Origin of the sequence: Paenibacillus sp. Soil522 (genome assembly GCF_001428245.1) — a bacterium.
Lineage (GTDB): Bacteria > Bacillota > Bacilli > Paenibacillales > Paenibacillaceae > Pristimantibacillus.
Window position 1 is genome coordinate 173,014 of the sequence record NZ_LMRV01000099.1, and the last position, 45,316, is coordinate 218,329.

Annotated in this window: 38 protein-coding genes and 1 pseudogene; 36 read left to right on the forward strand and 3 right to left on the reverse strand. The window is 46.7% G+C overall.

The window, feature by feature from the left end; translation table 11 throughout:
• Positions 1–128 precede the first annotated feature (128 nt).
• From ASG81_RS27785 to ASG81_RS27900, 23 genes are all read left to right on the forward strand, one after another.
• Entirely contained in the window at positions 129–866 is a 738-nt protein-coding gene (locus ASG81_RS27785) for an RNA polymerase sigma factor (RefSeq protein WP_056642394.1), read from the forward strand.
• 172 nt (positions 867–1,038) lie between these two features.
• Positions 1,039–1,818 carry a Cof-type HAD-IIB family hydrolase gene (locus ASG81_RS27790; RefSeq protein WP_056642397.1) on the forward strand — a complete coding sequence of 260 codons (780 nt, stop codon included), beginning with the start codon at positions 1,039–1,041 and terminating at the stop codon, positions 1,816–1,818.
• A gap of 473 nt (positions 1,819–2,291) precedes the next feature.
• Positions 2,292–2,558, forward strand: a complete 267-nt coding sequence (locus ASG81_RS27795) for a CD3324 family protein (RefSeq protein ID WP_056642401.1) — start codon at positions 2,292–2,294, stop codon at positions 2,556–2,558.
• Between the two features lie 798 nt (positions 2,559–3,356).
• A complete protein-coding gene (locus ASG81_RS27805) occupies positions 3,357–4,166 on the forward strand; it encodes an alpha/beta fold hydrolase (protein WP_056642406.1) in 810 nt (269 codons plus the stop codon).
• A gap of 286 nt (positions 4,167–4,452) precedes the next feature.
• A complete protein-coding gene (gene rpiA, locus ASG81_RS27810; RefSeq protein ID WP_056642558.1) occupies positions 4,453–5,121 on the forward strand; it encodes a ribose-5-phosphate isomerase RpiA in 669 nt (222 codons plus the stop codon).
• 588 nt (positions 5,122–5,709) lie between these two features.
• Entirely contained in the window at positions 5,710–7,860 is a 2,151-nt protein-coding gene (nirB, locus tag ASG81_RS27815) for a nitrite reductase large subunit NirB (RefSeq protein WP_056642409.1), read from the forward strand.
• A complete protein-coding gene (gene nasC / locus ASG81_RS27820; protein ID WP_056642412.1) occupies positions 7,845–10,007 on the forward strand; it encodes an assimilatory nitrate reductase catalytic subunit NasC in 2,163 nt (720 codons plus the stop codon). Before nirB ends, nasC begins: the two co-directional genes overlap by 16 nt.
• A gap of 190 nt (positions 10,008–10,197) precedes the next feature.
• Positions 10,198–11,106, forward strand: a complete 909-nt coding sequence (locus ASG81_RS27825; RefSeq protein WP_155972008.1) for a permease — start codon at positions 10,198–10,200, stop codon at positions 11,104–11,106.
• Complete coding sequence (locus tag ASG81_RS27830) at positions 11,103–12,092, forward strand: TIGR03943 family putative permease subunit (RefSeq protein ID WP_056642414.1); 990 nt, start codon at positions 11,103–11,105, stop codon at positions 12,090–12,092. Before ASG81_RS27825 ends, ASG81_RS27830 begins: the two co-directional genes overlap by 4 nt.
• A 201-nt stretch (positions 12,093–12,293) precedes the next feature.
• On the forward strand, positions 12,294–13,433 hold the full coding sequence (locus ASG81_RS27835) for an acyl-CoA dehydrogenase family protein (protein ID WP_056642418.1): 1,140 nt from the start codon (positions 12,294–12,296) through the stop codon (positions 13,431–13,433).
• A 23-nt stretch (positions 13,434–13,456) separates the two neighbouring features.
• Positions 13,457–14,629 carry an acetyl-CoA C-acetyltransferase gene (locus ASG81_RS27840; RefSeq protein WP_056642421.1) on the forward strand — a complete coding sequence of 391 codons (1,173 nt, stop codon included), beginning with the start codon at positions 13,457–13,459 and terminating at the stop codon, positions 14,627–14,629.
• A gap of 16 nt (positions 14,630–14,645) precedes the next feature.
• Entirely contained in the window at positions 14,646–15,509 is an 864-nt protein-coding gene (locus ASG81_RS27845) for a 3-hydroxybutyryl-CoA dehydrogenase (protein ID WP_056642564.1), read from the forward strand.
• A gap of 26 nt (positions 15,510–15,535) precedes the next feature.
• Positions 15,536–16,678 (forward strand): acyl-CoA dehydrogenase family protein, encoded by a 1,143-nt coding sequence (locus tag ASG81_RS27850; RefSeq protein ID WP_056642567.1) that lies wholly within the window; start codon positions 15,536–15,538, stop codon positions 16,676–16,678.
• 32 nt (positions 16,679–16,710) lie between these two features.
• A complete protein-coding gene (gene prpB / locus ASG81_RS27855; RefSeq protein ID WP_056642425.1) occupies positions 16,711–17,610 on the forward strand; it encodes a methylisocitrate lyase in 900 nt (299 codons plus the stop codon).
• Complete coding sequence (gene prpC, locus ASG81_RS27860) at positions 17,600–18,721, forward strand: bifunctional 2-methylcitrate synthase/citrate synthase (RefSeq protein WP_056642429.1); 1,122 nt, start codon at positions 17,600–17,602, stop codon at positions 18,719–18,721. Before prpB ends, prpC begins: the two co-directional genes overlap by 11 nt.
• A 21-nt stretch (positions 18,722–18,742) precedes the next feature.
• Positions 18,743–20,185, forward strand: a complete 1,443-nt coding sequence (locus ASG81_RS27865) for a bifunctional 2-methylcitrate dehydratase/aconitate hydratase (protein ID WP_056642434.1) — start codon at positions 18,743–18,745, stop codon at positions 20,183–20,185.
• Positions 20,186–20,328: 143 nt separating this feature from the next.
• Positions 20,329–20,838, forward strand: coding sequence for a hypothetical protein (locus ASG81_RS27870; RefSeq protein ID WP_056642437.1), 510 nt, complete (start codon positions 20,329–20,331; stop codon positions 20,836–20,838).
• 203 nt (positions 20,839–21,041) lie between these two features.
• Positions 21,042–21,449 (forward strand): hypothetical protein, encoded by a 408-nt coding sequence (locus ASG81_RS27875; protein ID WP_056642439.1) that lies wholly within the window; start codon positions 21,042–21,044, stop codon positions 21,447–21,449.
• A gap of 133 nt (positions 21,450–21,582) precedes the next feature.
• Entirely contained in the window at positions 21,583–22,404 is an 822-nt protein-coding gene (locus ASG81_RS27880; protein WP_235549062.1) for a GNAT family N-acetyltransferase, read from the forward strand.
• A 72-nt stretch (positions 22,405–22,476) separates the two neighbouring features.
• Positions 22,477–23,118, forward strand: a complete 642-nt coding sequence (locus ASG81_RS27885; RefSeq protein WP_056642444.1) for a Bax inhibitor-1/YccA family protein — start codon at positions 22,477–22,479, stop codon at positions 23,116–23,118.
• Between the two features lie 184 nt (positions 23,119–23,302).
• A complete protein-coding gene (locus ASG81_RS27890; protein WP_056642448.1) occupies positions 23,303–23,749 on the forward strand; it encodes a GyrI-like domain-containing protein in 447 nt (148 codons plus the stop codon).
• Between the two features lie 326 nt (positions 23,750–24,075).
• Positions 24,076–27,351, forward strand: a complete 3,276-nt coding sequence (gene icmF / locus ASG81_RS27895; protein ID WP_056642450.1) for a fused isobutyryl-CoA mutase/GTPase IcmF — start codon at positions 24,076–24,078, stop codon at positions 27,349–27,351.
• 21 nt (positions 27,352–27,372) lie between these two features.
• Positions 27,373–27,924 carry a cob(I)yrinic acid a,c-diamide adenosyltransferase gene (locus tag ASG81_RS27900; RefSeq protein WP_056642454.1) on the forward strand — a complete coding sequence of 184 codons (552 nt, stop codon included), beginning with the start codon at positions 27,373–27,375 and terminating at the stop codon, positions 27,922–27,924.
• A gap of 142 nt (positions 27,925–28,066) precedes the next feature.
• Here ASG81_RS27900 and ASG81_RS27905 read toward each other — a convergent pair whose 3' ends face one another.
• Positions 28,067–28,945, reverse strand: coding sequence for a LysR family transcriptional regulator (locus ASG81_RS27905; protein ID WP_056642457.1), 879 nt, complete (start codon positions 28,943–28,945; stop codon positions 28,067–28,069).
• A gap of 176 nt (positions 28,946–29,121) precedes the next feature.
• Between ASG81_RS27905 and zwf the strand changes: the two genes are divergently transcribed.
• The 4 genes from zwf (at position 29,122) to ASG81_RS27925 (ending at position 34,747) form a co-directional block, all read left to right on the forward strand.
• Positions 29,122–30,648, forward strand: coding sequence for a glucose-6-phosphate dehydrogenase (gene zwf, locus ASG81_RS27910; RefSeq protein ID WP_056642460.1), 1,527 nt, complete (start codon positions 29,122–29,124; stop codon positions 30,646–30,648).
• Complete coding sequence (gene tkt, locus ASG81_RS27915) at positions 30,632–32,620, forward strand: transketolase (RefSeq protein ID WP_056642573.1); 1,989 nt, start codon at positions 30,632–30,634, stop codon at positions 32,618–32,620. Before zwf ends, tkt begins: the two co-directional genes overlap by 17 nt.
• Before the next feature lie 68 nt (positions 32,621–32,688).
• The gene (gene fsa, locus ASG81_RS27920; RefSeq protein ID WP_056642463.1) at positions 32,689–33,357 is read left to right on the forward strand and encodes a fructose-6-phosphate aldolase; all 669 of its coding nucleotides are present in this window, start codon (positions 32,689–32,691) and stop codon (positions 33,355–33,357) included.
• Positions 33,358–33,397: 40 nt separating this feature from the next.
• Complete coding sequence (locus tag ASG81_RS27925; protein WP_056642468.1) at positions 33,398–34,747, forward strand: glucose-6-phosphate isomerase; 1,350 nt, start codon at positions 33,398–33,400, stop codon at positions 34,745–34,747.
• 146 nt (positions 34,748–34,893) lie between these two features.
• Here ASG81_RS27925 and ASG81_RS27930 read toward each other — a convergent pair whose 3' ends face one another.
• Positions 34,894–35,772 carry a dihydrodipicolinate synthase family protein gene (locus ASG81_RS27930; protein ID WP_235549063.1) on the reverse strand — a complete coding sequence of 293 codons (879 nt, stop codon included), beginning with the start codon at positions 35,770–35,772 and terminating at the stop codon, positions 34,894–34,896.
• A 211-nt stretch (positions 35,773–35,983) separates the two neighbouring features.
• Between ASG81_RS27930 and ASG81_RS27935 the strand changes: the two genes are divergently transcribed.
• The 9 genes and pseudogenes from ASG81_RS27935 to ASG81_RS27970 all read left to right on the forward strand — a co-directional run bounded on the left by ASG81_RS27935 (position 35,984) and on the right by ASG81_RS27970 (position 44,352).
• A complete protein-coding gene (locus tag ASG81_RS27935) occupies positions 35,984–36,886 on the forward strand; it encodes a LysR family transcriptional regulator (RefSeq protein ID WP_056642474.1) in 903 nt (300 codons plus the stop codon).
• A 110-nt stretch (positions 36,887–36,996) separates the two neighbouring features.
• A complete protein-coding gene (gene metE, locus ASG81_RS27940) occupies positions 36,997–39,285 on the forward strand; it encodes a 5-methyltetrahydropteroyltriglutamate--homocysteine S-methyltransferase (RefSeq protein WP_056642477.1) in 2,289 nt (762 codons plus the stop codon).
• A 281-nt stretch (positions 39,286–39,566) separates the two neighbouring features.
• Positions 39,567–40,475, forward strand: a complete 909-nt coding sequence (locus tag ASG81_RS27945) for a cell wall hydrolase (RefSeq protein ID WP_056642480.1) — start codon at positions 39,567–39,569, stop codon at positions 40,473–40,475.
• 553 nt (positions 40,476–41,028) lie between these two features.
• A complete protein-coding gene (locus ASG81_RS27950; protein ID WP_235549064.1) occupies positions 41,029–41,667 on the forward strand; it encodes a histidine phosphatase family protein in 639 nt (212 codons plus the stop codon).
• Between the two features lie 112 nt (positions 41,668–41,779).
• On the forward strand, positions 41,780–42,229 hold the full coding sequence (locus tag ASG81_RS27955) for a MarR family winged helix-turn-helix transcriptional regulator (protein WP_056642483.1): 450 nt from the start codon (positions 41,780–41,782) through the stop codon (positions 42,227–42,229).
• Positions 42,230–42,448: 219 nt separating this feature from the next.
• Positions 42,449–43,253 (forward strand): annotated as a pseudogene (locus tag ASG81_RS27960) (arsenite methyltransferase).
• Between the two features lie 153 nt (positions 43,254–43,406).
• A complete protein-coding gene (locus ASG81_RS31525) occupies positions 43,407–43,643 on the forward strand; it encodes a hypothetical protein (RefSeq protein WP_155972012.1) in 237 nt (78 codons plus the stop codon).
• 112 nt (positions 43,644–43,755) lie between these two features.
• On the forward strand, positions 43,756–44,097 hold the full coding sequence (locus ASG81_RS27965; RefSeq protein ID WP_056642486.1) for a DUF2512 family protein: 342 nt from the start codon (positions 43,756–43,758) through the stop codon (positions 44,095–44,097).
• A gap of 39 nt (positions 44,098–44,136) precedes the next feature.
• Positions 44,137–44,352 (forward strand): hypothetical protein, encoded by a 216-nt coding sequence (locus ASG81_RS27970; protein WP_056642489.1) that lies wholly within the window; start codon positions 44,137–44,139, stop codon positions 44,350–44,352.
• A 138-nt stretch (positions 44,353–44,490) separates the two neighbouring features.
• Here the strand turns inward: ASG81_RS27970 and ASG81_RS27975 are convergent, their stop codons facing one another.
• On the reverse strand, positions 44,491–44,982 hold the full coding sequence (locus ASG81_RS27975; RefSeq protein ID WP_056642492.1) for a phosphosulfolactate synthase: 492 nt from the start codon (positions 44,980–44,982) through the stop codon (positions 44,491–44,493).
• Positions 44,983–45,316 lie beyond the last annotated feature (334 nt).

Here is a 45,316-nt window from a genome sequence, read left to right on the forward strand (position 1 = left end):
GCCGGGAAAGGATACGGCGTTTTTTTAACGATCTTTGCGTATCCTTTGTCATTCTCCATTCGTTTACTTATGTAAGGATAACTCCCTTTACCTAGCGTAAGACGGGATAGAGCTGAGGAGGCTGAATTATGATTTTAGCGGATACTTTAACAAATAAGGAAGCGCGCAGCGAAGAAAAAAACATGGAGCAGCTGCAAGCAGTCGTACAGCGTTATTGCTTGTCTCTTACAAGGTCAAGGTGGGATGCCGAGGATTTAGCGCAGGAAACTTGGTTAAAAGGAATGCGGGCCGCAATAAACGCAACCCATGATAACCGTGAGGCTCTATTGCTGCGTATTGCCAAAAATACATGGATCGATCAATCGCGCAGACGGAATCAATACGCTCGTCTCTTAATGCAAGAGAAACAAGTGGAGGCAGCGTCGAATACGGGCAGCCTGGAGCTTGAGGAGGCATTGTATGCGCTCATGAAGCATTTATCCCCGCTTCAACGCACCGTTTTTATGCTTCGAGATGTTTTAGGTTTCTCCGCTCGGGAGACAGCGAAGCTGCTCAACTCGACGGCTGGAGCAATGAAAGCAGCGCTGCATCGTGCTCGGGAAGCCTTGCATGAGGTTAGAAGGGAACTGCAAGCAGAAGCTGGCCTATCCTCCACAGATGAGGAAACGAGAAGTTTCATTTGGGCGATGGCTGCGGCGTATCAAGCTGGAGATCTGGCGCTTCTTATTGAGCTCGCGCAACGGGATGTCGGGGAAGCCGCGATGATCACGGGTATCATTCAAAATAACCGGCTGCAAGCAAGCAGCCTTGGTCAACAAGCCCGTGCAAAATACAATAAACCGTATACGATCGAGATGGCTGCTTAAGCTGTTCATTTTTCAAATAAATGGGAATAACGAGATAATCTCACTTAGAGTCAATAAAATAAACAGATGCCTATTGGTGTCGGTTTATTTTGTTTTTTTCGATTGAGACGCGGACGTACATGAATTGTGTATAATTAAGCAAACGAAAAAATGGGACTGAGGGCAGATGGTTATGACGAAAAAGCTTATATTTTTTGATATCGATGGCACATTGGTTGATCACGAGAAAAAAATTCCGCCCTCGACAGAGCAAGCCATTGCGGAATTGAAGGAAGCCGGACATGAAGTTGTCATTGCGACAGGCAGAGGGCCCTTCATGCTGAAACCCGTCAGTGAAGCGCTAAGCATCGAATCCTACGTTAGCTTTAACGGTTCGTACGTTGTCTATAACGGTGAAGTGGTATACAGTCATTCCATTGATCCTGTTCGTTTAGCAGAACTTTCCCGAATTTCGATAGCGAATAAGCATCCTTTAGTCTATATGACTCCGGAGGGGATGCGAACGAGCACGCATCAAACAGCTTATAGGGATGATGATAATGAACCCTTGAAATTAAGACTCCCGCCACTCGAGCCCGATTATTATTTAGGAAAAGAGATTTACCAATGCCTGCTTTATTGTAAGGAAGAAGACGAGGTCTACTATAAAGAAAACTTTTCAGAACTCGGCTATATCCGTTGGCATCTATACGGCAGCGATATACTCCCGCCAGGAGGCTCGAAAGCAAGAGGCATTCAAGCGTTAATCGAACGTGCAGGTTTCAACAATGAGGATGTCTATGCTTTTGGCGATGGGTTGAATGATCTCGAAATGCTGCAATATGTTTATCATAGCGTCGCCATGGGCAATTCGCCTGAAGAAGTGAAGCAAGCAGCTCGTTATGTCACGAAGGCCGTAACGGAAGATGGAATTATGCATGGACTGAAAATGCTTGGCTTACTAAAAAGCTAGACGATTTGCGCGGTTATGAACGTCTTTCCCATTATTGGTAAAGTTCTTTTATAAATGTTTTTGCACTTTCGCTAGTCTCATATGTCGATATATACTGATGAAGTCGGGCCGACAAATGATGAGGAAAGGAGCTGATCGAATTGATTAACAAAATGGAGGTGATCTCCGTTTAAACGGAGATCACCCATATGAAGGAGACCGCAGGGTCTCCTTCTTTTTCTGAACTTCATCACATAAAACTTTAATGGAAATATTGTTAAACATTTCTTGTCATCTGAAAAGGCTTACAATATACTTGTAATGTAATTATACGAAAGAGCTTGCATGAACATGGAGGACATCCCCTTCATGGATTTTTTGTTTTTCAGATTGGATTGGCTTTACAAATAATCGAAGGGAGGCCGCAAAGATGTTGATGAAAACCGCAACGATTAATCTTACAAAGATTAGCCTGTTCGAGGAGGACGTTTATTGTGAACTACAAAAATGGGAGAGATGTGCTTCCCCCTAGCTTATTGAAAGAGCTGCAAAAATACATCCAAGGTGATTTGATTTACGTACCGAAGGCAACGGAGAAACGCGCGAATTGGGGAGAGGTTAGCGGAACACGGAAGCTGCTGGCCGAGCGTAATAAGGAGATATTCCTTTTTTACACAAATGGGTGGTCTGTTGCCGATCTGGAAAGCAAATATCATTTATCGGGCGAGAGCATCCGCAAAATTATCGTTAAAGCGCGATAACTTTCGCAAGCAGTACGATACAGATGAACGAACTGTCGAATGTCGAATGATATCATGTAGATTTACGGCGTTATTTGTCGATAAATTATGTGCACCTTGAAGCGGACGACTGCGGGCAGTCAAATCGTTACCGCTGAATAGAGTAAAACAAAAACCGCATTCCAACCGGAAAGCGGTTTTTTTTATGTGCAACAAATCCATCCAGAATATAAAACATAACTGGTGATGATTGCAGATTTGATTCCTTCGGCGGAATCCTGTTAACGAGTAGTTGCGGCAGGCAGTTCCACAACGGAATGCGGGTACTTATAATCATTCCGGTAGCAATTAGTATCCGAATCATATGTCGATTGCGATAGCTTATGGGAGATCGCAAATATAGACAGTTTCGGATTTACATGCAAAGCGGACTCAAAGAAAGAACATCTTTCGAAATTGAAATCCATGGTGGAGATGATAATTACACAGTTCGTGAATGTACAACCAATAAAGCTGAATCCATCAAAAGTAATCGTTTCATTTTTAAAATGTTCATTAGATATTCTATTCATTATCGACGCTCCTATTCTGTGATGGGACAACCTAATAAAAATACTAACAGAAATCATATGTGATGTTTGTCGCTTATTGTTTTAAAAAATAAATAATTAACGACATAAATAGCGGTCATTCGAACTTTGACGCAAAGAAAAGGAGATATATAAGGCGCTTAATAGGCAATACCGTTAGGTATTCACCTAATTGATCTGCTATGAGTATCTTAATGCTAAAGAGACCCTTAACATTGGAGGAATTAGCTTGGGATATTACGTGGCAGTGGAGCCTGATGTGAAGATTTATGTAGAGGACGTAAATCCGACTAGCAATAAGGTCATCTTCTTTATTCATGGCTGGCCTGCTAATCACCATCTGTTCGAGTACCAGTTTAATGTATTTCCTGCCTTGGGCTACCGCTGCATTGGCATCGATCTTAGAGGCTTCGGTCAATCCGATAAACCTTACAATGGCTACAATTATGACCGGTTAGCCGACGATGTACGAGCAGTTGTTGATGCTCTTAAACTGCAAAGCTTTACCCTTGCAGGCCATTCTGTAGGCGGGGCGATCTCCATACGTTATATGGCGCGTCATAACGGCTATGGCGTTGCTAAACTTGTGTTGCTGGCTGCGGCAGCCCCAAGCTTTACTCAGCGGCCGAACTACCCGTATGGGCTGCCTAAAGATGAAGTGACCAAGCTTATACAAGCTGCTCGCAATGACCGTCCTAAAATGCTTCGAGATCTCGGTGAAATGTTCTTTTTCCAAAACGTCACCGAACCTTTCACCGATTGGTTTTTTCAACTCGGCTTACAGGCAGCGGGTTACTCTACTGCAGCTCTGCTCGAATCACTGAGGGATGAAAGCTTATTCACTGATCTTAGCAAAATAAAAGCTCCGACTTTAATTTTCCAAGGTAAACATGATCAGATCGTGCTTCCGCAGCTTGCTATGGCGCTCAAGGAAAGTATTCAGGGCTCGAAGCTCATATGGCTGGAATACAGCGGACACGGCTTGTTCTGGGAACAGCGCGATAAAATCAATGAAGAGATGTCGAAGTTTATCGGCTGATACATGTAACGTAGATTTACTATAATTAGCGCCGATATGATGGGTGGTATCCATGTCTTAAAACGTGGAAGCCGCCTTTTTTTGGTATTCAATCATTTGGACGGCTGATATAATATTGGGATGGAAAACGGGAGTGACAACGCTCCTTTCTTAGGTTAATGTCAAACTATGAAATGGTTGCTAGGCAGCTTGCTGTATTTCAATGTATATAATAACGGCCTTATTATTGTATTAGGCAGTATCAAACATTATGATGATTCTTAATCAAAAAGGCAGAGGTGTAAAGATGGAATCAAAAAGAATAGCTGCGGAAAAAGCTGTAGAGTTTATTAAGGATGGCATGATTGTTGGGCTCGGGACAGGCTCAACCGCTTATTGGGCGATTCAAAAAATCGGTCAAAGAGTGAAGGAAGGGCTATCGGTCAAAGCGATCGCTACGTCTAATCAATCTGAGGATTTGGCGAGAGAACTTGGCATAAGCTTGCTTTCTACTGCAGAAATTGAAACCATCGATATTACGATTGATGGCGCTGATGAAGTTGATGCGGATTGGAATCTAATAAAAGGCGGCGGCGGAGCGCTGCTTCGCGAAAAAATTGTCGCAGCCTCTAGCAAGCAGCTAATCATTATCGTTGATGAAAGCAAGCTAGTCAAGCAACTAGGCCATTTCCCTTTGCCTGTCGAGATCGTTCGGTTTGGTTATGAAATAACGGTCAACAAGCTGCGCAAGCTCGGTGCTGAGCCTACACTAAGAAAAATCGGTGAGCAGCCTTATTTAACGGATAACGGAAATTATATCGCCGATTGTCACTTTGGAAAAATAGATCGGCCAGATGAGCTGCATCACGCTCTCAATCTCATTCCAGGCGTTGTAGACAACGGCCTCTTCATTGGCATGGCAACACATGTAATCGCAGGCTATCAGGATGGAACGGTCAAGGAGCAGCTGAGATAATCAAGCTTGCTCTAACCATTACTCATAAAACCTTGTTTGACCATACTATCGGTCATCAAGGTTTTTTGTATTTCTGTACGGGGAGGGCAGACAAATGTCCTGAATGGTTTGGGGGCTTAATGATTAACTACGGTTAATTGGTTTGCTTTAAAGCGTATGACCGATGACTAAACAAACTTAGAGATGTAAAAGCTAAACGTGATTAATATTTCCAAAATAAAAGGGAAGATGCGATTTTCATCATAGATGGATTACAGATTTGTAATCCCATACCGAATTGTAAATTTGTGTAATGTGTGTGTCAATATAGCTCACACAAAAATTTTTATTTTTCAAAAATGAGCGTATTATTGTGTTATATATATTGACATACCATACGTCATGAACTAATCTTACATTATAGAACGATTAGAGCACAGCGGCGTGCCAACTCAAACGGCAATGATGCCTTTTCCCCGAATCCGGGAAAGGGCTTTTTATGTACATTTTTGCTCAAACATATCGTTGGGGGGATACTATGTTTAATATAACTGCGCTACACCCGCTGACAAACGACTTAGTAAATTGCATGAGTGGATGTGAACATAAATGAGTAAGGAAAAACTTGTAGTCATTGGTAATGGCATGGCAGGCATCAAATGTGTCGATGAAATTATAAAGCTTGCACCGGAAAAATTTCAAATAACAGTAATTGGCAATGAGCCGCATCCGAATTATAACCGAATATTGTTGTCAAAAGTATTGCAAGGTGATTCCGACATTGAAAGTATCGTGATCAATGATTGGGCTTGGTATGATGAAAGGGGAATCCACCTCTTTACGGGTGAGACTGTCACTCAAATTCATTCGGAAGCACAATATGTTACGACCTTATCCGGTATTCGTATCGATTTTGATTACCTTATTATAGCAACCGGCTCCTCAGCCTTCATTCCGCCCATAGCTGGCGTTCATAAGTCTGGTGTCATCTCATTCCGGAACATCGAGGATTGCCAGACGATGATAAAGTATGCAAAAAAATATAAAAAAGCTGCCGTCATCGGTGGAGGCTTGTTAGGTCTTGAAGCCGCAAGAGGCTTGTTGAATCTCGGCATGGAGACGGATGTGATCCACAATGCGCCTTACCTGATGAACCGCCAGCTTGATCGCAAGGCTGCAGAAATGCTTCGTAAGGAATTAGAAGAGCAGGGCATGCGGTTTTGGCTAAGCAAAGAAACGGAAAGCATTACCGGTTTGAATCGTGCCAAAGGTATTCGCTTCACGAACGGAAGCTCATTGGAAGCTGATTTGATCGTCATTTCTGTAGGAATTCGTCCTAACATCGAGCTCGCCAAAAAAAGCGGCATCGAAACGAATAGAGCGATCGTCGTCGACGATTATATGCGTACGAGCATGCCTAACGTTTATGCGGTTGGCGAATGCGCAGAGCATCGTGGAGTCGCTTACGGTCTGGTCGCGCCGCTATATGAGCAAGGTAAGGTGCTTGCCAGCATTATTTGTGGAGAAGAATCAGAGCCCTACAAGGGTTCTGTCCCTTATGCACAGCTTAAGGTATCTGGAGTAGAGGTCTTCTCGGTAGGCAATATTAATAAAGAAGAAGCAGATACAGCGATTCAGCTGTATGACGGTATTCGCGGCACTTACAAAAAAGTGACGATGATAGACGGAAAGGTTCGCGGCGCTATTTTGTTCGGCGATACGGCAGAAGGAACCTCTTTGCTTGGCTTAGTGAAAAGAGGGGCATCCATTTCAGAGCTAACCGCTCCTTCGAGCGCAGCAGACAGCGGCGGACTGGATGAGGCAGCCGCAAATATGCCAGACCGTGAGACGGTCTGTGCCTGCAACGCAGTCAATAAATCGGCTATCATGTGCGCTGTTATTGAAGATGGTCTGCAAACGACGGAGCAGGTTCGCGACTGTACGAAGGCATCAAGCTCCTGCGGCGGCTGTCGTCCTATGGTTGCGGCAGTTGTGCAATATGCGCTTCGGCATGGTAAAGAAGCTCTTGCAGCAACGGCTCCCCCAGTCTGCGGCTGCACGGATGTCAGTCATGAAATGCTTAAGGCTTCCATTGCTGCCCATTCATATTCTAATATGAATGAGGTTAAGACCGCTTTAGGCTGGAAAAGCATATCCGGATGTTCAATCTGTACATCTGCCATCGACTATTATTCGGCGCTATATCATTCAGAAGCTGCCAAACAAAACTACTCGAACAGTACAGATGAAAGCTGCAACGACCTCTCGGTTGGCGTTCATCCGGACAAGGAAGCGCGCATCGATGCTAAATTTGATTCGCGGTTGCTAGGGCGGGAGCTTCAAAGCTATTATGACGGCTTGCCTTTTCCTTCACCAGTGAGAGCAGCCGTTACGTCCAGCCTTCGAAATCCGGCTGGGGTGCTTGTACATGACATTGGCATAACCGGAGCACCCGCCGGCTGGGAAATCTATGCGGGAGGACATTCTGAGCTTCCGGTTAAGCAAGGTCAGCTAGTCGGAATAGCTGAGTCCGATAATGACGCCGTGATGCTTTCCGTATCTTGCCTTCAGCTCTACCGGGAAAGAGCGGACTATGGCGAACCGCTCTGGAAGTGGATCGAGAGAGAAGGAATCGTAGAGATCAGAGAGATGTTATTTGACGGGGATTACCGTATGGACCTTGTCGATCGAGCAGAAGCATCAGCCATAACGAAAAAAAATGAGGAAAGGCTCGGTGAAAGCATATGCGGCAATTGTTAAGTGCTCCGATAAGTACGGAATCGAGCTTTGTCACGGAAACGCAATGTCCGTTTTGCAGCGTACAGTGTAAAATGCGCATAACGAAAGAGCTGCCGATACCTGGCTCACGCCGGTATTCATATGCGGTTGAAGGCATACCGAACGCCGCTTCGGAAGGACGCTTATGCGTGAAAGGCATGAATTCCTATCAGCATGCGACAAGCACGGACCGCTTGCTTCAGCCTCTAGTAAGGAAGGATGGCCAGCTTGTTCCGGCAACTTGGGAGGAAGCTTTAAATACGATTCATAACAAATTCCAAGCTATCAGCAAGGAGCACGGCCCCGATTCGCTAGGCGTATATGGCGGGGGATCACTGACAAACGAGTCTGCCTATTTACTGGGTAAGTTCGCAAGGGTAGCGCTGGGAACCAAATATATAGACTATAACGGCAGGTTTTGCATGTCGGCTGCCGCTTCTGCCGGCAATAAAACATTCGGCATCGATCGTGGACTAACTTGTCGATTAGCGGATATCCCGCTTGCACGCTGCATCATTTTGGCCGGAACGAACATAGCCGAATGCCAGCCGACTTTGATGCCTTATTTCACGAAAGCTAAGGAAAATGGAGCCATTATCATCGTCATTGATCCAAGGGTTACAGCAACCGCTGCAATTGCAGACATTCATTTGCAGATCAAGACCGGTACAGATGCCGCGCTTGCAAACGGCATGCTTAAAGTGCTGCTGGAAGAAAAGCTGATGGATGAAGCGTTCATCGCCAAAAGAACGAACGGGTTTGCGGAGTTGAAGGAGCATCTGTCTTCCATCCAACTTAATGAAGTGGCCGAGTTAACGGGCTTGAATGAGGAAACGATCCATAAGGCGGCGATTGCTTACGGGCAAGCGGAAACAGGCATTATTTTCACGGCAAGAGGTGTAGAGCAGCAGACAGACGGGCATGTGGCGGTGCGGAACTTCCTGAACATGGTCATCGCTACAGGGAAAATCGGCAAGCCTGGCTGCGGCTACGGCGCCGTTACCGGTCAAGGCAATGGGCAGGGCGGCAGAGAACACGGACAGAAAAGCGATCAATTGCCAGGCTACCGGAACATTGAAGATGAGCAGGACCGCGCTTATGTCGCTGGCGTATGGGGAATTGATCCGGCAGAACTCCCGCGTAAGGGCGTATCAGCATATGAAATGATGGAGCTTGTTCACCAGCGGGTCATTCGGTCTTTGTTCGTAATGGGCTCGAATCCTGTCGTATCTAATCCGAATGCTGATTTGGTCGAGGAAGGACTATCCGGGTTAGACTTCTTAGTTGTAGCGGATATGTTCATGTCCGAGACGGCGCGGATGGCCGATGTCGTATTGCCCGTCACGTCATATCTAGAGAATGATGGAACTTTAACCAATCTTGAGGGCCGCGTGCTCTTGAGAGAATCTACTATTTCTTCCCCTGGCGAGACGAGGCATGACTGGAAGATTTTATGCCAAATTGCCGAAGGGCTCGGAAAACATGAATATTTCCCATTTCATACAGCTGAGCAAATATTCGATGAGCTCAGAATCGCAAGCCGCGGCGGTCTGGCTGACTATTACGGCATCACCTATGATAAGCTGCGGCGGACTGGCGGTGTCTATTGGCCTTGTACGTCAATCGAGGAGACCGGCAACCAGGGGATCATGTTCGAGCATGCCTTTGCCCATTCGGACGGAAAAGCGATTTTTATGCCTGTATCCAGCAGGCAGCCTCAGGAGACGCCAAACGAGGAGTTCCCGCTCACGATGACTAATGGAAGACTGCTGTCTCATTATTTGACAGGAGTCCAAACACGCAGAAGTCCTTCACTAGCCGCGCGAAATGTAGACAATTACATTGAAATCCATCCGAAAACAGCAAAGAAGTATCGGATAGAGGATGGCGAATGGGTGGAGGTCACCTCTCGCAGAGGCAGCTTCAGCGTTAGAAGCCGTTTCACGGATAAAATTAGAGAGGATACGTTATTCGTTCCGATGCATTGGGGCGGGGTGCAAAACGTGAACAAGGCGACTAGTCCTGAGCTTGATCCTAATTGTAAAATGCCAGGCTTTAAAACCTCGACCGTTACCATAAGCCCTCTGCGTTTGCAGCATCCAAGCAAGTCGCAAGCGCAGCATGTATAGTCCTTTCAATTCATAAGTGAATCCAAATTTTAGGACCGTTCTGAGCTGCCCATATGGAGCCGAACGGTCCTTTGCTGTGACAAGCTTGACACAACGGCTGCGAGTGGTTTAAAACCATATACAGAGGTATACCGACTAAAAGCTATTTTTATAAGAAGCAATACGAGAATGAGCAGTGGAGATGAGCTAGTTGACGACTTTATATCAGCTCAATACGATTTTTATCAGCATGGTGATGGAAGCTATTCCTTTTGTGTTGGTTGGTGTCCTTATTTCCGGATTGATTCAAACCTTCGTCAAGGAGAGATGGATCGCGCGCATCATGCCGCAAAATCGTTATTTAGCCACGATGTTCGGCTGCGGGATCGGCATTTTTTTTCCTTCCTGCGAATGCGGGATCGTTCCGATAACGAGAAAATTAATAAACAAAGGCATGCCGCTGCACGCCGGTATTGCCTTTATGCTAACCGGCCCGATTATAAATCCGATCGTGTTGTTCTCTACTTATATCGCCTTCGGGAATGATTGGCAAATGGTCGGCATTCGCGCAGGGCTTTCGATTGCGGTCGCTTTCTCGGTTTCGATCATCCTTTCATTTTTGATTAAGGAGCTGCCTTTCCGTATTCAAGATGGGCAAACTGCTGCGGCAATTGCGCATGGATCGGAACATCTCGCTGCCCGTCTTCCGCTTAACAAGAGACTTTATGAGGTTGTCGCGCACGCGGTCGATGAATTTTTTTCCGTCGGAAAATATTTAGTGCTCGGAGCCTTTATCGCCGCATGCATGCAGACATTCGTACCGACCTCGTACTTGCTGCATCTTGGCAGCAATCCGGTGACATCATCGCTCGTTATGATTGCCTTGGCCTTTATTATTTCGCTTTGCTCGGAAGCGGATGCCTTCATTGCAGCTTCCTTCAGAAGCACATTCACGGTCGGCTCATTATCTGCATTTTTAGTTTTTGGACCGATGATTGATATCAAAAACACGCTTATGCTGCTCGGAACATACCATAGAAAATTTGTTTTCACTTTGATAGCTTTGGTAGCGATCTTTACCTTAACCGGATCGTTAATCGTAGGGAGGTTATTCGGATGATTCGATTTTTCATATTGTTCGGATTTTCTTTCATGTTTTTCATGCTGCATTATACCGGTGATATTAATAAATATATCAACATGAAATATGCCTACTTATCGATTAGCGCTGTCGTCATTTTGGGGCTGTTAAGCATCTTTGAATTCGTACGCGTCTCGCGTCTGCAGATTGCTGAGGAGAAGAAGCAGGCGGCTGCCGCCGGTTCGAATGAGGATGATGAGGCATCCCGGCACGGCGAGCAAACGAGTCATGAGCATCGCACGCATAAAGGTCATGTACATGATCACCACGCACATGACGATCACACACATCTTCATGCGCACGCGCATGAGCATCATCACGACCATGGCCATTCACACGGCAACGATACTAAGCTTAAGCGATTTTTCAGCTACCTTATCTTATTTGTGCCAATTATAACGGGGCTTTTCCTGCCGGCGCATGCGCTAGACTCAAGCTTCGTGAAGGCAAAGGGTTTTTCCTTTCCGAGCTTTGAAGAAAATATAGAAAAAAATCCCGGCGCCCATCAGTTTTTGAAGCCTGATTCAAGCGTATTTTATCGTAAGGAAGATTACACGCAAGTAAAAAATAAAGAGCTTGCACAATTCATTAACCGCCAAGCAATCACTCTTACCGATGCGGATTATTTAAAAGGCATGGAGGTCATTTACAATTCGCCGGACGCCTTTATGGGCAAGACAATCGGCTTCGACGGCTTCGCCTACAAAGGGCAGCAGGTGGACGGTAATCATTATTTCGTCTTCCGCTTCGGCTTCATTCATTGTGTTGCGGATTCCGGTGTTTTTGGGATGCTGGTCGAATTTCCGAAAAATACGCAAATCAAGGATGATGATTGGGTGCATGTATCGGGTAAGCTGACCTGGGAGCTGTATCAGCCGTTTAAACAAACGATTCCTGTCTTAAAGGTAAACGATTGGAAGCCTATAGAGGCGCCTAAAGACCCTTATGTTTATCGCACAACTTAATTTAGATAGGGCAAGAAGTCAACCATTACAGGTTGGCTTTTTTTGTTTGGCGTGTCCTTTCTAATCATAGGTGAGCCGTATATAAACTGAACCTAAGAAAGTCATTTTTAAGGAGACAGCATTCATATAATACGATACAAGCGGATACTGCCGTGCTTTGTCCATCTAACTTGGCCTGCCATAAGAAAGGGAGGGAGGGAGATGCTTTTTTCTTTATCCGAAGAGCTGGAGATGACCCGTTCGGTCATAAGAGAATTTGCGGAAAGCAAGGTTGCTCCAAATGCCGGGGAAAGAGATGAGGAAGAAACTTTTGATCGTTCGATTTTCGAAAAAATGGGGGAGCTCGGCATCACGGGAATTCCAATCGGCGAGCCTTACGGCGGTGCCGGAAGCGATTGGATGACGTTTACCGTTGTGTTAGAAGAGCTCTCACGAGTATGCGCTTCGACGGCGGCTGCACTCGCTGCACATACCGTTTATGCGGCTTGGCCGATTTACGCTTTTGGCAGCGAGGAGACAAAAGCTTCCTTTCTGAAGGAATTGGCGAGCGGTAAAAGGCTGGGAGCATGTGCACTGCCAAGTGCCATAAACGAAAAAGCCAGAATGGATGACGGCATTACCGCCCGCCTGAATGGGGAAAATTGGGAACTGAACGGTAAACATTCCTTCGTTATCCAGGCGGAGATTGCGGATTGCTGCGTCGTGTTTGCGCAAATCGGTAAAGGAAAAAGGAAGTCCGGTTTCGACGTATTTCTAGTTGAGAGCGGAACGGCTGGATTCGAAACCGGAAATAAAGTGCGAAAGCTGGGCTTGCGTTCTTTAATGACTGAAGAAATCAGATTTAAGCAGTGTATGATTCCGAAGAAAAATAGAATTGGCCAAGAAGGACAAGGTCAAGAAATGGCTATGTCGTTAATAGAAACCAGCCATATTAGTGCAGCTGCGCAAGCTGTTGGCATCGCACAGGGAGCGCTGGAGGCGGCGGCCGCTTATGCTAAGGAGCGCAAGCAATTTGGCACTCCGATCGGAAAGCAGCAGGGAATTTCCTTTAAGCTCGCTGATATGTCGGCCAAAATCGAGGCCGCCCGTCTGCTCGCCTATCAGGCAGCATGGCGTAAGGACGCAGGCTTAGACTGTAGCAGGGAATCTGCTATAGCCCGTAAATTCACGGCAGATACAGCTGTCGCTGTAACGATTGAAGCCGTCCAAATATTTGGCGGCTATGGTTATATGCGGGAATATCGAATGGAGCGATATTTGCGTGATGCCAAATGCTTGGAAACCGAAATTGGAACCGGCGGTATGGAGACGGATTGCATTTACCGCATGTTGACGGAATAGGGAGGCAGGGAGGCGATTCCATCATGCGTCATACGGTTGTTGTCGGCGGGCGAAGAACGGCTTTTGGTAAATTCGGCGGCATGTTCAAGGATGTAAAGGCAGTAGAGCTGGGAGCAGCCGCGATTAAGGGAGCGATGCAGCAAACGGGAATATCAGCTAATCAAGTGGATGCAGTCATGATGGGCATGGTGCTCCAAGCGGGCTGCGGGCAAAATCCGGCGCGCCAAGCTGCGAGGCTGGCGGGTATCGATTGGAGCGTCCCATCGGAAACGATCAATAAAGTATGCGCCTCAGGGCTGCGCGCCATAACGCTGGCGGATCAAATTATCCGCACAGGAGATGCGGATATGATTGTGGCTGGCGGAATGGAAAGCATGAGTCATGCGCCATTCGCTATCCGGACCGCCAGATGGGGCAGCAAGCTGGGAAATACCGAGTTAACCGATATTTTAATCAACGACGGACTTCTTTGTCCATACGACGATGTTCTGATGGCTGTTCACGGCAACCGGGTCGCTGCTGAACTTGGCATAAGCCGTACCGAGCAGGATGAGTGGGCATTAAGAAGCCATTACCGCGCGAGTTCCGTTAGCGCTAGACGTTTTTTCGAGGAGGAAATCGTATCCTGTCTGGCAACGGCAAGCGCTATGACCGATATCGACGAAGGTCCGCGCGCCGATACGAATGAGAAGAAGCTGGCGCAGCTTAAGCCCATCCACACTTCTAACGGAACGATTACTGCGGGAAATGCTCCAGGCGTAAATGATGGCGCAGCGGCATTAATCCTGATGTCTAACGAGAAGGCGCTTCGAGACGGATGCATACCGGTTGCCAAAATAATCGGGCATTGCACGATCGGAACGGAAGCTCCCTATCTTGCTACGGCTCCCGCCCTAGCCATCCGGAAGCTTTTGCAAAAAACGGGCGTTTCGATGAAGGATATCGATGTTTTTGAGGTGAATGAAGCATTCGCTTCCGTCGTTTTGACATGCGGCAAAATACTCGGATGGGATGCTGAGAAGGTTAATGTGAACGGAGGAGCAATTGCGCTCGGTCATCCGATTGGGGCAAGCGGAGCTAGAATTATGCTTACCCTAATTCATGAATTGCAGCGCAGAGGCGGCGGTCTTGGAATTGCTGCCATTTGCAGCGGCGGGGCGCAAGGAGATGCGGTATTGGTTCAGGTTGATGGATGAAGCTGGGATGGTGACCATGACTATTCGAAACGTAATGGTAATTGGAGCTGGACAAATGGGCAGCGGAATTGCCCAGACACTTGCCCAAAGCGGACTGCAGGTAACGCTTTACGATATCGAGACGGCAGCGGTCAATCAAGGCATATCCTCGATTGGCGCCAATCTGTCGCGGCTCGTCGCGAAGGGAAAAATGACCGAGGAGCAGCGAGAGCTGCTATTAACCAAAATTGCCGTTTCGACGGATTTGGAAAGTGCTGAACATGCGGAGCTTGTTATTGAGGCGGCGCCGGAGCAGATGGACACAAAAAAAATGTTATTTAGGCGGCTTGATCAAATTTGCCGGCCGAATACGATATTAGCGACAAATACGTCTTCGCTGTCGATTACAGATATTGCTGCAGCGACAAAACGGCCGCAGCTCGTCATCGGTATGCATTTCATGAATCCTGTGCCTGTTATGCCGCTCGTCGAGATCATCCGAGGGCTTGCGACATCGGATGAAACTCTCGATAGCATTCAAACGCTAGCTCTAACACTTGGAAAAACGCCGGTGGAGGTGCATGATTTTCCAGGCTTTGTCTCTAACCGCATTCTGATGCCGATGATCAATGAAGCCATTTACACGGTCTATGAAGGGGTAGCTGAACCGGAGGCTGTAGACCAGGTGATGAGGCTGGGAATGAAGCATCCGATGGGACCGCTCTCTCTCGCCGATTTCATTGGGCTTGATACATGCTTAGCCATTATGGAGACGCTGCACGATGGATTTGGGGATTCGAAATATAGGCCTTGTCCGCTGCTGCGAAAATATGTGCAGGCTGGCTGGCTGGGCCGCAAGAGCGGACGAGGGTTTTACATTTACGAAAAAGGGCGGGGATAGGTTCAGCAGGAAAGGGGTGCATGGCGTTGGAGCTCCGGTATACTCAAGAGCAAGTAGAACGGCAGAGAGCGGTCCAACAATTTGCAGAGACAGTAGTTGCCAAATTCGTGCCGGATATGGAGCTAAAGGATGAATTTCCTCGCACGCTTATCGCCAAAATGGCTCAATTTGGACTTATGGGCATTCCTGTTCCCAAGCAATGGGGCGGAGCAGGCGCCGATTTTATATCGTATATTCTTGCTATTAACGAGATATCGAAAGTGAGCGCCGCAGTTGGCGTCATCCTATCCGTTCATACATCTGTCGGAACTTTTCCGATTTTGCAGTATGGCTCCCAGGAGCAAATTTCAAAATATGTGCGGAAGCTTGCAGCCGGAGAGAGCTTAGGCGCTTTTGCATTAACCGAGCCCAATGCCGGATCGGATGCTTCCTCCATTCGTACGACAGCCGTACTTGAAGGTGAGCATTATATTTTAAACGGGACGAAGCTGTTTATAACGAATGCCGGGGCGGCGAACATCTATGTCACCTTCGCGGCAACTGACCCTGCCAAGGGACCTCGCGGAATTACCGCGTTTATTATTGAGAGTGATGCGGAAGGGCTAACCATCGGCAGAAAAGAAAAGAAGATGGGTCTCCATGGCTCAAACACCTGTGAATTGATCTTCGATCAGCTGAAGGTGCCGATTGCGCAGCGGCTGGGGGAAGAAGGTAAAGGGTTTACCATTGCCAAAGGCTCGCTTGATGGCGGCCGAATTGGTATCGGGGCCCAAGCGCTAGGTATTGCTCAAGCGGCTTTGCAGGTGCTGGATAACCATTTTAACCCGCGCGTTGCCGGCAGAGTCAAACTGCGCGATAAGCTGCAGCACCAGCACGCGAAGCTTGCCGAATTGACTGCACAGGTCGAAGCAGCCAGATTGCTCGTCTATAGGGCTGCATATTTGCGTCAGCAGGGGCTGCCTTGCACGATGGAAGCCTCCACCGCGAAAATGTTCGCTTCCGATACGGCAGTTACCGTTACAGGTGCTGCGGTTCAAATGCTCGGAACGGAGGGCTGTACGAAGGCGCTGTCCGTAGAGAGGCTGTTTCGCGATGCGAAGGTCACTCAAATCTACGAGGGTACCAATGAGATTCACCGGATCGTGATTAGCGGACAATTGCTAAAATAAATGAATTTTCCCCCAAAAAAGGAGGTGGCAAAATGGGTCATACTCCCGGGCAGCGTCTTCGCGAGGCGCTTAACGCCGAAAAGCCTCTGCAGGTCGCAGGCGCAGTCCATGCCTATTCAGCCATTATGGCTGAAAGAGTCGGGTTTCGCGCTTTATATCTTTCAGGAGCAGGCATAGCTAATGCTTCCTTCGGGCTGCCCGACCTCGGAATTACAACGCTGCAGGATTGTTTGGAGGAGGTTAGAAGAATAACAAGCGTAACGGAGCTGCCGCTGCTCGTAGATGCCGATACCGGCTTCGGCGGAGCCTTCCAAATTGCGCGCATGATGAAGCAAATGAATCGTGCCGGAGCTGCCGGCGTTCATATCGAGGATCAGATCATGGACAAAAGATGCGGACACCGTCCCAATAAAGCGATTGTAAGCAAAGGGGAGATGGTGGATCGCATAAAAGCCGCGGCAGATGCAAGAGAAGATTCACATTTCGTGATTATGGCCCGTACGGACGCCCTTTCGTCAGAAGGATTGGAAGCAGCAATCGATCGAGCCTGCGCATGCGTCGAAGCAGGAGCGGATATGATTTTTCCGGAGGCGGTCACCAGGCTTGAGGACTACCGGGCATTCGCCGATGCCGTAAAGGTTCCCGTGCTTGCAAACATTACGGAGTTCGGTCAAACTCCGTTATTTACGGCAGAGGAGCTGGGAAATGCGGGAGTAAGTCTGGCTTTATATCCGCTTTCGGCATTTCGTGCGATGAATGCGGCAGCGCTGCTCGTTTATCAGACAATCCGGCTGGAGGGTACGCAAAAAAACGCAATTGGTCATATGCAGACAAGAGCGGAGCTCTATGATTTTCTAAACTATTTCAGCTATGAGCAAAAGCTGGATCTGCTATATGGCAGCCGGGAGGAGGGATTTAGCGATGGCGACTAAAAAACCGGGCGGGCTCGCTGAAGTTGTTGCCGGGCAGACAGCAATCTCTACAGTCGGCAAGGAAGGGAGAGGGCTAACCTATCGCGGCTATTCGATCGACGATCTCGCAAGTCACGCGTCCTTTGAAGAAACCGCTTTTTTGTTGATATACGGAAAACTCCCGAATCAAGCGGAACTGCAGCAGTATAAACGCAAGCTTTCAGGCCTTAGGCGGCTGCCGGCAGGCTTGCTCACGATTTTGGAGCAGCTGCCTTCGAGCACGCATCCGATGGATGTACTGCGAACAGGCGTTTCCGCACTTGGTGCCTTTGAGCCGGAGAGGGAAGGGCATGACCAATATGAAATTGCCGATAGGCTGATCGCAAGCAGTGCATCCATACTGCTGTACTGGCATCATTTTCACGCGGGCGGCAGCAGGATCGATACCGAAACCGATAACGACAGCATTGCCGGACATTTCCTCCAGCTGCTGCATGGCCATCGCCCGAACGAGCTCCATGAGAAGGGTTTGGATGTTTCTCTCATTTTGTATGCGGAGCATGAGTTCAATGCTTCCACATTCGCAGCCCGCGTAACGGCATCCACCTTATCCGATATGTATTCGGCAGTTACGACCGGTATCGGCACGCTGCGCGGGCATCTTCACGGCGGCGCGAATGAGGCGGCAATGGAACTGATCGAACAATTCGCAGGTCCAAGCGAAGCGGAGAGCGGCATTTTGCAAATGCTGAGGGAAAAGAAATTAATTATGGGCTTTGGTCATCGCGTTTATTCGGTTTCTGATCCAAGATCGGATATTATCAAAAAATGGTCGAGAAAGCTCTCTGAGGATACCGGCGATCTGTCGCTCTATCTAGTTTCCGAGCGAATTGAGCAGATTATGCTGCAGGAGAAGAAGCTCTTTGCGAATTTAGACTTCTACAGTGCGTCGGCCTATCGGCTAATGGGCATTCCGACTTCCCTTTTCACTCCGATCTTTGTCATCTCCCGCACTAGCGGCTGGTCCGCACATATTATCGAGCAGCGCGCCCATAACCGTCTCATTCGTCCGAATGCTGACTATACAGGGTCAGATCCGCTGTCGTGGACTCCGATCGATCAACGAGTCTGACAAAAGGAGGAAGAGAATCCTATGTCCACGCCTGTCAGCAACGAAAGGCCGAAGCCCGATCAAGCGCTTGTCGATATTGCAAAGTATGCTGCGCATTATTCGATCGAAAGCGCAGAAGCATACGAGACGGCCCGGTATTGTCTCATGGATACGCTCGGCTGCGGCTTGCTCGCGCTCCGTTATCCGGAATGCACGAAGCTGCTAGGTCCAATCGTTCCCGGAACGATCGTACCGAATGGGGCTCGTGTACCAGGCACCGCATTCCAGCTTGATCCGGTCACAGCCGCTTTCAACATCGGCTGCATGATCCGGTGGCTCGATTATAATGATACATGGCTTGCGGCGGAGTGGGGCCATCCGTCCGATAATTTGGGAGGCATTCTTGCCGCCGCCGATTATATAAGCAGAAAAAATATAGCCGGAAGCAAACCGCCATTAACGATGCGCGACATACTCACCGCGATGATTAAGGCTCATGAAATTCAAGGTATTATTGCGCTTGAAAACAGCTTCAACCGTGTAGGACTCGATCATGTCATCCTTGTGAAAGTCGCCTCAACCGCAGTCATAACGGCGCTGCTCGGGGGCACGCAGGATGAAATTATCGCAGCGGTATCGAATGCATGGATCGATGGACACCCGCTCCGTACCTACAGGCATTCACCGAATACGGGAACGCGAAAATCATGGGCAGCCGGCGATGCGACGAGCCGAGCTCTTAGACTTGCCATGATGGCTGTAAAGGGAGAGATGGGCTATCCTTCCGCGCTGACTACGCCGGGATGGGGATTTTACGATGTTCTCTACCGGGGGAAAGAATTCTCGTTTAAACGCGGTTTTGAAGCATACGTCATGGAAAATGTGCTGTTTAAAATATCCTTTCCCGCTGAATTTCATGGCCAAACAGCAGTCGAATGCGCGATACAGCTTCACAAGGTAGTTAAAGACAGACTGCATGAAATTGGTAAAATCGTACTCACGACGCATGAATCTGCCATACGCATCATCGACAAGACCGGATCGCTGCACAATCCGGCGGACCGCGATCATTGTCTTCAATACATGGTAGCAATCGGACTGCTGTTTGGAGCTTTGACTGCCGATCATTATGAGGAAGCTGCTGCGCTCGACCCGCGAATAGATGCGCTCCGTCTAAAAATGATTACGGTTGAAGATAAAACGTATTCGCAAGACTATCTGGATGAGAGTAAGCGTTCGATAGCTAATGCGATTCAAGTTTTTTTTACGGATGGTACGACCTCGGAAAAGATAGAGATCGAGTACCCGATCGGCCATCGGCGCAGACGGCCTGAAGCCATCCCGCTTCTGCAGCTTAAATTTGAATCCAATCTGAGAAGCCGTTTTCCATCCAAGCAAGCCCAAGTGATATTGGAGCTTTGCCTTGATCAAGAAGCGCTAGAGCGGACTCCTGTCCATCAATTCATGGAGCTGTTTGTCATTTAACAAATGCCTGCGTAAAACGCGGGTTTTTCTTTTTTTAACAAAAATTTTATTGTTGCATCTCTGTAACTTATTGCGCCCTGCAAACGTTATAATCTATACTTAAGCCATATAAGAATAATTCATTTCAAAGGGGCGTCTGCGGTATGAAAAAATATTCAATGATCGCAGCAGTTGCAATCGCTTGTCTCACGGCCTTTAGCTTTGCGCCGACGGGCGGCCGGGAATATGTACCGGTAGAAAAAACGCCGGACTTGGAAACAGGCTACATCGCAAACGTCCAAAAGCAAAATAATCAATTCATGTTGTCCTTTGATTCGATTGAATGGTACGAGGGTGATCAGGCCGCCGCTAAATTTACCCAGCGGGAAGGGGATTCGGGTCTCGATGCCCCGCCTGATGGCTATTATATTATAAATGACGATGAAACCTTGCAAGCATTGCCTATTGAAGACGATGCCGAGGTTCTTATGCAAATCTATAATCGTACAGGCAATATTGCCGAAGCAGACATCGTCTGGGATGAGCATATTTCCGTCGAAAAATTCATCGGTCTGATCAATACGGAAGATGATTTGGATATAAAGAGCTTCCCTTATCACTTGACCGTGAAGGACGGTAAAATCGTTCGGATTGTTCAGCAATATATTCCTTAACCAAACAAGGACGATCGACATCGCAACCAGAAAACAAACTGGGCGCCGATGTGATCGTTACCCTTCAAAAGTCGCGGATATCGCGGCTTTTTTTAAACAAAAATACGTGAATACTAAACAAGTTGGCATCAAAATGTAGGAAAAGCTTATCTTATGTCGAATAAGTGTAAGTCAAACTTATATGAAACAAGGGAGTGGGCGGTTTGTTTTTACATTTTCTACAATCGAAAGAACATAAAGTAGCTTTTCTGGAATTGGCGCATCTCGTGGCAAACGCTGACGGGTTCGTGAATAAGAAGGAACGCGGATTTCTGCAAGCTTACAAGGATGAAATGGACATCGGGCAATTGGATATTAGCTTCTCATCAGAAAAGCATCTTTCGGACATCATTGGCGATCTGAAAGATGAGCATGTGAAAAATATCTTTTTCGCAGAAATTTTGCTTCTCATATTCGCAGACGGGGATTACAACGATGACGAGAAACAAATCACAATGGATATGAAGCGTCTGTTTGGTTACTCAGACGAAACCTATGAAACGTTCAAAAGCTGGGTCATCCGGATGGATCAGCTGAAAATCGAAGGCGTAAAGCTCATTTTGAACCCTTAAACGATTAAACGCCAGGAGATACCTACGTTACCCACAAAACCTCCGTCTTCCAATTGGAAGAGCGGAGGTTTATCGTTAAAAAGTGGTAATTTATTGTTTACTTAATTGAACCTTAAAGTGAAGGAGGTGCGAGGTGAAACTGCCTGTTATGAATGAAGAGCTTGCTAAACGTATACAACAATCAGAAATCGATTATTTAACTTCAAGAATCAGCTCAATCGGCGAACGGAAAGGAAATCCCGAGGGAGTTGAAATCAATACGTTTGGCGAGACAATTGCTTATTATATTAAAACGATGCCTTGGTTCATTTTCAATTCAGTTAAGGGCCTCTCGGATGCGGATACGAACAGGCTGGAGGATATTGTCCAGTTCTACGCAGCCAGAGACCGGCTGTTTCAAGTTGATCTGAATCCCGTACATAGCGGCTCAATGCTTTTTAAAAGACTAGCAGAGCTTGGCTTTTACCAAAATGGCTTCCATTCCGTGTTATATGGGTTACCGAAAGAAGATAAACCCTATCTTCAGACCAATATCACGATCGTTGAAGTTGATAACGAAAAACAATTTGATCATTATGCCGAAATCCATTGTCTAGGTTCAGGCATGCCATTATCAGCCAAACAACACTTTGTGAATAACAATATTGGATTACTGAATAGAGCAGGGTGGAAAATCTTTTTGGGGTATTTAAACGGAATCCCGGCAGGAGTGGCCGTTATGCATATCAGCAGCGGAATCGCCTCCTTAACCTTAGCAGCCACCCATCCTGAATACAGAAATCAAGGGCTTCAAACTGCTCTAATAAACAGACGGCTATTCGAGGCGCACGAAGCAGGATGTGAGCTTGTCACGGCTCAAGCAAGCTTTGGCTCCACAAGTCAAAATAATATGGAGCGTGCCGGCATGCACATTGCCTGGACACGATCAACATTTATTCAGAGCAATAAGATGTAAAATTTCTTTTTTATGACTGCATTTCATGCTATCATGGGGACTATAAACATTCGAAACGGGGAGAAAGATAAGATGAACTATAGTCATTCAAGCGGATATGGGAAGCCCATGCAAAAATTAATGCTGACATTTTTCTTTGCCTTGCTTGTATCCATTGGCGGCATGTATCTTGGAACGATGCTGCCAAGCGCTGCAAGAATTCCGCTGTATATTTTAGAGATCGGCTTAATTATTGCCATTATTTTCTTGCGTAAATCGAAAGCGGTCGGATATTCGTTAATGTACGCTTTTATGATCGTATCCGGCGCAGTTCTGCAATTTTCATTAAGTTATTACATTGCATCGATGGGTACGAGTATTGTCATCCAAACCGTCGCAGTAGCCGTTATCGTTTATGCGGGTCTTGCCATCTATGCAACCTACACAAAAGAAGATTTTCGTTTTCTAGGCGGATTTCTATTCGCATCGTTGATTGGACTCGTTGTACTCGGACTGATGCAGTTTTTCTTTCCGTTCGGAGGGATGATGGAAACGCTGTATGCAGGCTTTGGTTTACTAGTGTTTATCGGCTACACGTTATATGACTTTAACCGTATGTCCAAAGAAGGCTTCGACGAGAGCGAAATTCCTATGATGGTCGTAAATATTTATCTGGATTTGGTGAACATGATTATTTATGCGCTCCGGTTCGTTAAATCATTGCTAGATGATTAAGGTTTAGAATCATTAGGAAAACTCAGAAGGGGTGCCCCTCAAGTAGATTAATCTACTGGAGGCGCACCCCTTCATTATTAATTTTAAAGGTATTTCGTGGAAAAAAAGGATATTCAGTTAAGTTCCTCGAATGTACTGTACTGTAATTTGAATAACGCCATAGCAACGAAAGGATGGATAACGATTGGACCCTGAAAACCCAGTACAATTGCTTGAATGGCCTGAAATAAAACTTATCGGCTTGTATGTCACATCCTCTTTTCAGGGACACCTTCCTGAAAAAGTGGACGCAATGAAGGAAGAATTTTACAAACGAAAAGGCGAAATAGGGAGTATCATCCATCCAGAACGATACATAAGTCCGAGTTTTACTTCAGAGGTTCTATTTACTTACTTGATCTGTATGGAGGTCGAGGATCTTTCTAATGTACCCGAAGGAATGATCGGATTTACGATTCCTCCTCATCGTTATGCGAGAATAAAGTCCAAAGGCGATCCCTATCAAGACATTCATAATTATTTGGATAGCATTGGCCAACAAAGTGACAGGCGAGCCCTTGCTTTAGAGATATACCATTTTGAAAATCCAACTTGGCCTGACGAGGCGGAAGTTCTTCTTCCCTTAAAATAATGTTTCCAGCTAACGCCTTCCGTGAAATTCGTTTGGCCGCTATTCTGCAAAGAGTCTTCATTCGAATCCGACGATTCAGTCTAGTGCGCAAAAGCTTTTTTTGCTGAAATTGAATGTAAATATTCGAGCTGATGTGAATTAAATATATCTCCTTAACAGTCGCAGAAATGCGGCTTTTTTTTATTCAGCGGCTAGCTGATACCCCTCTAATAATCCGGTATCTCTCACGAAAAATCGAATATTGTAATAAGGAGAAGATGTATTTCCGGTTCGGCTGAGTTTAAAAGTTGGTGCAGGAAAAAATCGTTGGAAGGGCGGGATGAACGTTGCAAATACAAGTTTATCGCCGGAATTGCCATGTGCGTTTTGTTACGGCTGCCGCTTTATTCGATGGCCATGACGCCTCAATTAACATTATGAGACGGATTCTCCAAGCTTCCGGCGTCGAGGTCATTCACCTGGGTCATAACCGTTCCGTTCATGAAGTGGTGAGTTCGGCGATCCAGGAAGATGTACAGGGAATTGCCGTCAGCTCCTATCAGGGTGGCCATGTCGAATATTTGAAGTATATGTACGACTTGCTCCGGCAAGAGGGAGCAGGCCACATTAGGATCTTTGCGGGCGGGGGAGGCGTAATCGTTCCTGCGGAAATCAAGCAATTGCATCAATATGGAATCGCCAGAATTTTCTCGCCGGACGACGGGCGCGAGATGGGACTGCAGGGCATGATCAATCATATGATCCGGGAATGCGATTATCCGACACCGAAGCAGGCGGAACGGGATTTGGCGGCATTATCGGATAGAAACTGGGGAGCCATCGCCAAATTGATTTCCTTAGCGGAAGAACATGCGGCTAAGGCTGACTTGGACGATTCCGCAGCTGCCGTTCTGAAGCAATTAAAAGCGGATGTTCCCGATGTTCCGGTACTCGGTATTACAGGAACAGGCGGTGCGGGCAAGAGCTCGTTAACCGATGAATTGGTGCGCCGTTATCTGGATCAATTCCCGAATCGTTCGGTTGCCGTTATCTCCGTCGACCCGTCCAAGATGAAATCTGGCGGAGCGCTGCTGGGGGATCGGATCCGGATGAACGCTATTCATGATCCCAGAGTTTTTATGCGCAGCATGGCGACAAGAGGATCCAAGTCCGAGATAAGCGAGGCCACGAAGGACGCGATCCATATCATCAAACGGGCGGGTTACGATTTTGTCATTATCGAAACAAGCGGGATCGGACAAGGCGGCGCTGCAATCGTCGACCTGTGTGATGTGGCGATGTACGTCATGACCAGTGAATTTGGAGCGGCTACCCAGCTGGAAAAAATTGATATGATCGACTTTGCAGACGTCATCGTCATCAATAAGTTTGAACGGAGGGGATCCGAGGACGCCCTTCGGGATGTCCGCAAGCAATTCAAGCGCAGCCATCAGTTGTTTGATGTATCCGATGAGGAACTGCCCGTGTTCGGGACGATCGCCAGCCAATTTAATGATCAGGGCACAACAGTGCTCTTTGCCAATCTTATGAAGATCATAGAGGCGAAAACAGGCGGAAGCTGGCCGGTTCAGCATGATGCAGCGCTTACGAAAGTGACGAGGAAAAAAAGGATCATTCCGCCGGATCGAGCCGGTTACCTGGGCGAAATCGTTCAAACCGTTCGTCAATATAAGAAATTTACGGAGGAACAAGTCGCGGCCGCCCGGAATCTGGCCCAATTGAGGGGAACCAAGCAGCTGATCGAATCCGACAAAGGGGGGCTTCTGTCTGATGCCGAGGCGTCAATATTCGTACAGAAGCTGGAGGCCATGCTCGCTTATTACTCCTCCAGCCTTCATCCGGATTGCAGAAAGCGGCTGGAGGAGTGGCCGGAAATACGCGAAGCCTACAAACAGGATCGGCTGGCCACAAAGGCTGGCAACATGGTAAACATGACTGATTTGTATATCGAATCGCTGTCCGGCAGCAGGATTCCGCGGGTCAGCTTGCCGAAGTTTGAAGATGCCGGAGAAATCCTGCGTTGGCTGCTAAAGGAGAACTTGCCCGGTTATTTCCCTTATACAGCGGGTGTATTCCCGTTCAAGCGGACTAATGAAGATCCGAAGCGCCAATTCGCCGGGGAAGGAACGCCGGACCGTACCAACCGCCGCTTCCACTACCTCTGCCAAAATGACGAAGCCAAGCGGCTGTCTACCGCCTTCGACAGCGTAACCTTGTATGGGCAGGATCCGGACTATCGTCCCGATATATACGGGAAAATCGGAAATAGCGGCGTGAGTGTATGTTCATTGGACGACATGAAGAAGCTGTACGACGGTTTTGACCTTTGCCACCCCTCCGTTAGCGTATCGATGACCATCAATGGTCCGGCACCGGTTATTCTGGCGATGTTCATGAATACGGCCATTCATCAGCAGGCCGAAAAGTTCGCGAAGAAGAACGGACGGCAGCCGGATGAGATCGAATACGAGACAATCAAGGCTGCAGCGCTGCAAACTGTGCGCGGTACGGTTCAAGCGGATATTCTCAAAGAAGATCAGGGGCAGAATACGTGCATTTTTTCGACCGAGTTTGCCTTAAAGATGATGGGAGACATTCAGCAGTATTTTATCGATCATAAAGTACGCAACTATTACTCGGTCAGTATTAGCGGCTATCATATTGCGGAAGCCGGAGCCAATCCCATCACCCAATTAGCCTTTACGCTTGCTAACGGATTCACCTTCGTCGAATACTATTTATCCCGCGGCATGCGGATTGATGATTTTGCCCCGAACCTGTCGTTTTTTTTCAGCAACGGCTTAGATCCTGAATACAGCGTCATGGGGCGCGTCGCACGCCGAATATGGTCTACGGTTGTTAAGCATAAATACGGGGGCAATGAACGAAGTCAAAAGCTGAAATACCATATTCAAACCTCCGGCCGCTCTTTGCATGCGCAGGAAATGGACTTCAACGACATCCGCACGACCCTGCAGGCGCTTATTGCGATTTATGACAATTGCAATTCCTTGCATACGAATGCTTATGACGAGGCTGTAACGACGCCGACAGAAGGATCCGTACGCCGGGCGATGGCGATACAAATGATTATCAATAAGGAGTTTGGAATGGCGAAAAACGAAAATCCGCTCCAGGGCTCCTTTGTCGTGGATGAGCTGACCGACCTCGTAGAAGAAGCCGTGCTCACGGAATTCCAGCGCATTCACGATCGCGGCGGAGTGCTTGGCGCGATGGAAACCCAGTATCAACGCGGCAAAATTCAAGATGAATCGCTGCATTATGAGCTTAAGAAGCACTCCGGCGAACTGCCGATTATCGGCGTGAATACGTTCATTCATCCTGGACAGAACGAGAATCTTTACGATATTGAACTGGCCCGTTCGACAGAAGAAGAAAAACAGAAGCAAATTAATAATTTGCAGTCCTTTCGGCTGACGCATCAGGACAGATGCGAAGATGCCCTTGTAAAGCTGAAGCAGGTTGCTCTGGAGGATGGAAATCTGTTCGAAGCGTTAATGGAAGCCGTAAAATCAGCCTCGCTTGGACAAATCACGAGCGCCTTATATGAAATCGGGGGTCAATACCGCCGAAATATGTAAGTGCATGAGAGGAGGGATTTTGTGAAAATCTATACGAAATCAGGAGACAAGGGCCAAACCAGCCTCGTTTACGGACAGCGGGTGTCAAAGCATTCTCCACGGGTTCATGCCTACGGGACGTGCGACGAGGCGAATTCGATGATCGGCTTGGCGCTCTCCACCCTGGGGCAAGACCAAGATTGGTCTTCCTTCCGGCAGCTCTTTCACGTTGTTCAAACGAAGCTGTTTCATGTAGGGGCGGAACTTTCGACTCCACCGGGAAAGAAGGTCGCCTGGCCGATTGCGAATGAGGATGTTCGTTACCTGGAGGAGCAAATTGACGACTTGGAGGCAAATTTGCCCCCATTAGCCAATTTTATTTTACCGGGAGGTCATATTTGCGGCGCTTCGCTTCACGCGGCAAGAACGATCGTTCGCCGTGCGGAAAGAATGACTGTTGAGGTTCAACAGGAGGAGGAACTCAATCCGGTTGTCCTATCGTATTTAAACCGCCTCTCCGATTTGCTGTTCGTGGCTGCCCGGTATATCAATCATCGGACGGGAAATTCCGAACAGTCTTTGCATCATGAATAACGGGAAGTATGCAGCGCCGACTTAAAAAAGGTTAATAAAACTGCGGCTTTCTCCCGGTAATCCATAGGGGAGAGGCGCTATAATTCCACACGATCCTGCAATTGCGCCGTAACCGCCAATATAATTGGCGGTTTTATACTGTCTATCGAACCAGTTCAATAAACTTGCTTGCTGCACTGGTAAGCGGCATGTTTCGCATAATCATAATCCCCACGTGAGTGGGCGGTAGAGGCACGTCTAATTGAATCTCGTAGAGCGATCCCTCTTCCAGTTCCTTCGAAACGAATTCTCTGGTCACGTAAGAAATTCCGAGTCCCCTCCGCGCAAACTCGATGAGAAGATCCACGCTTCCAACCTCGATTTCAGGCTTGAGTGTATAGCCGTAGCTTTGGAATAATTCCGTAATGGCCATTCGTGCCCGGCTATTCCGGGAGAAAAGGATGACGGGGTACTGGAGCAGCATATCCAGCGATAGTACCTTTTCCTTAAGCTCGGCATATCTTGCGCCTGCTACAAAGCAATCCTGCAGTTGGATACTTTCCCTCACTTCAAGCTGTGAATCGACGATCGGCATGCGAACGACGCCCAAATCAATTCTGCCTTCTTTTAAGAAAGTGATAATTTCCGGCGTAGTTCCGTGATTCAGGTGCATCTTGATGCCGGGATGCTTCTGATGGAAGTCTTCCAAATAAGGAAGCAAATAATGCTTGAACAGCGAATCGCTTCCGCCGATCCGCAGTTCACCGCTATCCAAATTTTTAAGCGCGGACATTTTTTCTTCGGCCAGCGATATTAAGATCTGAGCCTGCTCAATATAGGAATACAGGATGGACCCCTCTTGCGTTAGCGCAACGCCTTTGGAATTCCGATAAAACAGAGTGATGCCAAAGCTGTCTTCAAGCTGTTTGATGGCGTGGCTCACGCTCGGTTGAGTGAGGTACAAGGCCTTGGCAGCCTGTGTCAAGCTGCCTGTTTTCGCAGCCCAATAAAATACTTTGTACAATTCGTAATTTTTGTTCATAGACGTGGTCTATAGCTCCTGTGAAATATATTAATTACTTGTATAGCTGATAAACGTATTATAGTTGAATATAGAGAAAGAAACCAGAGCTTGCGGATGGGGAAGCGGTCATGTTGCTGTAAGGGCCGCTGGCACAATGCCGGTCAAAGAGAGTTCTGCTGGAAGGAGAAAGGAAAATGGAGCCAACCACGTTTGTCTTGTTTGGAGCGACAGGGGATTTAGCCAAAAGGAAAATTTACCCTGCCTTGTATAATTTGTTCGTCGAACAGAAGCTGCCCCAATCATTCTCTTTGATTGGCCTTGGAAGAAGAGAACTATCTGATGAATCATTTCAAGCAAGTGTTGAGCAATCTCTCCGTCTTTTTTCAAGACGTGAAGCGAACGACGCTGCATTAGTGAAAGATTTCATTCGTTCATTCCGTTACAGTGTTCTGGACATAGGCCGTAAAGAAGATTACCAGAAGCTGTTGCAACTGATCGAAGAGCGGGAAGAAGAGCTTCAAATTGCACCGAATCGGATGTTTTATTTATCCGTCGGACCTGAGTTTTTTAAACCAATCGCAGCAAACATTCAAGATAGCGGACTCGGTTCCGCGAATGGCTGGAAGCGTCTCGTCATCGAGAAACCGTTCGGCCATGATTTGCAATCTGCTCGGGATCTGAATGAGAAACTGAGCAAAGCGTTTGAAGAGCACGAAATTTTCCGGATCGATCATTATCTCGGTAAGCCGCTGGTGCAAAATCTTGAGGCTCTGCAGCAGACCAATCCGGTAATTCAAGCATTATGGACCAATCGTGATATTGCCAATGTGCAGATTTCGGCAAATGAAACAGTCGGCGTAGAAGAAAGAGCCGGTTATTACGATCATGTTGGCGCTGTAAGAGACATGTTCCAAAACCATATGCTGCAATTGCTTATGATGCTGGCGATTCACCTTCCGCCGAGCAACGCCTCCGAAAAGGTAAGCTTCAAGAAGAAGAAGGTAATGGAAGCTCTCAAGCCGCTGCAAAAACAGGACGTTAGTGTCAATGTTATCCGCGGGCAGTACAAAGAAGGAAGCATCCAAGGAAAGCCGGTTGTCGGCTATAAATCCGAACCGGGTATTGCTGCCGCATCCATGAACGATACGTTTATTGCTGCCAAATTGCAGATCGATGATTTATATTGGCGCGGAGTACCTTTTTATATTCGAACAGGCAAAAGAATGAAGGAAAAAACTACGCGGATCGTCGTTGAGTTTAAAGAGCCGTTAAAACAATCCTTCAATACAGGTAATAACAGTAAAGTTCCTAATCTTCTCGTATTTGAAATCAGTCCTAACGAAGGCGTTACGCTGCAATACAGTGCGAAGGATTCTGAGCATAAAGTGGATTTTGAGCCCGTTCAAATCGATCTTCTTGCAAGTCGAGATGATGTTCCCGAGGCTTATGAAAATTTGATTTACGATGCTTTGAACGGAGACCCAACGTTCTTTGCGCATTGGGACGAAGTTGAATTGTCCTGGGAATGGGTTCAACCGATCTTAGATGCATTCGAAGAGAACCTAGTTCCTCTTCATCAGTATGCAGCGGGCACTTACGGACCTGCCGAATCCGATGCGTTACTCGCAAAGGACGGCTATCATTGGTGGTTCGATTCTAAACCTGAACAAGAAATAGAAGCAGAGGAGTTAAAACAATATGCCTATAACACAAACAATTGATCAGTTAGCGATCGATACGATCCGTACCTTGTCGATCGATGCCATTAACAGCGCCAATTCCGGCCATCCGGGGTTGCCAATGGGAGCTGCGCCGATGGCTTACACTCTTTGGTCCCAATTTTTAAATCACAATCCCGGCCATGCAAAGTGGTTTAACCGTGACCGCTTCGTTCTGTCTGCGGGTCATGGTTCGGCGTTGCTATACAGCCTTCTGCATTTGTCCGGATATCAGGTGTCGATTGATGACTTAAAACAGTTCCGCAAGCTGAACAGCAAAACCCCTGGACATCCTGAATTTGGTCACACGGATGGTGTAGATGCTACAACCGGTCCTTTAGGACAAGGGGTTGCTATGGCAGTCGGGATGGCGATGGCCGAAGCTCATCTGGCCGCGAAATTCAATCAAGACGGTTTCCCGGTGGTTGATCATTATACGTATGCGCTTGTCGGAGACGGCTGTTTGATGGAAGGGATCTCATACGAGGCGATGTCTATGGCAGGACATATGAAGCTTGACAAATTAATCGTATTGTATGATTCCAACGATATCTCCTTGGACGGCGAGCTGAACCTTTCGTTTGGCGAGAATATCCAAAAAAGAGCGGAATCGGCGAACTGGCAATATTTACGGGTTGAGGACGGTAATGATATTTCAAAAATTGCCGAATCGATCGCGGCAGCCAAGCAAAATAATTCGCAGCCTACGCTCATCGAGATTCGGACGATCATCGGTTACGGCAGCAAAGCAGCCGGAACGAACAAAGTACACGGTAATCCGCTCGGCAAAGAAGAGGCGAAAGCAACTAAAGAAGTTTATGGCTGGCATTACGAGGAAGAGTTTACCGTTCCGGAAGAAGTTAAAGCTCATTATGAAAAGTTAAAACGTGAGGGCGAGTCCAAAGAAGCAGAATGGAATAATCTTGTCGCTTCCTATACGGCGCAATATCCTGAGCAAGGTAAGGAGCTCGAGCAAGTTATCGACGGTTCTGTATCGATCGATGCCGAAAACATCCTTACGTTTGACGCTTCCAAAACCGTTTCTACCCGCGTAGCGAGCGGTCAAGCGATCAATCATTACATTAAAACCGTTCCTTCGATCTTTGGAGGCAGCGCCGATCTATCGCATTCGACGATGACGGATATCAGCGGTGAGCAAATTTTCGCCATCGAATCCTATTCGGGACGCAATATTTACTTTGGCGTTCGTGAGCATGCAATGGGTGCAGCCGGCAACGGCATGGCGCTTCATGGCGGCGTAAAACCTTTCGTCAGCACATTCTTCGTATTCAGCGATTATTTGCGTCCGTCTATACGTTTGGCTGCACTGCAAAAGCTGCCTGTTATTTATGTATTTACCCATGATTCCATTGCAGTCGGGGAAGATGGGCCTACTCATGAACCCGTCGAGCACTTGGCTGCACTGCGCACCATTCCGGGTCTAACGGTCATCAGACCATCCGATGCCAATGAAACGGCAAATGCATGGGCATATGCGCTGCAGCAAAATGAAGGACCGGTAGCTCTGGTGCTGAGCAGACAAAATCTTCCGGTTTACGAAGCGACCAAGGCCAATATTGAAGGGTTATCCAAAGGAGCTTATGTTTTGGCGGAAACCAACAATCAGCCGGATGTCATCCTGATCGGAACCGGATCCGAAGTTTCACTTGCTATGAGCGCCAAAGCGGAGCTTGAGCAGGATAACATCTCTGTACGCGTGGTTGCCATGCCGAGCAGAGAACTGTTTAATCGACAATCCGAAGACTACAAGGAAACTGTTCTTCCTTCTTCTGTTACGAAGCGGATTGCGATGGAAGCAGGCATTTCGTTAGGCTGGGAGCGTTACACGGGACCAGGCGGAAAAGTATTGGCAATCGATACGTTCGGCGCATCTGGACCGGGGAATCAGGTTATGGAATACTTTGGTTTCTCCACTGATAATGTGGTTCGCCTGACGAAAGATTTGCTAAAGTAATAAAAAATAATTTAAAATAACGGATGAAGCAATAAAAAATGAATTCAAAATAACGGAGGTAGTTAACTATGAAATTTTTTATCGATACTGCAAATGTGGAAGACATCAAAAAAGCGTATAAAGTCGGCGTATTATCCGGTGTTACGACGAATCCATCTTTGGTTGCCAAGGAAGGCGTGAAATTCGAAGATCGTATTGCTGAGATTTTGCGTGAAGTGCCTGAGGTTGAATCCGTTTCTGCAGAAGTAACGCCTGATGCGATTACAGCTGACGAAATGATTGCACAAGCAAACGAACTGATCAAAATCAATGATAATGACCCTAACATCACAATCAAGCTTCCGATGACGCTTGCAGGCCTGGAAGCTTGCCGTTACCTGACTAAAAAAGGCGTAAAAACAAACGTGACGTTGATTTTCACGGTGAACCAAGCACTCTTGGCTGCTCGCGCTGGCGCTACTTATGTATCTCCGTTCCTTGGCCGCTTGGATGACATCTCGGAAGACGGCGTTCAACTGATCGTAAAAGTTGCTGAATTGTTCCGTACGCATAATCTTGATGCGCAAATTATCGCTGCTTCCGTTCGTCACCCGGATCACGTGACTCGCGTAGCAATGGCAGGCGCTCATATTGCAACAATTCCATTCTCGGTTATCGAGCAAATTTCCAAGCATCCTCTAACAGATCAAGGGATGGAGAAATTCGCTGCCGACTGGAAAAAAACAGTTTTGGTATAAGTTGCAATAACTAAATGCGCGTTGAAAGGACACGGTTCAGATGACGATTTCATTTGATTATTCCAATACACTATCATTTATCCAGCAGCATGAAGTGGATTACTTCAGTGAGTTTGTGAATGTGGCACACCGTATGCTTCATGAGAAGCAAGGCCCAGGATCCGATTATCTGGGCTGGGTTGATCTGCCGCTTCAATATGATCAAGAAGAATTTGCAAGGATTAAAGCAGCCGCACAACGCATTCGCAGCCATTCCGAAGCTTTGGTCGTCATTGGTATTGGCGGTTCCTATTTGGGTGCAAGATCCGCGATCGAAGCGCTGTCCCATACGTTCCATAATCAGATGAGCGGGAATACCCAAGTGTATTTTGCCGGACAAAATATCAGCTCTACGTATATGACTCATTTGTTGGAGCTGCTTGAGGGCAAGGATATTTCCCTGAATGTCATTTCCAAGTCGGGAACGACGACGGAGCCGGCAATCGCATTCCGTATTTTGAAAGACTATATGGAGAAAAAATACGGAAAAGAAGAAGCGCAAAAACGTATCTTCGCGACAACCGATTCATCTAAAGGTGCATTAAAAAAACTTGCCGATGAAGAAGGCTACGAAACCTTCGTTATTCCTGACGATGTTGGCGGACGTTATTCCGTTCTAACAGCCGTAGGGCTTCTGCCTATCGCCGTTGCCGGACTTGACATCGATCAAATGATGGCCGGAGCCGCTGCCGCTGCACGGAAATACAATAATCCAGATCTTGCTACAAATGAAAGCTATCAATATGCGGCCGTTCGCAATGCCCTTTACCGCAAGGGGAAAACGATCGAGCTGCTGGCTAACTTTGAACCGTCCTTGCACTATGTGTCCGAATGGTGGAAGCAGCTGTTCGGCGAAAGCGAGGGCAAAGACCAGAAGGGACTTTATCCCGCATCCGTCGATTTTACGACTGATCTGCATTCGATGGGACAGTATGTCCAGGAAGGTCGCCGCGATCTTATTGAGACGGTGCTAACGGTTGCGAAACCGAAGGTAGAATGGACTATTCAAGAGGACGCTGGCAATCTGGACGGATTGAATTTTATTGCGGGCATGACGATGGACGCAGTGAACAAGAAGGCAGCCGAAGGAACAAGGCTTGCCCATGTTGACGGAGGCGTGCCAAATCTGGTTGTAGAGCTGGATGAGCTCAATGAATATACGTACGGCGAAATGGTGTACTTCTTCGAGAAGGCATGCGGCATTAGCGGCTTGCTGCTCGGGGTGAACCCGTTCGATCAGCCGGGAGTAGAAGCATACAAGATCAATATGTTTGCGCTGCTTGGCAAGCCGGGTTTTGAAGCGCAAAAAGCCGAGCTCATCAAGCGTTTATCTGCAAAAGGACAGGAATAAAGGAATTTCAATGAGATAAAAGCAAATCAATGATTTGTATAAGTAGATATGTACGAAGGAGCAGTATGCGACAGCAACTGCTCCTTTTTGTGCTTAGTTTTTTTGATGCAGGTTAATGAAGGCGTGAAGATTTATTTCTTGCTATTTTAGGTGGACAATCGGATTCCTTGAACCGCCGTCTGTTCCTCTGTGGTCAGCGGGCTCAGCGGCTCCCGGAAATAGCCTGCCGCGATACCATGGCTTGCGAAGAGATGGCGGATGACCCTGATCCATCCGATGCTGCCGAGGAGCTCCAGGCTTTCACGCAGCTTCCCGAGTTCATGATGAGCCTGTACGCTATTTCCTTCACGCAGAAGCTGGATAATTTTTAAAAATTCAAGCGGAAAGAGATTTCCGGCGACGCTCGTTAAGCCGTCATATCCCTTATCGAAGTAATCGGCGATGGCTAGGTCGAAGCCCGACAGCACTTGAAAGTCCGTCCCCAGCTCTGCTTTGATTTCTTTGATTCTGTCAGGATTTCCAGCCTCCTTGAGCGCGATAATCTGAGGGAACTCCTTCACAAGGCGAAACAGCGTCTCCATCTCCAAGTTGAATCCTGTCCGTAGAGGATTGTTATACAGCATGAGCGGCAGGGAGGTAGCAGAACACACCTCTTGGACATATAAAGCTGCTTCCCTCTGGTTCGGGCGAACATAGGGCGGAAAACCGAGCATGATCGCCGAAAGCCCGGTCTGCTCAGCTTCCCGGGCCAGTCGGACGGCGTCTCGGGTGCGCACAGTGGCGACACCGGCATATAACGGCATGCTGCCCGGAGCGGCATCTTTGACGCTCTGATAGAGGAAGATTCTTTCCTCCAGCGTCAGTGAATGCTGTTCTCCTGTTGAGCCGCTGACCAGCAGGGCAGGTACCTGATTATAGGTATAATAATTTACCATCTGCCGGACACTCGCCTGATCAACAGCGCCTTGCTGGCTAAATGGAGTAATCATGGCGACACTGTAAGGTTGAAAAGGATGAGTGGTCATCAATGAACGTCTCCTTATTAGGAAGGGCCCGAGCCCTTCTTATTTATTTTATAAGTGTCTTAATCATAACATTATCCGTTTGTTTGTCATCATCCACTGGATGATAAGTTCTTACCGTGACAAGCTTGTTTTATATGTATAATGGAAGGAAGAACATTGAAGCTATCCACCAGCCGGTGAGTCTATCGAGATGTTAGAGGGGAGTATTTCATTGACTCTACAGCAATTAAAGTACGTAATTGAGGTCGCCAATCGGGGCTCCATTAATGAAGCCGCCAAGCGGTTGTTTATTTCTCAGCCTAGTCTTTCAAATGCGATTAAGGATCTGGAAGAAGAAATACAGTTTGCGATTTTTGAACGATCCAATAAAGGGATCTCACTTTCTAAGGAGGGTGTTGAATTTTTAAGTTATGCAAGGCAGGTAGTCGAGCAGGCGGAATTGTTGGAAAGTCGGTATCTTAATGCTAAGCCTTCCCCGCAGCATTTTTCGGTTTCTACCCAACATTATGCTTTCGCGGTGAATGCATTTGTGAGTCTGGTTCGGGAGTATGGCCAGGATGAATATGAGTTAACTTTACGAGAGACCAAAACCTATGAAATTATTGAGGATGTCAAAAATTTGCGCAGCGAGATCGGGATCTTATATCTTAATGAGTTCAATGGGAAAGTCATTAACAAGCTGCTCAAAACCGCGAACTTGCAATTCATCAGCTTATTTAGGGCTAAGCCGCATATTTTTATCAGTATTAAGAACCCTTTGGCAAATCAATCGATCGTAACCATTGACCAGCTTCAGAATTATCCGTATCTGTCCTTTGATCAAGGCGAGTATAATTCTTTTCATTTTTCAGAAGAGATTCTCAGTACGATGTCACATAAGAAAAGCATCCGTGTAAATGACCGGGCGACGCTTTTCAATTTATTGATCGGATTAAACGGATATACCATATCGACAGGGGTTCTAAGCGCCGATTTAAATGGCAATGAAATCATTCCCGTACCTTTGGATTGTGAGGAAACCATCAATGTCGGTTGGATTTCCCATAAAAATGCTTCGTTGTCCAAGCTCGGAGCGGCATATATAGAAGCGCTAATGCGAGCGATAGCCCCATAAAAACTCTGATATAGCCAAAGGCTATGACTAGATATAGTTTAATCCAGTTATACTATATCCACTAATTCGTGATATCTTTCTTGTAACAATTTGTATAGGAGTGTTACATGATGGTAAAAAGCAGTGTTTTAGGATATCCGCGTATTGGTGCGGATCGCGAATGGAAGAAAGCGCTCGAAGCGTTCTGGTCCGGCAAGCTCGAAGAATCGGAGTTTCACAGTCAACTGCAGGAGATTCGTTTGAATCATTTGCGTAAGCAGCAGGAGAAGGGCATCGATATCATCTCGGTCAATGATTTCAGCTATTACGATCATGTTCTTGATACAGCCACTATGTTCGGAATCATTCCAAAACGTTTTTCATATGAGGGCGGCGTTGTACCGTTGTCTGTATATTATGGCATTGCCCGTGGGACGAAGGATGCAACAGCAAGCGAAATGACCAAATGGTTTAACACGAACTATCACTATATCGTACCTGAACTGGATGGGGCAGCACCGGTGCTTACCGAAAATAGACCCCTTAAGGCGTATCGGGAAGCTAAAGAAAAGCTCGGTATCGAGGGGAAGCCGGTTATCGTAGGGCCGCTGACCTTTCTGAAGCTGTCAAAAGGGTACCGTGTATCTGAGACTGATGCTTGGTTGGAGCGTTTGCTGCCGCTTTATGTGCAGATACTTCAAGAGCTTGCGAGTGAAGGGGTTCAATGGGTACAAATTGACGAACCGATTCTTGTAACGAAATTAAGCGCGGCTGATCTCGAGCGGTTGAAGACAATCTATGATACGTTTGCCGCGTCGGCGCCTAACCTGAACATCATGCTGCAAACCTATTTTGAATCGGTAGAGAACTACAGTGACATCGCCCAGTTGCCTGTCAGAGGAATAGGGCTTGATTTTGTACATGGATTCTCCGGCAATATGCAATCGATTAAAGCACTAGGTTTTCCTGCGGATAAGGTTTTAGGCGCTGGTGTAATCGACGGCCGTGGCATTTGGAAGGCGTCACTTCGTGAGAAACTGGTACTACTGGAAGAGTTATCTGAGCTCGTAACGGCCGACCAGTTAATCGTGCAGTCGTCGTGCAGTTTACTTCATGTTCCGGTCACGGTGAAAAATGAGGCTAGGCTCTTAACTGAGCTAAACGATGCTCTCGCATTTGCCGATGAGAAGCTGGACGAGCTTGTCCTTCTGGCGAAAGCAATCTCTTCAGAAGAAGCCGTAATTATAGATGAGCTGGAAAAATGCGAGAGTGCTCTTCTGGCGCTCAAGCTTTCTGATGAGCGCAATCGTACTGACATTCAGCATGCCGTAGCTGCCATTAGTGAGCAGACTCCAGAACGCAGTCTGCCTTTTTCTGAGCGTCATATTGCTCAACAGAAAAAATGGCAATTGCCGATTTTTCCGACGACGACAATTGGCAGCTTTCCGCAATCAGCAGAGGTGCGCAGGGCCCGTCAGCTGTGGCGTAAGGGTGAATGGAACAATGAGCAGTATGCTAACTTTATCCGGGAGCAGATCGATATCTGGATTAAGCTGCAGGAAGAGATCGGGCTGGATGTTCTCGTGCATGGCGAATTTGAACGAACGGATATGGTCGAATTTTTTGGTGAGAAGCTTGCGGGCTTCGCGTTTACTCAGAACGGATGGGTGCAGTCATACGGTTCCCGCTGCGTGAAGCCGCCAATTATATTTGGGGATGTTGCGTTCAAGGAATCGATGACTGTCGAGGAAACAAAGTATGCTCAGTCGAAGACCGAGCGTCCCGTTAAAGGGATGTTGACCGGCCCGATTACGATCATGAACTGGTCGTTCGTCCGTGAAGACATCACACGCGAACAAATCGCCTACCAGCTGGCATATGCGCTAAGACAAGAGGTAGAGGCGCTTGAGCATGCAGGCATTGGCATGATTCAGGTTGATGAGCCTGCCGTTCGTGAAGGGCTGCCGCTTAAGGAAGAAGATCAAGCGAAGTATCTGGCATGGGCTGTCAAAGCGTTCCGCATGAGCACATGTACGGTTCAGAACACAACGCAAATTCACACGCATATGTGTTATTGTGAGTTCCATGACATGATTGATTCGATTGAAGCAATGGATGCGGATGTGATTTCGATTGAGACATCCCGCAGTCATGGTGAATTGATTCATAGCTTCGAATTGAACACCTACAAACTGGGTATCGGTTTAGGCGTATATGATATCCATAGTCCACGCATTCCGCGAGTGGAGGAAATGACTAGCATGATCGAACGCGCCTTGCGTGTGCTGGATCCGAAGCTTTTCTGGATTAATCCGGACTGCGGACTAAAAACTCGCGGATTTGAAGAAACGATCGATTCCTTGCGCAACATGGTGGAAGCGACAGAGATCGCCCGTACGAAGCATTCCCTAACGGTGTAATAATTAGCGAGAAGCAGTAAAATAACAAATATTGTTGAGCAGGCGCCCCGTCAGTCTGCTCATTTTATTATGCCTTAATAAATGCATGCAGACAGGTGCAGGAAGATTTGTCGATTTTGGAGCAAATATGCCTCAAGAGAGCTTTTTTTGCAGGGTATTTTCAGTAAAATGATGAATTCTGTGAAAACGTTAATCCTACTGGCGCTAAGAGCTGTGATATAATTTTGCGGAGAAGGTGAATGTTGGGATTTTACATAAACTTCATGTGCAAGGAGGCATTCATGATCAGAGAAAGCAAGCTGGTTAGCAGGCATATGCTCGTCATCGTTTTGGCGCTGCTCTTGTTTTGTATCGGGCCGCTGTCCATTGTTTCTGCACAGGAAGTGGGAGCATCGGTTGCAAATGGAGTAACAATTAAGCTTGATGGCAAGATTGTGAAGATAACCGATCCGGTACTCGTGCTGGATGGAAGGCTGTACGTGCCTATTGCGCACATAGCTGCCATGTTCGATGCAAACATAAGCTGGGATAAGGATAATGAAGAAGCTACGATACATACGGTATTTAAAGACAAGATCGTGCTTGGAAACGGAGTTCCGGTTGTTTATTTCAACGATGGCCGCTATCGGATGGATGTGGCGCCGTTCGTAACAGATGGCAGGACGTATATTCCGCTGCGCCATGTGGCAGAGCTGCTGCATGCGAAGGTGGATTTTAGTCCGGAAGATAAAATCGTTGATCTTGAAACAGTGCATCCAGCCGTAACGACGGAAAATTACGGAATCGATCAGACAGTCACCCCTTCCATTCTTGATAAGAAAGCGGAACCTTTCTCGGAGAAGGACTTGCTGCTTCTTGCCAAGATTACGCAGGTTGAAGCCGGATACGAGTCCTACGAGGGGCAGCTTGGCATAGCAAACGTGATTCTGAACAGGGTGAAAGATTTCAGATTCCCAGATTCCATATATGGCGTTATTTATTCGGGGAACCAGTTCCCGCCTGCTCATAACGGTCTGCTTGATAAGTCGAAGCCTAGCGCAAGCGTTCTTCGCGCCGCCAAGGATGCCTTGAACGGGAAGAACAACGTCGAGAATGCGGTCTATTTCTACAATTCCAAAGTATCCAAAGGATCATTCTGGTCCAGTCTGAAAGTCATCGTGACGATCGGCCACCATAGCTTCGCGAAATAGAAATGGCAATAGAAAACGCAGAATGTAACATAAGTCCGTTATGGCGATAGCCGTAACGGACTTTTTGGCGTTTGGCAGCGCATCGAGGGGCTAACCTATGACAACAGTTCATTGGATGATCCTCAAGTTTTTTAGATGCGGAGACCATAGCGCAAAGCGGCATTTATTAAAAAACAGGCGAAAGCATCTGAATGAAAATAAGAGTATGTAAGAGCGCTTGTACGAACAAGCACTCCACAAAATTAGCAATTAGGTTTCCATTTCCGACACTTCGTACCAATTATAAGAACTTTTTGACCAGGTTTAACAAAAATAACTAAAATCGCTTTCTTTCTGGGATTACCGAAACCGAAACCCATTCAAATCACATCCTCATCTTTAAGTAATCTAGTATATTCATAGATTAATAGATTCGAATGGGCAATTGATATTTCGCAGGAAATTGGGTGCTCAGCTAGGCTCATGAATCGAAATGAATACAGAAATACATGGGAGGGATAACGAGCATACTAAACTTTAGAAAAGTGAATTCTCAGCAAGAGGAGATGCAAAGTTGAAAAGGAAAATTTGGACATGTATGCTTTTTTTACTGCTGCTTATTCAGTCACAGATAGTGACGGCGACTGAAAGTACAACTAAAGCTGCGCCAGTCAATCCATCCTTACTGGATTCACTTCGTCAGGGTGGATATATCCTATTTGTTAGGCATGGTGAAGCAACGGTAGGAGAAGATCAACCGAACCTCGTTTTCAGTGATTGTTCAACCCAAAGAAACCTTTCGGAGAAAGGAATAAGACAAGCCTCACTATTTGGGGAAACGCTTCGGAGTTTACAAATCCCTATTCAATCTCCTGTTCTGTCAAGTCCCTTTTGCCGAACAAAGGTTACGGCAGAATTTGCTTTTGGTGAAGAAAATGTTCAAGTCGATCATTTTTGGATTAAAATTTACAATCTAAGTGGTGTAGTAACAATAGAAGAGCAGGAAAGTACGCTTGCTGCCCTGACTTCCGTGTTAGAGAAAGTTCCGACTTCTGGGACCAACAAGGTTATCATTGATCACAGTTTCCCTCAAGGTGTTGGGTTGGGCGAAATCCCTAACTTAGGTACAGTTGTTGTGAAACCAAGAGGGCACGGCAACGGTTACGAAATTGTGGATCGAATTACTTTAGCTGAGTTGTTGAGTTTACGATGAGAAAAAGCTTGTCGTTAAGACAGCGTGGTGAATCGCAATACGTTTGGATATTTTAAAACATACTTGCAAATTGCAAATATATATAATATGATTACCTCATGAGGTGAATCACTTGGAAAATGTTCGTGAACTAATTCAAATCATGACACGCAGATTTGGTTTTCTTAATAAAAACTGCTGTTCGGTCGGTGGCTGCGATGTTTCCTTAGTCCAAAGCCATATTCTTTACGAAATTGACCATCAGCATAAACCGTCCATTCAGCAGGTTGCTGAGGCGTTAGGTACCGATATTACTACTTTTAGCCGACAAATCCAATCGTTAATCAAAATGAATTTAGTAAAAAAAGTGCCTGATCTGGACGACCGCAGGGTACATGTTCTTTCATTGACGACAGAAGGCAAGTACGTGGCGGCGACGATTGACCAGCAAATGAACGCTTATTTAAGTGAAGTCTTTTCTCACATGAATGAATTTGAGAAAGAAACGGTTATTCGCTCCATGAAGCTATTGAATGATGCCATGGCCAAATCCAGCCAATGCTGTATCACCCCAATAGGGTGATTTCTTTTCTATAATACTTGTAAATTGCAAATAAAACGAATGCTAATGCAGGAGATTTCTCACCCCATATGAAAGATACAGTACTTAGAAGCAGGAGCTTGTTGTAGGTGTGAAGGACGTTTCGATAAAGATTATACGTCCAATATTCTCAGTGCAACACCATCGGCTTACGTCACTCGCTGATGTTGATTATATAAATTTAACAAGGAGTGAATTTTCATGAATCAAGTTAGTAACGATCAAATTCGTCATAATGTTCGTACCCGGTACAAAGAAATTGCTTTGCAGCCGGTGGACATTGTATCGTGTTGTTCGCCAAGTTCTAATTGTAGCAAATCACCTGTTGATTATGGTGATGTTTCTGTCAAACTTGGTTATTCTACCGAGGAATTAAACGGGGTTCCGGACGGCGCAAATCTTGGCCTTGGCTGTGGAAATCCACAAGCAATTGCGGAACTTAAATCAGGGGAAGTTGTACTCGACCTTGGAAGTGGCGGCGGTTTCGACTGTTTCCTGGCCTCCCGTCAAGTAGGAGAGGCCGGTAGCGTGATTGGCGTTGACATGACGCCTGAAATGGTGAGCCGTGCACGTGCGAATGCTGCTAAAGGCGGTTTTACGAACACGGATTTTCCGTTTAGGGGAAATTGAACATTTGCCTGTTTCAGATCAAACGGTTGATGCCATTATTTCGAACTGTGTCATTAATCTATCCCCGTCTAAGCAGCAAGTATTCGATGAAGCGTTCCGTGTCCTGCACTCCGGTGGCCGTCTAGCGATTTCAGATATCATCACGACTGCGGAACTTCCTGCGGAAATAAAGAATGACTTGGACGTGTTATATTCCGGGTGTATTTCCGGGACTTCTTCGGTTAACGAAATTAAGGCTATGCTAACCCAAAGCGGTTTTATGGATGTGGTGGTGGAGCCGAAGGATGAATCGAGGGAATTTATCAAAGATTGGGTTCCGGGATCTAGCGCGGAAAATTACATTGTTTCGGCTGTGATAAAAGCAGTTAAACCATAGTTAGAGCAAAGGCTGCCAGCCTAATGATATCGCCGAAAAATAGAGGTCAATACCGGTCGATGTATGAACAGATCTGTGTGAACGGTCGTTACTTGACTTTAAACCCGGTTACTTATGTCATGAGTGCGAGAGCAGTCGAAGTTAAGGACGATTATGGGCGCTGAATTCTGCTTTATCCCGGAAAGGTTAAGTAGCGTTGCGACAGACGAGTTTTATTTCTTATATGTAAAAGAAGGCTTCTCCTTCGAAGGAGAAGTCAGAATGTCGAGAAACCCAAGTCTTTATCAAGACAATGGGTTTCTTTCTCTTTGGTTCAGCTTTTTTTGTGAGGGCAAGGAAATGACCTTGGCCTCCTTAGCCCTCCTTTCTGAATTTATGCCGGAAATTTAAGCATTAGCATTAATTCGGAATGATTGAATAAAGCCGGTCCTCGGAGGAATTCTAAACGTGTACCAAATATTAAGAAAGGTAATCGAATCAGTGGATGAAGGGAGTTAAATTAATGATCAAGTTTTTATTAAAATGGATGGTAAACGGTGCGATCGTAGTTGCACTACTGATGTACTATTCCGATACAACTTTTTGGAATGCAGCTATTGCCGCAACGGGACTTACCGTAATTGCATACTTAATAGGCGATCTGCTTATCCTTCGGGGAACGAACAATATGATTGCGACGATTTGTGATTTTTTATTAGCTGCTGTCTACCTGGGTGCGTTGTCATATGTTTTTGATTGGAATCTCTCATGGGGCGAAGCGTTTTTTGCCGCCTTTCTGATAGGCTTGGCTGAATGGGTACTCTACCGTTACGTGTTTAGTGAGGAATTACGGGTTGTTGAATAGAATCGGAATTACGAAAATAAGTGCGTTAGGGAGGATTGTATGAGTCGTTTATCTGAGATCATCGATAACCATCAAAATTTAGATCATCTCTTTTCGATACTTAAACATTACGGGGTTAGCGCCGAGTATCTTTCCCTTGCCCTCATTAATCAGTTTGAGAACGAACCGGAGGGGAATGAAGAAGAGACGGAAGGTAATGCCGCCTATTCACAAGATTTAGTCGATGATTTAAATCAATTTTGTGCCAGGTTCTAAGATTCTATGCTTGAATAGGGAAGGACTGCTGAATTCTGAAGCCCTTCGATGATTAGATCATAAAAATATGATTATCGACCTGCTTCTCCTTGATTTCAACTTCGAATGTGTCTGAGCGAAGTCCTCGTCGCATTGTCTCTAACGAAAGTACATCGGCAGGTGAATATTTCCTAAATGCACATCCGGCCCGAATTTTTGAAGCAGCAGCACCTGTTGATGCTTCAAAGGGGCCTCGCACATGATACGTTTCGAATCCGGCAGAAAGCGAAGTACCTTGTCTAAAACACCTTCCCTGCAATCGCCGCTTTCATCAAACAGACCAACCCCAACTCCTGACTCACGGGCTTCCACTGTTACGATTTCGGATCCTGCGTCCCAATCCTCTTTGGCCGTTATTGCTAGCTGTGATGCGTCATTAAGTGAACCTGACAACTTCTTGCCATATGCGGTTACGACCCGAAGACCGTTTTTTATTCCTGTTTTAATTAGTTCCGTCCGTTTCCCTCGTGAAAGTTCGATCGTCCCGTCCGATACTTCAACGCTAGTGAAACCGAGCGAAGCTATCGCATTGAAAAAGGCCGGTCCCGCATTTTGCTGCACGGCGGTTTCCAGCAGAGTGCCGCCGAGCATAACGATGATACCGTGTCTTTACAGATATTTCACATCGTGAAACGATTCTCGAGGGGGTCAAAAGGATAATAATACCAGTTGCCATTGGTACAGACAACATGTTATTCTCTTATTTCAGCCGCGACACAATGCGCCGTTGAAAAGTTAAACAAGTAGGATGACATGATTTACCTGTAGCATACATGAATCGAATCGTGATATATTATTTATCCGGCCGAGAGAAACACGCGGACGGCAAGCAAAACAAGCAACACAAACGAAAGAAAAGATTGCTCTTTGAAAACTGAACAACGAGTAATAACTGCCTCGCAAATCCTTCGGGATAAGCGAAAAT

Coding starts and splice junctions, on each gene's coding strand:
- nirB (WP_056642409.1), top strand. CDS start 5,710: ATGAGTAAGGAAAAACTTGTAGTCATTGGTAATGGCATGGCAGGCATC.
- nasC (WP_056642412.1), top strand. CDS start 7,845: ATGCGGCAATTGTTAAGTGCTCCGATAAGTACGGAATCGAGCTTTGTC.
- ASG81_RS27965 (WP_056642486.1), top strand. CDS start 43,756: ATGATCAAGTTTTTATTAAAATGGATGGTAAACGGTGCGATCGTAGTT.
- zwf (WP_056642460.1), top strand. CDS start 29,122: ATGGAGCCAACCACGTTTGTCTTGTTTGGAGCGACAGGGGATTTAGCC.
- prpC (WP_056642429.1), top strand. CDS start 17,600: ATGGCGACTAAAAAACCGGGCGGGCTCGCTGAAGTTGTTGCCGGGCAG.
- rpiA (WP_056642558.1), top strand. CDS start 4,453: ATGGAATCAAAAAGAATAGCTGCGGAAAAAGCTGTAGAGTTTATTAAG.
- ASG81_RS27785 (WP_056642394.1), top strand. CDS start 129: ATGATTTTAGCGGATACTTTAACAAATAAGGAAGCGCGCAGCGAAGAA.
- ASG81_RS27845 (WP_056642564.1), top strand. CDS start 14,646: ATGACTATTCGAAACGTAATGGTAATTGGAGCTGGACAAATGGGCAGC.
- ASG81_RS27970 (WP_056642489.1), top strand. CDS start 44,137: ATGAGTCGTTTATCTGAGATCATCGATAACCATCAAAATTTAGATCAT.
- ASG81_RS27930 (WP_235549063.1), bottom strand. CDS start 35,772: ATGACCACTCATCCTTTTCAACCTTACAGTGTCGCCATGATTACTCCA.
- ASG81_RS27865 (WP_056642434.1), top strand. CDS start 18,743: ATGTCCACGCCTGTCAGCAACGAAAGGCCGAAGCCCGATCAAGCGCTT.
- metE (WP_056642477.1), top strand. CDS start 36,997: ATGGTAAAAAGCAGTGTTTTAGGATATCCGCGTATTGGTGCGGATCGC.
- ASG81_RS27905 (WP_056642457.1), bottom strand. CDS start 28,945: ATGAACAAAAATTACGAATTGTACAAAGTATTTTATTGGGCTGCGAAA.
- ASG81_RS27835 (WP_056642418.1), top strand. CDS start 12,294: ATGCTTTTTTCTTTATCCGAAGAGCTGGAGATGACCCGTTCGGTCATA.
- ASG81_RS27945 (WP_056642480.1), top strand. CDS start 39,567: ATGATCAGAGAAAGCAAGCTGGTTAGCAGGCATATGCTCGTCATCGTT.
- fsa (WP_056642463.1), top strand. CDS start 32,689: ATGAAATTTTTTATCGATACTGCAAATGTGGAAGACATCAAAAAAGCG.
- ASG81_RS31525 (WP_155972012.1), top strand. CDS start 43,407: ATGGGCGCTGAATTCTGCTTTATCCCGGAAAGGTTAAGTAGCGTTGCG.
- ASG81_RS27790 (WP_056642397.1), top strand. CDS start 1,039: ATGACGAAAAAGCTTATATTTTTTGATATCGATGGCACATTGGTTGAT.
- ASG81_RS27870 (WP_056642437.1), top strand. CDS start 20,329: ATGAAAAAATATTCAATGATCGCAGCAGTTGCAATCGCTTGTCTCACG.
- ASG81_RS27830 (WP_056642414.1), top strand. CDS start 11,103: ATGATTCGATTTTTCATATTGTTCGGATTTTCTTTCATGTTTTTCATG.
- ASG81_RS27885 (WP_056642444.1), top strand. CDS start 22,477: ATGAACTATAGTCATTCAAGCGGATATGGGAAGCCCATGCAAAAATTA.
- ASG81_RS27840 (WP_056642421.1), top strand. CDS start 13,457: ATGCGTCATACGGTTGTTGTCGGCGGGCGAAGAACGGCTTTTGGTAAA.
- prpB (WP_056642425.1), top strand. CDS start 16,711: ATGGGTCATACTCCCGGGCAGCGTCTTCGCGAGGCGCTTAACGCCGAA.
- ASG81_RS27975 (WP_056642492.1), bottom strand. CDS start 44,982: ATGCTCGGCGGCACTCTGCTGGAAACCGCCGTGCAGCAAAATGCGGGA.
- ASG81_RS27925 (WP_056642468.1), top strand. CDS start 33,398: ATGACGATTTCATTTGATTATTCCAATACACTATCATTTATCCAGCAG.